The sequence below is a fragment of the Rhizobium sp. BR 314 genome (genome assembly GCF_047445805.1).
GTDB classification, from domain to species: Bacteria; Pseudomonadota; Alphaproteobacteria; order Rhizobiales; family Rhizobiaceae; genus Rhizobium; species Rhizobium lusitanum_B.
Genome location: NZ_JARWLA010000005.1, coordinates 115,343 through 173,013 on the forward strand (window position 1 = coordinate 115,343; position 57,671 = coordinate 173,013).

The window sequence follows — 57,671 nt, forward strand, 5'->3', positions numbered from 1 at the left end:
TGCAGGCACAGCCGAAGCGGATCGCGGCAATCTCCTATTTTGCTGATGATGTGGCGCTTGCCCTCGGCATCAAGCCGGTCGCCAGCACGTATATGACGGCGGGCCGGCAGCCGGATTTCCTCCTTGGCCTGACTTCGCAAATGGCGCAGATCGGCCAGCGCGCCAAACCCAATCTGGAACTGTTGTCGCAGGCCAAACCGGATCTCATCGTCGCGATCCGCCGCTATACGGTCGGCAACGCGCCGCAGCTGGAAAAGATCGCGCCTTACGTTGCCTATAATATGGAGCTCCTGACCGAGAGCGATAAGGAAATCACCGAATTCTCGAAGATCCTCGGCATGCCAGAGCGTGGGTTGCAGCTCAACGTCGATTTCCACAAGCACCTCGATGAGATCTCGGCCAAGGCGCCGAAGAATGTGCATCCGCGCTTTGCGATCATGTGGGGCGGGGAGACGCCCTTCGCCTTCCATACGGAGAACACTGCTGCCTCGATCGTTGCTGCCATCGGTGGCGACAACATTGCCGGGCCAAAGACGCCAAGCGGCCCCTTCGGCATCGATTTGAGCCTCGAAACTATGCTGGAAAAGGACCCAGAAGTCTTGTTCATCTACGACTCCGGTCCGGATCGCCCGCATGAGAACAACCCGATCTGGCATCAGATGACCGCCGTCAAGAACAAGCGGGTTTTCTATGTCGGGGATCAATGGGTCGAGACCAATGGTCCGATCGCACGCGAAATCGTGCTGCGCGAGGCCGCGCATTATCTCTATCCGGATGCTTTCCCGGCCGTCGATGTAAGGGCGGAAGCTGCCAAGATCATTCCTGCCGAAATTCAGAAGTAAAATGCTTCGGGCCGTGGCGGCGATGGATACCCGCAAATCACTGGTGGTGATCGCACTCCTCGCTGCCGCGACCCTGCTCATCGTCTTCATCGGCCTGCTGCCCGGCGCGAAAGTCCTAACGGGTTCGGATGCCATTCGCGTTCTTCTAAACCCGGATGGCAAGGTCGATTCCATTCTTGTCTGGACGCTGCGGCTGCCGCGAAGTCTTGCCGCAGCCGTTACCGGCGTCGGGCTTGCGGTCTCGGGCTATCTCCTGCAGACCTTGACCCGAAATCCCCTTGCCGATCCCGGAATTACCGGCGTCACGGCCGGCGCGATTACCCCGATCGTCTGCTGTTTCGTTTTCCTCCCCTGGCTGTCCTCCACCCTCTATCCCTTCGTTGGCCTTGCGGGCGGCTTGGCGGCAGCGGCCGTCACCTTCTGGGTCTCGAAGGGCGGGCAAGGGCGGCCATTGCATTTGGCGCTCGGCGGCGTCAGCATCTCGCTGTTCCTCGGTGCAATCACGATCTACGTGCTGCTTCTGACCGGGCCGCAATCGACATCGCTTCTGTTCTGGCTCTCCGGCGGCTTTCAGGGACGCTCCTGGTCGCATCTTAGCTATATGCTTCCCTGGGTCGTCATCGGCGTTGGGGGCGCCTTGGCGCTGCATCGTGTGATCGGCATGTTCGCACTCAGCGATCACGCCGCCGCCGGCATGGGTGTGCAGCTCACTCTCTGGAAGCCGGTGCTGCTCGTGCTCGGCATCTGTCCCGTCGCCGGCGTTGCGCCGGTTGCCGGGCCGGTCGCCTTCGTGGGGCTTTCGGCGCCGCATATCGCGCGTATGCTGAAGCCGCGCGGTGCGGCATGGGAAATCGCGCTTTGCGCCGCCATCGGAGCGCTGATCGTGACGGTCGCCGACCTCGTCGCCCGCACGGTCGCCATCCCGAAGGAACTGCCCGTCGGCATCATCACCGCGCTGATCGGCGGCCCCGTCTTCATCTATCTCATCCAGCGCGGCCACCTGCAAGTCAGGGGGCATGGTCTATGACTGTGGACGCTCACGTCCCCCATATGCCGCGAAGAGGCATGCTGCCGGTCGTCAGCATCATCGCGCTTCTGTCCCTGATTGCCGCGACCTTCCTCGGTGTCGTCGATCTGCCGGCGGCCGATGTGCTTGCTGTCTTGAGCGGCAGGGGTTCGCCCGAGGCACAATCGATCATTCTCGACATCCGGCTGCCGCGCATCGTCACCGGTATCCTTGCCGGCGTTCAGTTCGGCGTCGCCGGTCTGCTCTTGCAGACGATTACGCGAAATCCGCTCGCTGACCCCTCGTTGATGGGGGTGTCTCAAGGTGCGACGTTGACCGTCACGTTGTTCCTGCTGTTTACGGTCTATATCTTCAATCCTGGCGAGAACACGGTGGCGGAGCTGCCGATCGCGTGGCTTCCGGTTGCGGGGCTTGCGGGCGGAATGATCGCCGGCGGCATCATCTATCTGCTCGCCTTTCGGCTTGAACTCAGCCCCCTGCGGATCACGCTCTGCGGCATTGCCATCGGCGCGGTCCTGCATGCGCTTGCCGTCGGCCTTATCGCCGGCTGGGGATCGGCCCGCATCGAGATCATTCTCGAATGGCTTTCGGGCAGTCTTTACGCGCGCACCTGGGATCATGCGCTGTTTCTGCTGCCATTCACCATCGCAGGCTTGCTTGTTTTGCCGGTGATCTATCGGCCCGTAGTCATGCTGCAATTCGATGCGCAGGTCGGCCGTTCGTTCGGCCTGGCCTATCGACGGCAGTTCTCCGTTGTCTTGTTGGTTTCGTGCGCCCTTGCGGCAAGTGCGGTCGGTGCCGTAGGGCCGATCGTCTTTGTCGGGCTCGTCGTTCCGCATCTCGCCCGGTTCCTTGCCGGCCGGCATTTTCCGTTGGTTCTGCCTTTGACAGTCGTCCTCGGTGCCATCTTCGTCACTCTGGGCGACCTGATCGGCCGTCTCGTTGGGCGGGCAGAGGAAGTATCGATCGGTGTGGTCACCGCGATTGTCGGTGTGCCCGTGCTGCTTGTCCTCTTAAGAAAAATTCCCTGAGCTCGCCGATGCCGCTGTCCTGTTCGCAACTCTCAGTCTTCTATGGTCGTCGCAAAGCTCTCGACGGCTTCAGGCTCTCGATGAAACCAGGAGAGATCCGGGCGTTGATCGGCCCGAACGGTTCGGGCAAGAGCACGGCCTTGCAGGCACTTGCCGGCCTGATTGTCCCGGCAGAGGGACAGGTGGCGATCGAGGAAGTCTCGCTCGCATCCATGTCGCGGCGCGCGATCGCCAAGAAGCTTGCCTTCCTGCCGCAGCAGCCGTCGGCACCCGATGAGATGACGATTGCGCAGCTGGTGCAGCAGGGCCGCTTCGCCCATGTCGGGCTGTTTCGCAGCTATGATCGTCGGGATGAAGAAGCGATTGATTGGGCGCTGGAAAGCACCGGGCTCTCAAGCCTTGCTGACCGAACTCTGCGGGAACTTTCCGGTGGCGAGCGGCAGCGAGCCTGGATCTCAGCAGCACTTGCACAGGAAGCTGGCATATTGCTGCTCGACGAGCCGACCTCGTTCCTCGATATCGGCTACCAGGTCGAGGTTCTGGATCTCGTCCATCGCTTGAGCCGGGAGAGGGGTGTCACCGTCATCATGGCGATCCACGACATCAATCAGGCGATTGCCGTCAGCGATCGCATCTCACTGCTGGAAAAAGGCGAGCTGCGTTTCGATGGCGAGCCGAGAGCGCTCGCCGAAAGCGGACTGATCGAAAGGACTTTCCGGGTGAAGGGGCGGTTTGTCCAGGTGAGCCCGGACGCGCCGCCGCATTTCGATGTCGAGCTGACGCGGCTCAGCCAGCCAGAGGCTTGATGAGCCGGAAGACAATTTTCGTCTGCGTGTAATAGTCGAGCGCATCCGCGAAGTCGGGGGTCCAGCCATCTTCAACGAAGGGTATGAAGCCGTCATACTCAAGCTTGCGGCCGGAGACCGCGAAACCTGCCTTGGCAAAGGCGCGTCCATAATCGGAAATCGAGCGATCCTGGACGACGGTGTTCGTGCGCTTGGCGACAAGATCGCGCCACTTCGGCCAAAGCGGATTGTCCGTATGGCAGCCGGTGACGGCATAATAGACGCCGCCTGGCTTCAATGCTTTCCAGATATCCGCTGCGTGCGCATCGATATCCTCGACGAGATAGATGACCTCGTGGCTGATGGCCAGGTCGAACTCTTCCACCCAGCCCTCGAGCGTTCCACCCACCGAATGCTGGACCGGCAGGTTGCCCTTGAAGGCTTCGGCCTTGGCGATCGATTGCTCGGCAATATCGATGCCCAACGCCTTGCGAAAGGGTCTGATGGTATAGAGATGACGCAGAAGACCTCCCTGATTGCAGCCGAAATCGACCACGCTCTTGGCGGACAGATCGCGCTCGACGATCAGGTCGATCAGGTGCCTCCAGATCGGCGCGTGGCCGTCCGACATCCTGTCTTCGGCGTCCGAATCCACATACCAGGTGGCAATCGTCTTCTGGCCCTCTTGGCTCATCAGTTTTCTCTCCAGGCTAAGCAAACCGTGCCCTGTCTTTAAGGCGGAGTCCGAGCCGTGACTAGGTTTTGAAACCCAAAAGCCGTGCCGATAGAAGATTTTATCCGCGGCGGTTGCGCCGAAATTGAAGCTCCGCGGTCAATGCAAGCGCTCTCCGTTCGATGGATCGAACAGATGCGCTTTTGCCGGATCGATCCTGAGCTGGATCGGCTGACCGGCGGATACGGGCGGGCGGTCCCTGACGGCAGCCACGATCGATTGACCGCCGGCCTGCAATTGCAGATGCGTCTCCGATCCAGTCGGCTCGATGATGATCACCTTGGCCTGCACGCCAGCGTCGTCGATGGCAATATGTTCCGGGCGGATGCCGAGCTGGAGAGATCGCCCGAGATGGCGGCGTGCGCTTTCCAGCAGCGGCCAATGCAGGTTTTCCGCGTCCTCCAGTCCAAGAGTTCCGTTTCGGTCGGTTACGATGCCGTCTATGAAGTTCATCGATGGCGATCCGATAAAACCGGCGACGAAGCTGTTGGTCGGTGCGTCGTAGATATCAAGCGGCGAGCCGATCTGTTCGATATGGCCGCCGCGCATGACGACGATGCGGTCGGCCATGGTCATGGCCTCCATCTGATCGTGCGTCACATAGACCATGGTGGTTCCCAATCGCTGGTGAAGTGTCTTGATCTCGGTGCGCATCTGTACCCGCAGCTTAGCATCGAGATTGGACAGCGGCTCGTCGAAGAGGAAGACGGCGGGGTTGCGGACGATGGCGCGCCCCATCGCCACGCGCTGGCGCTGCCCGCCGGACAATTGTCGGGGATAGCGCTCGGGAAGAGCGGCGAGATCGAGGATCGCGGCGGCATCGTTGACCTTTTGCTCGATCTCCTGGCGGCTGCGGCGAGCAAGCTTCAGCGAAAAAGCCATGTTGTCACGCACGGTCATGTGCGGATAGAGCGCATAGGACTGGAACACCATGGCGATGTCCCGCTCATTGGGTTCGAGATCGTTGACGATGCGATCGCCGATTTCGATCTCGCCGTCGCTGATGCTTTCAAGCCCGGCGATCATGCGCAGCAAGGTGGATTTGCCGCAGCCCGAAGGTCCGACGAGCACGACGAATTCGCCATCCTGTGCTGCGACTGAGACGCCATGCAGCACTTCGAGTGCGCCGTAGCGTTTGATGGCGTTGCGAATGGTCAATTTCGCCATGGATCTCTCCCGAAAGTGACGGCCGGTGCTTCAGCGCCCGCCCATGCCCGCATTGAGGGCGATGCTGTTGTAGATAAGCTTTTGTAGGATGATCGCGAGGAAGATCCCTGGAAGCATGGAAAGGGTGGCGCCGGCCATCAGGTAGTTCCACTGCGTTCCCTGTTGCGTCTGGAACAGGGTGAGGCCGACGGGCAGTGTGGCATTGTCGGCGCCTGTCATGACGATCAGCGGCCAGAGGAAGTTGTTCCACTGCCCGATGAAGGTGAAGAGCGACAGAAGGCCGATCGCCGGCATGGACAGCGGCACGATGATGCTGATGAGGATGCGCAGGCGCGAGGCGCCGTCGATCCTTGCTGCTTCCTCCAGCTCCATGGGAATGGAGAGGAAGAACTGCCGCATCAGGAATGCGCCGAAGGTGCCGAAGGAGACAGGCAGGATCACGCCGAGGAAGGTGTTGACGAGGCCAAGTTTGTTGACGATCAGAAACAGCGGAATAATGAGCATTAGCGGCGGCACCATCAGCGTGCCGATGTAACCGAGCAGCAGCGTGTCGCGCCCTCTGAATTTCAGCCGCGCGAAGGCATAGCCGGAGAGACAGGAAACGACGACGGTGACCGCCGTCACGCAGACGGCGATGACGGCGCTGTTGAGGAAGAAGCGGCCGAAGGGCAGCCGGGTCCAGGCGGCGGTAAAATTACCCCATTCGAAGACCTCGGGGAGAATGCGTACCGGTATTGCCGTTACCTCGGCATTCGAGCGTACCGCGTTCGAGACCATCCAGAAGAAGGGAAATAGGAAGGCGATTGCGACGAGCACGATTGCCAGGTGATTGATGACGTCAAGCGCCAGCTTCCGGCGCGCTTTGGCTTGGGATTTAAGCGTCATAGTGAACCCATTTGCGCTGGAACCAGAATTGCAGGGCTGTCAGCACCATGATCAGTGCGAACATCACCCAGGCGATGGACGAGGCATAGCCCATCTGGAAGTTCTGAAAGCCGCGTTGGTAGATGGCGTAGCCGAGCGTCGCGGTCGACGATCCCGGGCCGCCCTTGGTCATGACGAAAATCTGATCGAAGACCTGCAGCGAGGTGATCGCCGTCATGACTGTGCCGAAGAACAGTGTTGGCGAGATCAGCGGCAGGCGGATTTTCCAAAACCGGTCCCAGGCCGTAGCGCCGTCGATACGCGCGGCTTCGAGATAGGTTGCTGGCACCATGTCGAGAGCGGCGTTGAAGAGAACCGTGTTATAGCCGATACCGGCCCAGAGCGATGTCAGGACGACTGCCTGCATCGCGAGCGTGCGATCGTTGAGAATGCCTGCAAAGGGTATCGACAGAGCAGCCATCAAGCTGTCGAAAAGACCACCGCTCGTGAAGATCAGCATCCAGACCATGGCAACGGCGATGAGTGGGGTGAAGGTCGGAAGAAAGAAGATCACGCGGAACCAGCGCTGTCCGATCTTCAGGCTTGAGATCCAGGTCGCCAGACCGAGTGAGATGATGATGTTCAGCACCAGATATTCGACGGTGAAGAAGATCGTGTTGCGCATGACCGTCCAGAATTGCGGGTCGGCCGTAAACAGGCGCACATAGTTGGAAACGCCAATGAAGCGCGGCGTGCCGAGCAGCTGCCAATTGGTGAAGCTGAGCGCGATCGAAGCAAGGATCGGCAGGACGAGGAACAGGACGATGCCGATCAAGCTAGGCAGCAGGAAGAACAAGGCGGTCCATCCCTCGCCTCTGAACCATTTGCGCGAACGTGGCCTTGATCTTGCGAGCATATCGGTATGTTTGCCCAGCATCATGGGCCTCTCCTTTCCGGCGATGGCGCTGCGGTCGAGCGAGTGAGCCCGGTCGCAGGCCGGCGAGATGCCCGGTCTATGGAAGCTGGCTCTGAATGTCGCTGAGCACGCCTGCGGGTTTGGAGTCTCCCGTTAGCGCCAGCGGTACATATTGCATCACCAGATTTTCGAACTGGTTCCATTTCTCGTTGATACGGAACGGTGTGGTGTGGGCGAACATGTATTCCAGCGTGTCGCGCGTACCGGCGACATTCTTGGCAGCGCCGTCATACCAGGACGTCTGCTGTGCGAGCCGTGCCGGCAGCGCGCGTCCGGCCGCGCCGAGGATTTCCGCTGCCTTCGGACCAGTCAGCACCTGTAACGCCTTGAAGGCGGCATCCTTGTGCTGGCTGGTGGCGGAAATGCCCCAGCCGGAACCGGCGGTGAGGAAACGCGAGGGTCCCGTTCCGCGCGGCAGCGGCGCGATGCCGATCTTGAAATTGACGTTAGCTTGCCCGGTAATCAACGACCAGGGGCCGTCGATATACATGGCGACATTGCCGGAGGCGAAGCGGCCGCTTGCGGCCGAGGCGTCGGCGGCGGAAGCAAAGACGGGCGAGAGTTTGTCCTTGGAGGTGAGATCGGCATATCTGCTGAACGCATCGACAAATCCGGCATTGGTGAGGTCGAATTCGTTATCGGCATTGAAATAGTCGGCACCGAGCGCGACAGGGCCTGCAATGAAATCGAAGGCCTGGGTGCCGTAACCATAGGTTCCATCCTTGGTCAGGGCCTTGGCGTCGGCCTTGAAGTCGTCGAAGGTCCAATCCTTGGCGGGTTCTTTCAGCCCGGCGGCGGTGAATTTGTCGCGGTTGTAGAAGACCATCCACGGGCCGACGTCATAGGGCAGGCCATAGAGTTTACCATCACGGGACAGCCCGGCCATAATCGATGTTTCGAAGTCGGCGATCTTTACGTCGCTCTTTGTCACGTAGTCGTCGAGCGGTGTCAGGATAGAGTAGAAATTCGGTATGCGCATCGACTGCATCGAGACGATATCGGCCACTTCTCCCGATGCCGCCAAGACCGGCAGGCGCGTCCAGTAGTCCGTCCAGCCGGAGAGCTGCAGCTTGACCTTGATGTCGGGATATTGCTGCGTGACCAGGTCCGCCAGCTGCTGCCAGAGCTCCGCGTCGTTCGGCGCTCCCCACATCTGCCAGGTCAGGGTCACGGGAGCATCCTGCGCCTGCGCGCCGATGCCGGATAGCGAACTCGCCGCAAGGGCGGCGGCAAAAATCAATGAACGCTTCATGATGGTTCCTCCTCCTGAATGACTTTGGTTAGTGATGTTCATCACACTCCGGACGCTCCCCTCCGGTTTGGTCTTGCGGCCGGTTCAGGTCGCGATCATCGCCTCCAGGTCGGCAATGAGGCCGATCAATTCCGTTCGCTGGCGCCGCCAGAAATCCGGATCCTGCCCCGGCTCCAGAATGCCGGTCATGCGCTGGAGGAAGTCTGGCGGCAGTCGTTCGAGTTCGGCTGCCATGGGCAAATTCCAGCCATCACCCGGAAAATAGACCCGGTTGAAGGCAAAGACGGTCTGCAGGATGGCATTGGCAAGCTTGCCCGTCAGCCCGACCAGAAAGACGAGATCGCGGCGAACGACCTTGCTTTCATAGTGATAATCCTTGGCCCAGTAGCGCAGAATATCCATGTATTGGCTGAGGACCGAGGCCCTCAGCGCTTCCGGATATTGCGCCAGCTGTCGCTTCCAGCCAGCCAGCAGACCACGTGGATCGGCGATGATCTGCTGGCTCGCAAGGTCCGTCGGCAGATGGTAGCCCCAGATCGTCCATTCGAAGCTTTTAGGCACGACGATACCGGCAAGCCAGGAGTCCAGATCGCGTTGGACGCCGGCGTAGCGCCGCATCCAGACTCCATCCATTCGAATACCCTCGGTCTGCCAGCCTCGCAGCGCGGCATCGAAACGCCGCCACGCTGCGGTTTGGCGAACCTCCGGCCCCCGATAGGCGTCGGCATATACGCGGAAATCGAAATCCGATTGCGCATCCGACCGTCCCTTGCCACGCGAGCCGGCAAGGGCGACGGCGCCGCCGCCGTCTTCCGCCAGATCGGCGATCAGAGGGGTCATCGCGGCTATGAGTTCGGCTTCTCGGCTCATGATGGCACCGGGGCTGGGCTCTGCAATCTCCTTCAGTCTTTCAGGATCAGCTCGATGACCGGCGTCACGACGTCGGGCTTCAGAACTGGCAGTTCAAGCGTCAGGATGCCTTCGCCGACGGCGACGCCGATATTGGAATCGACCTCGGCATCCGGGTCGAGCCAATGAAGCTCGCTGGCATCGTGCAGGAACTGTGCATACTTCACCTTCCGCCCCAGTCCCTCGATGTGGATGTGGCGGAACGGCCAAGTCTGGATGTGCAGATAGAGCCGATTGCCCTTCTGGGTGAAGCGGCAGCCGCTCGGCGCCTTATAGGCGGAAGGGCCGGCGCCGTAGATCGCGCGGCCGTTCAGCCGCATCCATTCGCCATAGGCGTCGAGTGCGGTGATGGCGCGGGCATCGAAGGTGCCACGGCCGGTCGGGCCGACATTCATGAGAAGGTTGCCGCCGAGCGAAACCGTATCGATGAGGATGTTGATGAGCTGGCCGGCGTCCTTCCAACTTGTCTCGTCGCGGTAATAGCCCCAGGAGCCACTGAAGGTGTGGCAGGCTTCCCAGCGCACCGGCAGGCCGGCGACGGTCGGAGCGACGCGCGGGGTATATTGTTCCGGCGTCACCAGATCCGGCATGTGGTCGGCGTCGCGCGGCAGATCGAGACGGTCACCGACAATGATGTCTGGCTGCAACTGACGCACCAGCTTCATCAGGTCGTCGCTTTCCCATTCGGCGCGGCCCTTACCGGGTAGGCCCTTGTAGACGCGGCGGGGATAGCTGAAATCGAACCAGATGACATCGATCTTGCCGAAGTTCGTCAGGAGTTCGGCCACCTGATCGCGCATGTATTTGGCATAGCGCCTGACGTCGCGGCCCTCATTGAGTTTGGCCGCGTCCGGATGATTGCGCTGCGGATGATGCGCGTCAATCGGGAAGTCCGGATGATGCCAGTCGAGCAGGGAGTAGTAGAAGCCGACCTTCAAGCCTTCGGCGCGAAGCGCTTCGACGTAAGGGCCGATCAGATCCTTGCCATAAGGCGTATTGGTGACTTTGTAGTCGGTCACCTTGCTGTCCCAAAGGCAGAAACCTTCATGGTGCTTTGCTGTGAGAACGACATATTTCATGCCGGCCTGGCGTGCGCGGCGCGCCCATTCGCGGGCGTCGTAAAGATCGGGATCGAAGTTGTCGAAATACTTCTGATAGGCTTCAGTGGTGAATTCCTCGCGGTTTTTCAGCCATTCATGGCGTGCGCCGAGGGCGTAAAGTCCGAAGTGGATGAACATGCCGAAGCGGTCACGTCCAAACCATGCCTTGCCATCGGCCAAATTCTGGCCGCCACTGATCGCTGCGTCGCTCACACTATCCTCCCAGGATTTGCTGCTCAATCGAACCGGTTCGATTTCTATCATTGAATCGATCACACTATATGTCAAGCTCGCTGTTGAAACCTCTTTCGGCATATTGCTTAGTAGCCAGCAAATGCTAGATTTGCGTCGAAGATTCATCGAAAGAAATACCTTCAACCGGAAGGTCATCGGCGATAGAAACGGTTCGAAAAATCCATGGCAACTATTCGCGACGTCGCCAAACTCGCTGACGTATCCGTCTCGACGGTGTCGCTGGCTCTAAGCAATCCGGCGCGAGTCAGTCAGAAGACATTGGAGAAAATCCGGCAGGCGATTGCCACCGTCGGCTTCGTTGCCGATCCGCTTGCGCAAAGCCTGGCGCGCGGTCGCAGCCGCATGATCGGCTTCGTGGTCGGGAATGTAGGCAATCCGTTTTTCGGGGATATCCGGCGTGAGCTGGAGAATTATGCACTCGATCACGAACATTTTGTTGTCGTCACGGACTCCTCGGGCAAGACGGATCGCGAGAGAGCGATGGTTGAGCATCTGATCGGCCTCAAGACCGCAGGCCTGGCGCTTGCGCCCTCTGGGCACGACCAGAATTATCTCGATTTCGTCGCCGGCCTGAGTGTGCCAATTGTCTGCTTCGACCAGAAGGTTGCCGGCATCGAACGCGATTTCGTCGGTTCCGACAACCATCTGGCCGGCGCGATGCTGACAGAGCATCTCCTCCAGCTCGGTCACAGGCGCATTGCCTTTATCACTGGCCCGAGCCATATGCATACCGCGACGGAACGCTATCGGGGATTTACCGATACGATGGCAAATGCCGGTGTAGAGGTTAATCCCAACTTCGTCGTGGATGGACAGTTCACCCGCACGGCCGGCTATGAGGCGGCGATGCGTCTACTCATCCAGCCGGAGCGCCCGACTGCGATTTTGGGCGCCAACAATACGGTTGCGCTTTCGGCCCTGCAGGCCATGCAGGAACTGGGCTTTCGCTGTCCCGAGGATATCTCGCTCGCCATGATCGACAACGTGCAATGGAGCTCGGTCATCACGCCACGCATCACCATGGTAGTGCAGGATACATTGGCGCTTGGCGGTATCATCGCAAGACGTCTCATGCACCGCATCACCAGTCCTCAAGGCGCAGTCGAGTCGCCGCAGGATTTCGTGCTGACACCGAAATTCGTCCCCGGCAATTCCTGTCGCCGGATTTAACCCCTCACTCTCATCTCCGGCAGCCGTGTCAAAGCCGGCTGCGTACCGTCGTCATGCATTCTGAGCGAGGCGATGTTTGCTCCTGGCTTGGAGGAAGATTGCGATTGCTGTGTAGAGGGCTGCGAGGATCCAGAGGGTGAGGAAGGGATATCTCAGGTCGTGGAGGGGCGCGCCGAGCTGTGCGGTTGCGACGATGCCGTTGATGGCGGAGGTGCTGGGCAGGATGGTGGCGACGGCGTGCAGGAAGGGCGGTATTGCTTCGGTCGGCCAGGAGAAGCCGGCGAGGAACAGGAAGGGGATGCCGAGAGCTGCGGAGACGAGCTGCACCGTGAGCGGGCTGCGGAACAGGCTGGCGATGACCAGGCCAAGCGCGCTGACCGAGAGCACGAAGGGTAGGGCGAAGATGAAGATCGACAGCGGCGTGCCAAGGCGGGGGATGTTGTAAAGATAGGGAATGGCGATCAGATAGAACGGCGCGATGACGGCCTCCATGATCAGATAGGCGAGCAGCTTCCCCATGACGACGGCCACCGGCCCGATTGAGGCCGTAGGCCCGGTCCCGATCGCATCGTTCCTGTAGGTGCCGAGCAGGCCGACGCCGATCAGCAGCGTCTGCTGCATGATCAGGATGAAGGCGGCGGGCAGGATATAGGTCGCATAGCCACCCTGCGGATTGAACAGCGGCACCGCCGTGAACGGCATCGGATCCGCGGCGGCGGCGGCCACGCGGGGATCGACATCGGCGGCGACAAGCCGGGCCGTCTCGATCGTGGCGCCCATGGTCTTTGCGACCGCAGAAACGCCGCCGGAGATGCGTTGATAGATCAGGAAGTAGCTAGCGTCGGCATAGAGCGCGATTGGCGACTGCCGGCCGTGCAGCAGGTCGCGCTCGAAATATTTGGGAATGACGAGAAGGCCGGAGAGGTTGCGGGCATAGACCTCGCGCTCGGCGCTTGGTCGGTCGGGAAAGACGCCGCCGACTGCGACATCAGGCGATGCATCGATCCGGCGTGCAAGATCCCGGCTGCTATCCGTGCCATCGAGATCGACGATGGCGATCGGCACGTGGCGCAGGGCTTCGGTGCGATAAGGTTGCGGGTAGAGCACGGCATAGATGATCGCCGCGACAACAAGCACGGAAAAGGCTGGCTTCAGGGTCAGCACGCGCTTCAGTTCGATGCGGCAGATCGTCAACATATCCTTCATCCGGCCGCTCTCCCAGACGTGTTCGGTTCAGGTGCGATCGGCTGCTCGCGTTCGCGTAGCCGCCGCGCCCGCATCGCCTCCAGCCGCAAGGCCGTCAGGCCTGCCAACAGCACAACCATGAACAGCAGCACGGCAACCGGCTTTAGGGACAGATAGACGGGTGTGCCGCGCAGTGTCTGATCGATGCGCGCCGTCATGTACCAGGTGCCGGGGATAATCTCACCCCAGGAATAGGCAAAGGCATTCATGCCGATCCTCGGAAAGCCGATCCCCATGAAACCGAAGGCGGGCGCCATCAACAGCGTGCCGATGCTGATGGCGCTGGCCATCGGCTTCAGCAGCAGTGCCAGCAGCGTGCCGATAAGCTGGTTGGCCAGCACGAACAGGATGCCGCACGCCAGCAGCAGGTAGCGGTCGCCGCGAAGCGGCATGCCCAAGAGGCTGAAGAGAACCCAGTCGGCAATGCCGAGCACCACCAGGAACAGCAGCGTATAGGGGAGGATTTTGCCCGCCATCGCCGGCCACAATCCGCCGCCGAGGCGTCTCAAGATGCGCAGCCGATGGCTGGTTTCGACGTCGAGGCCGACTGCATAGGCCATGGTGGTGACGATGATGACCTGCAGCACGCTCGGCAAAAGGGCGGCGAGCAGGAAATGCGCATAGTTGAGCGATGGGTTGAACAGGGGAGTGACCTGCACCGGGATCGGCGCCAGCTGCTCTTCGGCCTCGTCGAGAGGCTGGCCCTGCGAAGTTCGCAGCGACAGCCTTATACCGGCAGCGACGGTCTGCACGGCGGCGCTGACGCCGCGCAGCGTCAGATTGCCCGTCGTCATCGTTTGGGTATTGTAGAAGAAGACGACTTCGGGGCGGCGCCCGGAAAAGACGTCACGCTCAAGGTTGTGCGGCAGCATCAAAAGCCCGTGAACGCTGCCGGACAGGATCAGCTGCCGCCCTTCGGCGAGATCGCTGACATTGCGGGCGACGGCCGCATCCGGCGTGGCGTCGACCGTCCTGATGATCGTTCTTGAAAGATCGGTGTTGTCGAGATCAAGCACGGCGATCGGCAGCTTCGTGGCAAGGCCGGCGCTGAAGACGGCGGCAAGCACGGCCATGAGCAGGAGCGGCAGCACGGTCGTCAGGAACAGCAGGAACGGGCGCCGCCGGAAATGGTCGAATTCCCGTCTGAAGACTGTCAGGAAACCGGGACGTAACCGCCCTTTCGCCATCATCTCAGTGCCCTGCCGGCGGCCAGGATGCAATGACGCTCATGCCGGGACGCAGACCTTGAACCGGCTTTACCGGGGTTGCGCGGACCTCGAAGGTGCGCAGATCGAAATCGCCCGTCGCCCGTGTCGCCCGCCAGGTGGCATACTGCCCCTGGGCATTGATCATGGTCACCTTCACCGGGATCTTGTCTTCGCCGAGTGCGGGCACGGTGACGTCGAAACCGTCACCGACCTTCAGGCCCTTCAGCAGATCTTCGCGAAGATTGAAGGTGAACCACGGGTTCTGCAGGTCGATCAGCGAGAAGATCGGGGCGCCTGTGGAAAAGTTCTCGCCGAGCTCTGCGACGCGCGTCGTCACCTGGCCGGAAATCGGCGCGACGATGGTCAGCTCATGGACGTTGGTCTGCTGCTGGCCAAGCGAGGCTTTTGCCTGCTCGACCTGCGCGGCGGCGAGGGCCTTTTCCTCCTTGCTCGCGCCGGCGACGGCCAGCTGCAGATTGGCCTCGGCCGACTCGCGCTTGCGGATGGCGGCTTCGAGGTTGCGGGCCGTTTCGTCGACGCGCGCCTGGGTCGAAGCCCCTGTCGTGATCAGCCTGCCCTGACGGCCAGCATCCTCCTGATAGAGTGTCACATCCGCATCCGCAGCGGCCAGCTCTGCCTGACGGGCTGCGATCGTCTCCGGCCGAGTGCTGTTGACCCTGACGAGATCGGCCTCAGCGACCGACAGTGCCGCCTCGGACATGTGAAGGGCGGCGGTCAGCTGCGGGCTCTCCAGCTCGGCGATGACTGCGCCGCGCTCGACATTATCGCCGACATCGGCATTGAGTTTGGTAACCCGCCCCGAAACCCGCGGGCTGATATCAACACGATTGGCTGAAACTTCACCCTGTACAATAAGTGGCGGAGGCTTCGTGGCAAACCATAACAGGACACCGAGCACTCCAACGATCACGATGCCAATCACAACACGAAGCGTTCGCAACATACAGTCGCCTCCAGAGTTCCCCTTGGAGGCTCGCGCCTCCCAACAGTTGACGGCAGGCGCATGGTTCATGAACTGGCCGGGGTTGCGGCGATAGCGAGACAAGATGCGTATCCGCGCCAGTCCGCGTCATCGTCGCTGCGTCGGCCGACTGTCCCTGTGCCGGCGATTGCCATGTTTCCATGCGGACTGTAGCAGAGGAAAATAACAAAAGCACTTACCGCCAAGCAACTTAACGCCTTTCCGCCCTTGAGTTGCCAGCCACCCGCTCCCGTCGAGCACGGATCGCGTCGTTCGACCTCTTAATTGAGCGGGGGTGCTTGACCATCCTGCGTAAAACTCCAGATAGGCTTGGTCGCCGCCGCTTTCAAAAAGGTCAATCATTCACCTCAACCAACTCTTCGTCTGTTTTCCATAAGCTTGTTTGTTCTCTCTAGGCGTGGTGTCTGGGAAATCCGTGGCCCTGGGTGCTACAGGTCGCACGCACTGAATGCCGGGATACCGGAGGGCGTCTTTTTGAAAATTCTGTCATCGCGATGATCATCATTTCCTGTAGCAATCCAAAAGGTGCAGTCGTTTCTTGGGCAGCCGAGAGGCGTGATAAACCATCTCGTAGAGATTTTTTGGTATTTCATTCTGACTTCGACTATGGCGTGGCCGGGCCGTTCGCTTTGGCCTCGCGCGAGGATTGGGAACGTTGATGGAAATTCAAACGCACTTGCCTTCCCTGGTGCGTGTTCTGGGGCAGGTAGCGATCATCGTCTACGCCTATTCTTTGGTCACCCGGACTATTGAGCGCGGCATTCTGAAATCTGTCGCTGTCGGACTGCTCTTCGGTCTCGGCGGTATTCTATCGATGAGCGATCCCATTCGATTCATGCCCGGTGTGATTCAGGATGGGCGCTCGATCCTGCTCGTTCTCACGCCTATTTATGGCGGTATCGTCGGCACTGTCGTTGCCGCCTTCATGATGGCCATCTTTCGCTATTTGGTCGGTGGCCTGGGAGCCGTAAGCGGGGTTGCCGGCATTTTGATCGTCGCGACCGCAGGATATGTTCTGACGCTTCTGCCGCGACAGTTGACCGGCACCGGATGGAGGCGCTCGGCTCTGTTCGGCCTTGCGACGACGACGTCTCTCGTCGTTCTCGTTTTCCTGCCATGGTCCGTCACGCGCGAACTTTTGATCTCGGCGGCGCTGCCGGTGACGATCGTCAACATCCTCGGCGTCATGTTACTGTCGGACTTGCTTGAGAAAGAAAGCTACCGCATCGGTATTCAGCGCGCGCTCGAAAACGAAGCCACGCTCGATCCGCTGACTCAACTTCCGAACCGCCGTGTCCTGCAGCGGGAAGGCGATCGCTGCAGCAAGGAAGCCGGGATGCGGCGGGTTCCTTTTTCGATCATCATGCTCGACATCGATCATTTCAAGAAGATCAACGACAATTGGGGCCACACTTTCGGCGATACCGTCCTGGCCCGGGTGGCGGACGTGATCCGGCGGACGGTGCGCAAGACCGACATAGCCGCCCGCTATGGCGGCGAGGAAATTGTCGTGCTGCTGCCGAATACGGATATGCGCGCCGCCGGCATCGTTGCCGAGAAGATCCGCAACGATATCGAGGCAACGGTTCTGATGTTCGGGCAGGAGACCGTCCATGTCACTGCCAGCATCGGCATTGCCTGCTCCTTTGAGCCATCGACGGATTTCAAATATGTTCTCGAAGCAGCCGACAAAGCGCTTTACCGCGCAAAGGCCGGTGGAAGAAACCGCGTTGAACTCGCGGAAACCGCATAGGGCTGTATCTGAGCGTCCTTCCGCCAACTTCGCCGTGTCGCGTTCCCGGCCTTGTTTGTACCGCTGTCTTCTTGACGGAACTGGTCGTCCGGCTTAACTGGATACGACGGTTCCCCAAGGAAGACTCCGCGGGGATTAATAGGGAACACGGTGAGGACGACCCAAAAGGGACCTAGACCGTGGCTGCCCCCGCAACTGTAAGCGGATTGCCGATCATCCGGACGTGAACAGGGTTCTGTTCATCTTCGAAGGCTTGAGGGCCGTGCCACTGCGACCACAATCGCGGGAAGGCAGATGATCGTCAGATATTCGCAAGCCAGGAGACCTGCCGTCGATCACGATCCAATCACCCGGGCGGGGATGCCCGGAAAGGACAGAGAATGATTGACCTGAGCCTTCGACATTACCAGGCGTTTTTCGGCCTTGATTGGAATCTCCCCAACGGGCGGTCCGTCTGAGCGCAATCGCGCCGACGCCGCCAATTTCCCATTCCGATCGAGACCTTTCATGCGCCATTTTTTGACGACCTTTACTTTTGCACTTGGATTGACCGGCTTTGCCGCCTCCGGCTTCGCGGCTACCCAATATCCGCTCACGCTCGCCAATTGCGGCCAGCAAGTTACCTTTCAGAAGGCCCCCGCCAAGATCGTATCCATCGGTCAGGGCATGACCGAGATCCTGCTGTCGCTTGGCCTTGCTGACAAGATCGCCGGCACCGCCGTATGGGTCGGTCCTGTGTTGCCGCAATATGCGGAGGCCAACGGCAAGATCCCGCGTCTTGCGGATAATGACCCTAGTTTCGAATCCGTTGTCGGCAAGGAGCCGGACCTTGTCGCTGCCGAATTCGAATGGCATGTCGGCACACAGGGCTCTGTCGGCAAGCGCGATCAATTCTCCAAGCTTGGCATCAATACCTACGTCGCTCCGACCGATTGCGTCGCCAAGATCAACGCCGAGGGCGGCGACGGTGTCCGCAAGGAACTGTTCACAATGGATCTCGTCTATCAGGAGATCAATGAACTCGCGCAGATCTTCGACGTCAAGGATCGCGGCGACGCGTTGGTTACGGATCTGAAGAAGCGCGAGGCGGATGCTGTCGCATCGATTGCCGGCGCAAAGGCTAAGGACCTTCCGATCGTGTTCTGGTTCTCCAGCAAGGAAGTCAGCGGCGATGCCTATATCGCCGGCAAGAACAGCGCTCCGGCCTATATCCTGAAAACGCTCGGCGCGAAGAATGTCGTGACGACGGAAGAGGAATGGCCACTGGTCGGGTGGGAAACCATCGCACAGGCCAATCCTGTCGTGATCGTCATCGCGACGATGGACCGTCGCCGCTATGCTGCCGACGATCCGAAAGTCAAGCTCGCCTTCCTTGAGAAGGACCCGGTCACAGGCCAGCTCGACGCCGTCAAGAACAAGCATTTCGTCATGATGGATGCGCAATCGATGAACCCGACTATCCGGACGATCGACGGCATTGAGATACTGGCCAAGGGCATCAAGTCCTTCGGTCTGGCGCGTTAAATATGCGTCTGATCACGGAGCGGCGAGACAGGTGGGCGCTATTGGCGCTCACCATGGCTGCATTCTTCCTTTTGGCCTTCATGATCAGCCTTGCGGTCTCGATCGGCGAGATCTCCATCCCGCTGTCGACGACGGCCAAGGCCGTATCGAACCGGTTGTTCGGGACGGATTTCGAGCTTAGCCTGATACATCAGGGCATAGTCTGGGATTATCGCCTTAGCCGTGCGCTCGTTGCGGCAAGCGCTGGGGCGTCGCTGGCGCTGAGCGGTGTGATCCTACAGGCCCTGCTGCGCAATCCGCTTGCGGAACCCTATGTGCTTGGCATTTCCGCAGGCGCCTCCACCGGCGCGGTCTGCATCATGATCCTCGGGCTCGGCTACGGCATTTTGGGGCTTTCAGGCGGCGCCTTCATCGGCGCTGTTGCCGCGTTCCTGTTTGTCGGCTTGCTCGCAGCCGGTGTCGGCGGAACAAGTGAGCGCATCATCCTGTGCGGGGTTGCCGGCTCGCAGCTCTTCAATGCACTCACATCCTACATTGTCACGACGTCCGCGAACGCGGAGCAGGCAAGGGGCGTCATGTTCTGGCTTCTCGGCTCGATGAGCGGCGTGCGCTGGCCGGATGTCTATCTCTCTGGGCCGATCGCGATTATCGGCTTCGTGGTCTGTATGGCGCATGTCCGCGTGCTCGACGCTTTCGTTTTTGGATTCGACGCGGCGGCTTCGCTCGGCATCGCCGTGCGCCGCGCGCAGATCGTGCTTCTGGGAACGACCGCTTTCATGACGGCGGCGGTTGTCAGCATCGTCGGCTCGATCGGCTTTGTCGGGCTCGTCATTCCGCATGCAGCCCGTTTCTTGGTCGGCCCCAATCATGACCGGCTATTGCCAGCGTCCGCGCTCGGCGGCGCGATCTTCATGGTTGCTGCCGACATTGTTTCCCGGATCATCATTCCCCAGCAGATCCTGCCGATTGGCGTCGTGACTGCTTTGTTCGGCGCTCCCGCCTTCGCCATCATTCTCTATCGCGCCCGGAGGACGGCATGAGTATCGCGGTCGACAACGTCACCTTCGCCGCCGGCAATACGCTCATCGTCAACGGCATCAGCCTCTCGGTGGAAAAGGGCAAGGTGCTCGGTCTGCTGGGGCCGAATGGTTCCGGCAAGTCGAGCCTGTTGCGGCTGGTCTGCCGGCTGCGAAAGGTGAAGAGCGGTGTCGTCAGGCTTGGCGGCAGCGACATTGCGTCGATCTCGCGCGGTGACATTGCCCGCCGCATCGCATTGGTGGAACAGCAGGCAACAACCGATACACAGGTGACCGTCATCGATGTTGTTCGCCTTGGGCGCACTCCGCATCGCGGTCCGCTCTCGTCCTGGAGTGTCCGCGATGATGCGGCGGTTCTGGATGCGCTCGCCCGCGTCGGCATGCAGGATCGGGCGGGGCAGCTATGGCAGACTTTGTCCGGCGGCGAGCGGCAGCGTGTCCACATCGCGAGAGCACTGGCGCAGACACCGAGCGAATTGCTGCTCGACGAACCGACGAACCATCTCGATATCCAGCATCAGCTCGACATTCTCGGCCTGATTTCCAAGCTCGATGTCACATCGGTCGTCGCCCTGCACGATCTCAATCTGGCGGCGATGTTCTGCGACAGTCTGGCGGTTCTGCAGAAGGGTGAGGTGGTCGCGGCCGGTTCACCGGAAGAGGTACTGACGCAAGAGCTGATCGAACGGGTTTTCGGCGTGCGCGCGCATGTTCAGAAATCGTCGGTCCATGGCCGCTGCAACATTCAATATATGGCAGGCTGACCTCGTGGATGGCGCAAATTTCGATCTCAAGGAAGAAATCCGCGATTATTGGTCGAAGCGATCGGAGACTTTCGACCTCGCCTTCGGCCACAAGATCGCTCGCGGCGCGGAGGCCGACGCCTGGCAGAAGCCCATCCGTACGGCCCTCGGCTTGCAGCCAAAGCAGGTCCTGGAGCTTGCCTGCGGCACCGGCGAGGTAACACAGCTTATCCACGATCTCGGCCATGACGTGACCGCATTGGATTTTTCCGAGGCGATGCTTGCTGTTGCGCGCAGGAAACACGCGGGCAAGGCGCGCCTTCGCTTTCTGCTTGCCGATGCAGAACATACGATGGAGCCGGATGAGGCCTATGATGCAATCGTCTGTCGCCACCTCGTCTGGACGCTGACGCGGCCGGAAGAGACGTTCAGAGAATGGTTCCGGTTGTTGAAGCCGGGAGGGCGTCTGGTCATTTTCGATGGCGATTGGGCGCAGCCGAAACTGGGTGGCCGGATCGCCACGATGCTGATTGCGCTGATCGATCGCATCTGCGGCGCCGACAGGAATTACGACGGCGCGCTCAGCCGCCGCCATGCGCGTATCATGGAGGCGTTGCCCTTCGGCGACGGCCTGCACGCAGACGTGCTTGCGCCGATTATGGAAACTGTTGGCTTTGCCGAGATTGAATTGCAGTCACATTCATCCATCGCGAAGGCACAGCGGAAGAACGCAAATCTGAGAAACAAGCTGCGGACCTTCGTCTATGGCAGGTTTATCCTTGTTTGCACGCGCCCGACGCCTTAATGAGATAAACATATAAAGATTTGTTTATGTCTATTGACTTTGAGGCGCCGTTGGTGAGTATTGGCGTGTCATGGTTCTCTGGGGTGGCCTGTCCGCGTCAGAGCTAAGAGGGAATCCGGTGCGCCGAGAGTTCGGCAATACCGGGGCTGCCCCCGCAACTGTAAACGGCGAGCTACTGTCCACCGATGTCACTAAGGCGATAAGCCTTGGGAAGACGGACAAGGGCGACGACCCGTGAGCCAGGAGACCTGCCAGGACAAAATAACGTCCACGGGCGGGGTGTCCCGGTGGTTGCTGCGAAGGTCTCCAAGGGACTGTACCCGCACGCGTCCACTTAACCCATGCCCCCACCAACCAAATGGGGTATGACAGTGTCACAGAACAGCATTTCAGTCGCATCACTTGGCTTTCCAAGGATTGGTCTTCATCGTGAGCTCAAGTTCGCGCTCGAAGGCTTCTGGTCTGGAAAGATTCCCGAATCCGAGTTGCTTGAGACCGCTAGGAAGCTCCGGGCGAGCAATTGGTTGCTCCAGCGCGATCGCGGCATCAGCCGCATCCCTTCCAATGATTTCTCTTTCTACGACCACGTGCTCGACACGGCGGTCATGGTCGGAGCGATCCCGTCCATCTACAGTTGGAGGGGCGGCGACGTTCCCCTGTCGACCTACTTCGCGATGGCGCGCGGTAGTGAGGGCGACGGCTCTGCTGATTGTGGCCACACCCATCACGGCCAGGGCACGCCGGCGCTCGAAATGACCAAGTGGTTCGATACCAACTATCACTTCATGGTGCCCGAGGTTTCGGAGGAGCAGGACTTCGTGCTGACGTCGCAGAAGCCCGTCGATCATTTTCTCGAGGCAAAGGCGCTCGGTGTTCACACGCGCCCCGTCATTCTCGGTCCCGTTACCTTCCTGAAGCTCGCTAAGGCTCGCCACGGAACATTCAAGCCGCTTGGCTTGCTGTCAAAACTGCTGCCGGTCTATGAAGAGTTGCTCCGCCGCCTTGTCGCTGCCGGCGCCGATTGGGTCCAGCTCGACGAGCCGATCGCTGTCCTCGACCTGACCGAAGGCGAGCGCCATGCCTTCTCGGTTGCCTACAAGGCGCTTACGAAGGCCATGCCGGATCTGAAGATCATGCTGACCACCTATTTCGGCGCTCTTGCGGATAATCTCATCGCGCTCGCCGATCTGCCGGTTGCCGGACTTCATGTCGATCTGACCCGCGCGCCCGGCCAGCTCGATGATGTCGCAAAGGTCGTTCGCAAGGATCAGGTGTTGTCGCTCGGCATCATCGACGGACGTAACATATGGCGCGCTGATCTTGCCGCGATTGCCGACAAGCTTGCGCCGATCGTTGCGGCCCGCGGCACGGACGGCATTGAAATTGCGTCGTCCTCGTCCCTGCTACATGTTCCGATCGATTTGGAGTTGGAGACGGATCTTGATGCGGATCTGAAGAGCTGGCTGGCCTTCGCCACGCAGAAGCTTTCCGAGCTTTCCGTGCTTGGCAAGGCGCTTGGAGGTGACAAGGCTGTGGTGGCTTCGGAAATCGAAGCCGTATCGAAGGCGATCGCAGCCCGGGCCTCCTCGTCGAAGGTGACGAATGCGTCGGTGCAGAGCCGCATTGCAACGATCGGCAACGATCAAAAGAAGCGCGCCGGCGCGTTTGCCGATCGCCAGAAGATCCAGTCGGAAGCAATCAAGCTCCCGCTGTTCCCAACGACAACAATTGGCTCCTTCCCGCAGACTTCCGAGGTTCGCAAGGCCCGCTCGGCGCATTCGAAGGGCGCGCTGACGGACGCGCAGTATGAAGCCTTCCTGAGACAAGAAACCGAAACCACCATTCGCTGGCAGGAAGAAATCGGCCTCGACGTGCTTGTTCACGGCGAGTTCGAGCGTAACGACATGGTGCAGTATTTCGGCGAACAGCTGTGCGGCTTTGCATTCACCCAGCATGCCTGGGTGCAGAGCTACGGTTCGCGTTATGTCCGTCCGCCGATCATCTTCGGCGACGTGTCGCGCCCGAAGCCGATGACCGTGCGCTGGTGGGAATATTCGCAGTCGCTCACCGACAAGCCGGTCAAGGGCATGCTGACGGGACCGGTGACGATTCTCAACTGGTCGTTCGTCCGCGACGACATCCCGCGCAGCGAGGCGTGCCGGCAGATCGCGCTTGCCATCCGCGATGAGGTGAACGATCTCGAGGCGGCAGGCGCAAAATTGATTCAGATCGACGAAGCGGCCCTTCGTGAGGGATTGCCGCTCAGGCACAAGGATTGGAAGCACTATCTCGATTGGGCCGTGGAAAGCTTCCGCATTTGTTCAAGCGGCGTTGCCGACAGGACGCAGGTGCACACCCATATGTGCTACTCGGAGTTCAATCAGATAATCGATGCCATTGCCGCGATGGATGCCGACGTCATCTCGATCGAGACATCCAGATCGAAGATGGACCTGCTGGATGCTTTCCGGCACTTCAAGTACCCGAACGAGATCGGCCCCGGTGTCTACGATATTCATTCGCCGCGTGTTCCCGAGGTCAAGGAGATGATGGACCTTCTGTCCCTGGCACGTCAGCGGTTGCAAGATCGGCAGATCTGGGTCAACCCGGATTGCGGATTGAAAACCCGCAAGTGGGAAGAGGTGAAGCCGGCGCTCGTCAATATGGTCGAAGCTGCTCGCAGCTTGCGACGGGAGCACGCCAAGGCCTAAGCCGTGTCGCGATCTCCAAGACCCGCTCCCTGCAGGGCGGGTTTTGATTTCGCCCATGCAGCATGCCATCGCCAAGACGTTGAGAGCCGGCTTCCTGGAGCTGGCTCTCGGCGTACGGTTTCAAATGGCCTCTCAGGCGAGATTGATCTGCCAGGAGACGCCGTAGCGGTCGTTCAACCAGCAGAAGCGGCGGCTGAAGCCATAGTCGCCGAGCGGCATCAACTCCTGCCCACCGTCCGACAAGGCGGCGTGCAACTGGTCGATTTCCCGCTCCGTCTCGCATTCGACGAAGAGCGACATCGACGGCGTGAAACTGAAGGCATGCGGCGCAGTGCTATCGATCGCCATGTAGCGGCGTCCATTCAGGGTGAACCACGCGGTCTTGACCGTGCCTTCCGGCGGGCCTTCGCCCGGACCGTAGAGGTCGAGCCGCTCGATGTGGGATTGGGGAAAGAGCGAAACATAAAAATCGATCGCCGCCCTCGCCTGACCGTGATTGTCTGCCGAAAACATAAGGAAGGTAAGGATATCCTTCAAGGTCGGTCTCCATTAGCTGGTGTACGGTTTGTGGTCTTTCGTGTGGTCCGGGGAGGCGAGCTCATGTTGACTCGACCAGTGACTTGAGGCGGCCGAGCGCCTGGTCCCAACCGGACGAAATCGCATCGAGGAACGCTCGCGCCTCGGCGATACGGCTGCCATCGAGTGCGTAAAGCACCTCCTTGCCCCGGCGTTGGTGCGTCACCAGTGCGGCTGCTTCCAGCACCTGCAGATGCTTCACGATCGCCTGCCGGCTGATCGCCTGTCCTTCCGCCAGATTGGTGGCCGACAGCGCGCCGACGGCGAGAAGATGCATGACGAGCGCGAGCCGCGTGGTATCCCCCAATGCAGCAAAGATATCGGCCAGATCGCGCTCACGCCCGTTCGACATGGCGCTTCAGGTTTTCGGCCTGTGCGGCCCAGCCTCCGTCGTTCATCAGGAAGGCGCGTTGGCGCCGATGGGCTGGTATGCCCTCGAAGCCGGATTCGGTGATCGTCAGTCGGGTTCCTTCCGTTACGGGCTCCAGCCGGAACTCAACCAGCGTCGGCGTTTCCTTTGCCGGATCGCAGTCGATATCGATGCCGTAGGGGATCCAGCGGAAGCTGAAGGATCGGGGTACCTCCATTTGTTCGACGGTGCAGAAGACGATATTCCGCGGCATCTGCCGGATGCCGGTAGGTTCAAAGCCAAGCGAGGCCTGATATTGCCGCAGGGCCTGCTCGTCGAACTCTCCCTCGAATGTGCCTGTTATGGCCCGTCCGGGGACAAAGGGCTCGTTCAGCTTGACGCCGAACCATTGCGAAAATTCTTCGATATCGGTGATGGCGCGCCAGACACGCTCGATCGACGCACGCAGCACGACCTGTTTCTCGATGCGGTCAAACATGCTGACATGTCTCCTTTTGGGCAATTGTCGGAGACAGCTTAACATTGAGAAGACACAACGTGCAATAATTTAGTTGCACGTTGTGTCTTCAAATGCATCTTCGGAAAGTCGCTGCCCTTCTGATGGGGTCGTGCCGACAAGCATCGAGCTGATCACCTTCGCGGATAGAAGGCGGTGCATGGTTTATGCACAGAATTTCAGCACCAACTCGATCTCATCTTCAAAAACCTCGCCTGTCGGCACGAAGCCGAGACGCTTGTAGAAGCCTTCAGGGCTGTCTTCGCCGACGACATAACAGGTGAACAATTCGGCAAATCCGCGCGCTTTCATCTCGCGCACGACAAGTGCGATCGCCTTATCGCCGAAGCCCATGCGCTGATAAGGTCTGGCGATCATCAGGCGCCAAAGGAAAGCGCCTGGACAATCGATGACATCGTAGTCCGAGCCGATATGCAGCATCACGAAGCCCACCGGCGTGTCATCCGCGTAGATTGCGCGGAACCACGCATTTTCGGAGAAATGTGCTTCAGCGATGGAAACGCTGTTGTCCGCGACTTTGTCGCGCTGGACTGCAGTCAGCGTCAGGCTCAAGTCGCAGATATCGCCGACGGTTGCCATGGTAACGCGGCGCAGGGAGATTTCTGAGGCCGAAGTTGGCTGTTCGGTCATGATCGTTTTCCAATTTGCGATAGCTGATCCGGCAATAGTGCCGTAGTTTGTCTCGTTCGCTGGCGATCTGAGATCCACTTCCAGGACCCGACAATCGCGCTAGCGAGCATCACTACTGAAATAAAACCGTAAGGCGAAATTGGGGCGCTATATTTGGCCGATCCAAAAGTTCAACCTCTCCGCAGTAGGTGGCGGCTTTCCGAGCCGAGCCCCAAGCCCCTCCGATCCTATTCAATGTTTTGGCGATCATGCCATCCCAGTGCTGCCAGTTCATGACATCGGGAATGGAGCGATTGTCGGCTCCTGCTATGGCAGCGGCACGTCGGCAAGAACGACGATCCGAGGGAAAAGGCAGAACGAAAACCGCACCTTGCGGCCGCCCGTGGTCACCGCATTGCGAGCCTTGAGGTCGACGGCGATATGCTCGTAGCCGAGAACGATACCATCAAGCGGATAGCTGGCTTTGTAGACGGCCTCCTTGACACCGAACAGCAGGCGACACGCAAGGTGCCCGTCGACGTCGACAAGGGCGTCACCAGCGGTCTGCACGATCGCGGCGACCTCCTCGGGCAGAGGCTCTGCGGGCTCGACATCGATCCCAAGCGAGAGAACCTCGGTCCTTCGTCCCACGGCAGCGACGGCTATCACGTCGTCATGGGCGAGGGAGCCGACGAAACCGGGCGGCCAGAGGGGGGCGCCCGAAGTCGCGCGCTTGATAACGGCGTTCTCAATCCCCACTTGCGCCAGCAATTGTCGGGCAATCACGCGTGCAGCGCCGCTCGCACGTCGCGCTTCAAGCTGGCGCGACAGGATGCTGCGCGACTCTTCCGGCAGCAGCAGATTTTCATCGCCGTTTCGGATCGAACGGCAACCGATGCGGACGCCAGATGGTGCCAGCTTCGTCATTTCCGCGAGCAGCGCCACTTCCGCCGCGCGGAGGGGCGCTTGGCCGCTCATGCGTCGGCGACCGGCCTGACGAAGGAATGCAGCTTGGCAGGGTTGCCGCGCCAGATCGAGTACGGCTCGAGGATTTCGCCCTTCATGACGAAGCAGTCGACATCGGCGATCGAGCCGTCACCCATGGTCACGCCATAGTGGATGAAGGCGGCGGGGCTGAGCGTGCAGCCGTTGCCGATGCGGATGTAGTCCGACTTGAAGGCGCCTTCCTCCAAGGAATGCGCCTGGATGACGCAGCCTTCGTTCAGCGTCGCATCGTCGCCGATTTCCACCAGCGAGCGTTCCGTCAGGTTTGAACCGCCGTCATAGACACGCCGGCCGACCTTAACGCCGAGCGCGCGTAGGATCATCGGGCGGAAAGGCGTACCGGCAAACAGGCGCACGATCGGGGAATCGGCCAGCTTCCAATGCCGCTCGTGCCGCCAGAAGGTGATGTCATAGATGGTCGTCATCTGCGGCCGAAGGCGACGGAAGCCCAGGCTCGCCCATTCCACAAAAATATAGAAGGGTATCGTCAGGCCCGCCGTCAGCACGACTGCGACGAAGAGCGCCGTCTGTGCCCATTCCGTATAGTAATTCAGCGCCCGGTCCCAGATCGTCAGCGTCACAAACAGCGCTACCCACTGGGTGGCGACGAACATCAGCGCGGTCGCGAAATTGTGGCGATTCTTGTGGGGCAGACGAGCGCGGCGATCCTCGTCACTGACCCCCTGGATCAGTTCCATATCGCGCTTGACCATGCGCGGAATTTCGAAGGGCGGGGAGCCGAGCAGGCCGACATTTTCGCGCAGCACGCCGTCGACGGGCACCATGACCTTCGTGCCGAGCAGGCAGTTCTCGCCGGTCTTGCCATCCGGCGGATAGAAGATGTTGTTGCCGAAATAGTTGCGTTCGCCGACCTTGGTGTGTTCCAGCCGGAACGTGGAGGCCGATTTGTGGATGTTGATCATGTAGAGGCCGTCCGACACCATCGTGCCGCTACCGATCTCGCACATCAACGGATTGTCCTGCTGCTGGTTGCTGCCGAAGTTCGAGCCTGTCTGCACGACTTCATTGAGATTCCAGCCGAGCGCCCGGATATAGTGGACCACAGCCGAACTATCGCCGAACAGCAGGTTGACGAGGCGTATGTTGGTGCACACTTCGACGATCGACTGCAGCCAGAAATGGAAGCCATAGAGCCTGTAGGTGCGTCCGGGCTTGAGAACGAGGCTGAAAAGACGCGGCACAGCCAGCGCAGCTATGATTGCCAGCACGATGGCGCCGAAGAGCGTGATGGTCGTGCCGATGGCGACGATACCGATCGTTTCCTGGTAGTCGTCGCTGACATTCTGCCAATAGGTCTGGAACAGCAGCGGAAATGGCGTGACGAGCGCGAACATGGTGATGAGCTGCACGGTATCGTAGAGAATACGGCGCGTTCTCGAAAGTGTGACGCCATGAACCTTGCAATAGTCCGCCGAGGTCGAGACCGCGGGCGAGCCGTGCCAGTGGTCATCGTCGGGAATATGTTGGCCGCTTCGCAGCGACGAGGCGTGACCGAGCTGAGCACGATCACCGATCGACGTGTCGATATCAATGACGCAGCCGAGGCCGACGAAAGCATCGCGGCCGATGGCGATCGAACCCGTGTGGATATAGCCGGCTTGGGCGCGGTAGCCGAGAAGCGTCGATTCCTTGCGCAGGATCGAGTTTTCGCCGACCGAGATCAGGTCGGTGCAAACCGGAATGGTGCGGCATTCGATGGTGGTGTTGCGGCCGAGCCGCGCGCCGAGCATGCGTAGGTAGAGGCTGTAGAGCGGGCTGCCGCGGAACAGCACGACCGGCGCCGTGCGGATGAGAGTCTGTACCACCCAGAAACGATAATAGCGCAAGCCCCAGATTGGGAAACTCTCCGCCTTCCAACGTCCAATCAGCAGCCACTTCATGAGCACGGCAAAGCCGGACATGCCGAAGAAGACGCCCGCCGACAGGATTGCGCAGCGCAGATAAAGCTGCACCGGGTCGTCGAGCATATCGTAGACCCAGTTGAGGCCGTAATTCAGCAGCCAAAGGCTGAAATAGCTGTAGAGGCCATAGAAGGCGAGCTGCCCTATGCCGCAGGTCCAATAGGCGAAGTTCGAGGCGCGATGCGTGAGGCATGTCTCTTCGACGGCCACCACTTCTTCTTCGGGCCCGTGCAGATGCTGCGCGAGGGCCGCGACGGTTGGATGCATATAGATGTCGCGCATCGAGGTGGTCGCCCACTCCTTGCGCGTGCGCAATTTGGCGCAGAAGCGGGCCATCAGCAGCGAATTGGCGCCGAGATCGTCGAAGAAGTGATCCTCGACATAGATGTCGTCTATTTTCAGCACTTCTCGCAGCGCGTCCGTCATGAAACGCTGGTCGGCGGTTGACGGCAGAATTTCCTTGCGTTCTGTGCCGAGCCTCAGGCTGGCCGGCTTGGGAAGCTTGCGCGTGTCCACCTTGTCGGAAACCGTCATCGGCAGCGCCGGCAACTCTTCCAGGAACCCAGGGACCATATAGTCGGGCAGGCGGCGGCGCAGTTCCTTGGCAAGATCGCCGCGGGCGATGGCATCGACCCCGATCTTTAGCGCATAGTAGCCGACGAGCTCAACGCGACCGGGCTCGATCTCCCAGGTGGTGACTGCGGCCTGGGCAATGCCGGGCTGGTCGAGCAGAACCGCCTCGATCTCGCCGAGCTCGATGCGGTAGCCACGGATCTTGACCTGCGTGTCGATGCGGCCGTGATATTCGATTTCCCCGTCGCTGTTGATACGGCCGAGATCTCCGGTACGGTAGATTCGTTGCGAGGGATTGTTGGGCAGGCCGACGAAGTCAGGGATGAATTTCTGTTCGGTCAGATCGGGGCGGTTGAGATAGCCGACCGCAAGGCCGATGCCGGCGATGCCGATCTCGCCGAGTTCACCTGGTTCCGAAAGCTTTGGCGACTGCGCATCGAGAATGACGATGGAGTAGGTCGGCAGCGGCGCGCCGATGGTCACCGGGCGCTCCGGCGTCAGGTATCCCATGGTCGCGGTAACGGTTGCTTCCGTCGGGCCATAGGTGTTGAGGATCTGCCGCCCTTCCTTCGACCAGCGCGTCACGAGATTGTGCGGACAGGCCTCGCCACCCACCAGGATGGCGCGGAGCGTCGGCACGTCGCTTTCGATCGAAGACAGCAGCGTTGGCGAACAGGCCATGCAGGTGATGGCGTTGGCGCGCAGGAAATCTCCCAGCTCCTCGCCAACCAGGGTCATGCGACCAGGCGCAGGCACCACGGTAGCGCCTGCGGCGAAAGGTACCCATATCTCCTCGGTCGAGAAGTCGAAGGCGATGGTCATGCCCTGATAGACACGGTCACCCGGACGGTAGCCATAGGCCTCTGCGGCGATGCGCACGAAGTTGCAGATGCTCTGATGGCGTACGGCAACGCCCTTCGGCCGGCCGGTCGTCCCCGAGGTATAGAGGATATAGCAGGTTTCGTCTTCCGTCGCTGCCACGTCCGGTGGCGTGTCGGCATATCCGGCGATCTCGGAATAGTTCCCGTCGATAACGACGTGAGGCACGGAAAGCCCCGCCGCGCGCGTTGCATAGTCGGGAACGGTGATGACGAGGCTGACACCGGCATCCTCGACGATCAGCGCCATGCGCTCTTCCGGGAAAGCGGGCGCAAGCGGAACGAATGCGGCGCCTGCCTTCATCACGGCCAGGATGGTAATATAGGTCTCGGCGGAACGATCAAGAAGCAGCGCCACGCGGTCGCCCGGCTTAACGCCACGTTCGATGATCAGTCGAGCGAAACGGTTGGCTTGAGCGTCCATCTCCCGATAGGTCCAGACACGGCCATTGTCGATGACGGCAGGAGAGGGGCCATGGACATCGACCAGCATTTCGAAGACGCGGGAAAGCCGCTCGTCGGGGCGGCCTTTGAGGATTGAATCGGGGCCGCGCAGGATCTGCGGCGCGCGGCCTTTCCCGACTATTTCAATAACGTCCTGAGCGTGGCCGTGCATTTCGGTCCCTGATTCACTGATTTCCAAAATTGCGTCTGCTTGCCGTTTTCGGCGGTGCCAAAGGCAGCTGCAGTTGCCGCGCAGGCGGCTTACGAGCTACCCAGGCAAAAGGAAAGTGGATTTTGCGGCATATTAAAAAAAAGTAACCTTTTGTGCCGCGTAGTGGCGCGAACGCTTCGGGCAGGCGCGTAGGGCCGGCTTTTTGCGGCCATCGCGTGGGTATAAATCTACCGCTGAGGACCATGTCGCTCATCGTTCAGGTTCCCGGATCTCAGTGCCCGCGACGATACTTTCCCCACCGCAACCTAACTTAGGTTGGGATCGTGCAGGCACCCGATACAATCTGGCGTTTTCGGTCCATCGTCAAGCAAAACGCGAACTAGGTCGCCTTTCAGACGCCCGCAGCGCAAAGTGTTTGGATTTACTAGCTCCGTCGGGGCGCTACCAGGCGGCAAAGCCCTGGGTGGCCGAATCCGGGACGAGTCCATTGGAGATGTCGGCAAAAGCCTGATCGAGGATATTGATCGCCCGGTCGATTTCGTCTTCGGTAATCGTCAGCGGCGGCGTGATTTCGAGAACATTGCCGCTCATCCCGACGTAGTAGAGCACGAGCCCCAGCTCGTAGGCGCGATAGATGAGCTTTGCCGTTTCGCGCTTGACAGGAATGTGGCTTCCTCCCTGCTCAACGAGCTCGACGCCGCAGGCGAGCCCGCGGCCCCGCACATCACCGATGAGAGCGTGCTTGTCGGCAAGCTGCAACAATTTTCGGTGCAGGGCTTGCCCCTTCTGCCCGGCCGCGGCGGAAAGGCCTTCTTTCTCGATCGTGTCGAGGACGGCAAGGCCGGCAGCCGCGCAGACGGGATTTCCTTGCAGGGTCTGCATGGCAAATGCGCTTGCACAGTCCAGGATCCTTTTAGGAGCGATCACCGCCGATAACGGCAGACCTCCGCCCAGACCTTTGCCAAGGACCAGAATGTCCGGAACGAAGCCCTCATGCTCGAAGCAATGTAGCTTGCCGCTGCGGCCGAGGCCGACCTTCACCTCGTCGCAGACAACGAGGATATCGTGCTCCCGGCATAGAGCTGCAAATTTTTGGAGGAAGCCCTCGGGTGGCACGATCACGCCGCCATCCGAGAGGATCGGCTCGATGAAGGCCGCAGCAAAGGATTTGGGGGCGGCCTCTTTCAACTTCGCTTGAAAAAGCTCGAGAACAGCGTCGCCGGTTGGGTCGTCGCGGTAGGGCCGATAGGGATCAGGGTAAGGAAGTTGCAGCAAACCTTCCGCCTTTGCGGCTCCCGCCTGCACGGTATGGCCGGAAAATGCCATAGAGCCGACGGTACAGCCGTGATAGGCGCCGGCGAAAGAGACGAGGCCGGTGCGGCCGGTCGCCTCCATCACGGCCCGAGAGACCGCTTCGTTGGCGTCCGAACCGGAGTGGCCAAACCAGACCTTATGTGTGCTCTCGCCAGGAAAGGACGCCAGCAGCTTTTCGGCCAGCGCCACGGCCGGCTCGTTGGCGGCCGACAGAATGCTAGCGCCCGCAGGATTGGCAATCGCGCGCGAGACCGCTTCGACAATCGCAGGGTGACCGTAACCAAGGCTTGCTGCGCCCCATGCTCCGGAAAAATCTATGAGCTCCCGACCGCTTTCCTCGATCAGCGTCGCGCCTTTGCCTCCGGCGACCGCGAGGGGAAAAAAGCGCAGCTTCTGCAAGGAGCCGATGGCTTTGCCATCGCGTTCGTAGAGCGCGTCCGTCATTCCGGGCACTCCTCCAGCGCGGTTTCAAGGCAGCGGGTGAGGCAGGCTCCCCAGTGATTTACGCCGGCGAGCGTGTCGATCAGATCGTGGCGCACTTCGATCAAAGCTCCGGGGAGCCCCCGCCCATCCGCATGCACCGGCACCGTGTAGTCTTCGTCCGGATGAATGTTATAGGGCTCATTGTCGCCGATGGTGAGATCGGAATCCGCGCTCAGCGAGCGGATCAGCGACCGGGCGAAGGGTTCGGCATCCCGATAGAGGATACCAGCCTGCCAGGGGCGCGTGTTGCCGAAGTAGACCGGCGTGAAGCTGTGGATGCCGACGACCAGGGTGCGCCTGCCTTCGGCCTGCCTCAGATCCAGCCGCCTCGAAATCGCATTGGCGAAGGGCTTGAACAGGTTGTCGACGCGATTTGCCTTCTCGGCGTCGCTCAGATCGAGATTGCCCGGCACCATGGTGGTCTCGCTGACCTCCGGAATGGCGGTGGGCGCGCCGAGGGGTCGATTGCAATCGATCACAAGGCGCGAGTAGTTGGCCATGAACAGGGGCGCGTCGAGTGTCTGGCTCAAATATTGAGCAAGAGCTGAGACGCCGATGTCCCAGGCAATATGACGCCGGCGCTCGCTTTCCGGTAGGCCGAGGTCACCGAGCGCCCGCGGGATGCGGTTGGATGCGTGTTCGCACAAAAGCAGGTAGGGCGAGCGGCCGTCAGGGTTGACGACCGCATAGGGCGGCGGCTCGTCGATCGCAAGCAATGGCAGCTGCGGGTCGTGTCGCCACCGGTTTTCCGGGCGTTTGATGGCTGTGGTCGAAGTCATGATCCATCCATCAATATACGGAGGCGTAACGGGCGCAGAGCGCTTCGGGAGAAAGATCTGCAACAATCTCGATCTCCTTGCGCTTCATGGCAAAGTAGCAATCGAGGAAGTCCTTGGAGAACCAGCCGGTCACGGTTTCGTCGGCGGCCAGCGTATCGATGGCCTCGGAAAGGTTTGACGGCAGGCGGCGGATGCCGAGCTTGGCCTGTTCCTCCGCCGAGAAATTCGAAGGGTCCGAATTGATCAATGGCGGTTGCTCGAGCCCCGCCCGAATGCCTTCGAGGCCGGCCTTGAGGACGACGGCCAGGGACAGGTGTGGACTGGCGCAGGCGTCAGCGGCGCGATACTCCATATTGAACTGTTTGGCGGGATCGCTGCCAGGCAGGTCCAATGTCGGGCAAATGCGCAGCGTCGCCTCGCGGTTCTTCTCGCCGAGGCAGGTGAAGGCAGCGCTCCAGTGGTGCGGCACGAGGCGCATGTAGGAGAGCACCGAGGGCGCGGTAAATGCCGCGAGCGCCGGTAGATGCTTGATAACACCGGCCGCGAACGATCCGGCAATCTTGGAAAGCCGCCCCGGACGCGATGCGTCGAAGGTGACCGGATTGCCCTGAAGATCGGTAAAGCTCACATGCAGGTGCACGCCGTTACCGACGCCGTTCGGGTCGGTTTTCGGCGCGAAGCTCGCATTCCAACCGAAGAGCGCTGCCACTTCCTTGGTGACGGCGCGAATGGTCGCGCCTCTGTCGGCGGCGGCGAGCGCGGGTGCAGGGCGGCAGGTGATTTCGAATTGATCCTTGCCATATTCCGGCAGGAACATTTCCGGCTCCGCGCCGGCTTCTTTGAGCGCTGTCATAAGCAGCGGACCGAAGGGCTCGGCGCGGCGCTGCGCGCGCAGACCGAAGGAGGGAGCAGCCGGCCAGTCGACGCCAAGAAGCTGGAACTCCTGTTCGACTGCCGCGACGACCTTGAGCCCGGCCTCGCGTTCGAATTCCGAAATCGTTGCCTTGAGGAAACTGCGCACGCAGCATTCCCAGGGCTCGCCCTTCAGATTGGTGATATCGGAGTGATAGAAATGCAGCGGTGTGACGTCGGGCAGGCAGGTGACGCGCGCCTTGCTGTCGGGATCTGCGATCAGCCTGAGATCGCCGGATGAGCCCCATGGGTTGGGATCGGCAATCAGGTCGAATGGCGTCAGTGCCAGGTTGGCAGGCACCCAGCCGACACCCTTGCGCAGGTAGCTATCGATTTCGGAGGCAGCAAAGCTGCGGCCTCTTGTGATGCCGGCGATATCGGTGGTGACGAAGGTGGCAAGCTCCATCAGGTCGGAGGTTGCCTTGCCGTTGCTGTTGTCGCTCATGAGTTCCCCTTGTTTCGTGTCTACCTATGGAGCCGCGCCGGCGGAGATCACGCTGCGGCGAGCCCATTCAGGCGGTCGATAACGGTTTCGGTATTTGTGGTCCAGCAATAGCCGGAATAGGCGCGAAGAGCGCCTTCATGGCGTTCCTGGCTATAGGTGGCGCAGGCATCTGCGACCACGGTCACCAGATAGCCGCGGTCGGCAGCATCGCGCACGGCCATGTCGACGCACTGATCTGTCACGACGCCGGCAATGATGAGATAGCGGGTGTTGAGGTTGCGCAGCACGTAGTCGATGTTGGTCGAATTGAAGACACCGGAGGATGTCTTCGGCAGGATGATCTCGTTGTCGATCGGCTTCAGTGCGTCGATTACTTGGCCTTCCGGCGAGCCCTTGGGTACGTGCATGTCGGAAAGCTTGTGATCGAGCGAACGGTCGCGGCCGTCGAGCGTCAGGCTCTCGATGATCGTGTGCAGCACGTTACAGCCGGCCTTGCGGGCCGCGTCGAGGATGCGAACCTGGTTCGGGACCACCGTATTGCGCAGGCGGCGGTGATAGTAGCTGTCGGCATCCTGTGGATGCGTCGGGTCAAGGTTCGGCTCGCACCAGATGCGCTGCATATCGACAAAAAGCACGCTGGTCATGCCGGGTTCGTAGGCGCTGTCGCGCCGCAGCAGATCCTTGCCGTACTGTACTTCAATCATGCCCATGTCTGTCCTCCAGAGGAAATCTCGTTTCGTCATTGGCGCGGGATCTCACGTCCCGCTGCCGACTGCTGTGGTGTAGGCGTCTTCGGTAATGGCGTAGCTGCGGCGCAACTCTTCCATGCGTTCGATCCGCTGGCGGGATTGCGTTGCAAGCCGCGCGGTAAGGCCGGCAATCAAGGCTTCGGTCTGCGCGATAGCCGGGACCATCGTGTCGTAGGGCGACACTGTGTCGACGGTTGACGTCAGGGTGACGGAGGCGAACTGTGCGATGGGCGAGAGCCATCGATCGGTAAACAGCACGATCTTCGCACCCTGTTTTGCCGCTTGTCGGGCAAAACGGATCGTATCGTTCTGATAGCGCCTGTAGTCGTAAACGAAGAGGACATCACGCTTGCCGAAATCGACTAGGTGATCGACCTGATCGGCCTGAGAGCCGTTGATCCAGCGCGTGTCCGGACGCAATTGCTTCATATGGGACCAGAGAAGGCCGGCCATGAAGCCGCTGAAGCGGCCGCCGAGACAGTGAACCCTGAGATTGATATCGGCGGCGGCATCGATTGCTGCCTCGAAATCGTCTGGTGGCAGCATATGCATCGAGGATTCCAGCGCGTGAACGCTGGCGCGCAAGAAATACTGATAGAAATTTTCCTGTTCGAGCGAGGGCTTGCGGGTGTCGAGCATGGACAGTGGCGAACTCATGCGTTCCTGCACTTCGTCCAGCAATGCGGCCTGGAATTCCGCATAGCCCTCATACCCCAGCTTGTTGGCGAAACGCACGACTGTCGGGTTGCTGACGTCGGCCGCCGTGGCGAGATTGGCCACGGTGTTGAGGGCCGCCGCCGGATAGTTCGACAGCAGCTGCCGGACGATCTTGAGTTCGGCGCGGGTAAAATCGATGCCCCCTTCGGTGAGGCGATCTCGAATAGTCACTTCCTATCTCCCCCTGCGATCGGCGTTGGTCCGCTGATCTTCATTTTGTTACATTATTGCTATCAGTCAACAGAAATTGAAACAAGATTGACATATTGATTTTCTCGACTAACGTTTGTTGCGGGAACGGCCCAAAAAACCTGGGTCTAAAAAATCGGGAGAATTCTGATGGTGCGCATAAGGCGTGGGACCGTCGTCGGGATCATTGCGACGGTGCTCCCTCTGGTCATTGCGACCCTCGTGGCGGCAGGCCTCTTTCCGGGAGGCGGCGAACGGCTGGTAACGCTGTTCCTGATCTACGTCGTTGCCGTGATTGGTACGTCCGTCTATAGCGGCAATTCCGGAATCATCTCGTTCGGCAATACCGGCTTCATGGCGATCGGTGCCTATGCTGCCGGGCTACTGACCATCAGCCCGATCATACAGAAAACGGCCCTGCCGCATCTGCCGGCTTGGTTGACGGGATGGGGTCTACCGTTCATTCCAGCCCTTCTCGTCGCTCTCGTTGTCGTGGCGCTGGTGGCGATTGCGATTGGTATTCCAGTGGCGCGGCTTGCCGGATCGTCGGCCTCGATCTGCACGCTCGGCTTTCTGGTGATCGTCCATGTCGTGCTTGTCGCATCGAGCGATTTCACCCGTGGCAGCCAGACCTTCTTCGGCATACCGCGTGCGGTAAATATCTGGATGGCGTTGCCCTTTGCGATCGTTGCCGTGGCGATTGCGCGCATCTACCGCGATTCAAGTGCGGGCATGAAGCTACGCGCCTCGCGTGAAGACGAAATCGCCTCCACCGCCGTCGGCGTGAATGTGCGGCTGCATCGTTTCCTTGCCTGGGTTCTCGGCGCCGTTCTGTCCGGCGCGGCCGGGGTGCTGCTCGGTCATTTCATCGGTGCCTTCTCGCCGAAGGATTTCTACTTCAACCTGACCTTCCTGTTGCTCGCCATGCTGATCCTCGGCGGCATAACCACCGTTTCCGGCGCTGTCATCGGTACGGCGGTCATCATGGTTATCGTCGAATTGCTCAGGAAGCTCGAGGGCGGCGTCGATCTTGGCTTCTTTTCCTTGCCGACTGTCTTCGGCCTGACTGATATCGGCATCGGTTTGGCGATCCTGCTTGTGATGTATCGCCTGCAGGACGGTCTTCTCGGGGTGCGCGAGATCGACGAGCAGCTGCCGTTCCTAAAACGTCTGGCTGCCGGGAAGGCACAGTCGGCCACAAAGCCCGCGACCACGGAGGCAATCAGCATTGAAGGCGACGTGCTGCGGGTGGAAAATGTCGGCAAGCGGTTTTCCGGGCTCGTTGCGCTCGAGGATGCCAATTTCGAAGTTCGCCCGGGCCTCGTCACCGGCCTGATCGGCCCGAACGGCGCCGGCAAATCGACACTGATCAACAGCATCTCAGGCGTCGTGCCGCCATCGACCGGACGGGTGACCGTCGGCGGCGTCGATGTCGCCTCGCTGCCAGTTCATCGCGTGCCGATCGCCGGCCTTGCGCGTACCTTCCAGAATATCCGCCTCTTCAAGAACCTGACGGCGCTGGAAAATGTCACGGTTGCCGCAAGCGCGGTCGCGCGCGATGGCGCGGATCCCGTCGATCTTGCCCGCGAAGCGCTCTTCGAGGTTGGCCTCGGCGACGTCGCCGACCAGCTGGCGGGGACGCTCTCTTATGGTGCGCAGCGCCGTCTCGAAATCGCCCGCGCCCTGGCGCTGAAGCCCCGCTATCTGCTGCTCGACGAGCCGGCCGCCGGCATGAACCCAGCGGAGACGATGGAATTGATGGCCGTGCTGGACCGGATTCGCACGAAATATCGCCTCGGCCTCCTCGTGGTCGAGCACGATCTCAAGCTCATCATGCGCCTGTGCGATGTCGTCGTGGTCCTGAACAAGGGGCAGCAGATCGCCATTGGTACGCCGGCCGAGATCCAGTCGAATCCCGCTGTCATCGAGGCCTATATCGGCCGACGCCGCTCAACGGCAAAGCACGAGCCACCCAAAACCGAGGCACCTGTACTCAATCTCGATCCGCATACGAGCGGCAAGACAGCATAACAATCCAGAGGAGAATAATAATGAAGTCGACATTGAAGGTTCTTTTCCTGTCAAGCGCGCTTGGCGCCATGGCTGTTCCGGCTTTGGCAGACGATCTCGTGGTCGGCCTGGCTACGGCCCAGACCGGCACTCTCGCCCCTTACGACCAGCCGTCGCTCAAAGGTCTGCAGATGGCGGTCGACGAGCTCAATGCGGCGGGCGGTATCGCGGGCAAGTTTCCGATCAAGCTCGTCGCCAAGGACACACGCTCGGATGCCGGGCAGACCGCTCTCGTTGCGCAGGAGCTTGTCGATCAGGGCATCAGCATCCTGATCACGCCTTGCGATGCCGATCCCTCGATCGCAGCCGGCCAGATCACCCAGGCGGCACATATCCCGGCCTTCTCGTTCTGTGCGACAACACCGACCATGCCGCTGGCGGTCGGTGACTATATGTTCGGAAACTATCCCGCGGACAACGTTCAGGCTGCCGTCCTTGCAGGCTATGCCAAGGACAAGGGCTTCAAGAAGGCCTATATCCTGAAGTCTCCCGACACCGCCTATACGCTTAAGCTGCCGGAATATTTCGCCACGAGCTTCAAGGCAAAGGGTGGCGAGCTGGTTGGCGAGGGCACCTTCGCCATGGGCCAGCAGGACTTCAGCGCCGAGGTGACGAAGATCAAGGCTCTGAACCCTGCACCCGACGTCATCATGACAGCCGCTTATGAGCCTGATTTCCCGGCCTTCATCCGTCAGCTGCGTGGTGCAGGCGTCAACACACCGATTCTCGGCAGCGACGGCATCGACTCGCCCACGACGTTCGGCCTTGGTGCGCTCGTTGACGGAGTCGTCTTCACCACCGCCGGCTTTGCTGTCGACGGCAGTCCGCTCGCTGCCTTCAATGCGAAATACAAGGCGAAGTTCGGACAGGACCCGGATACGGTCTACATCGCCAATGGCTATGACCTGGGCAAGGTCATCGAAGCGGCCGTTACCAAGGCCGGCAGCGTCGCGCCGACGGCAATCCGCGATGCGGTCGCCTCTCTCGAAGGCGTAAAGGGCGTGACCGGCGCCATTACCTATGTCGGCACCAAGGGAATGCCGCTGCGCTCGGTCTCGCTGGTCCGCATCGATGGCGGCAAGCGTTCGCTGGTGAGCCAGGGTGTTCCGAACGCCGCGGACGTTCCTTCCCCGTGATCTGGATGACGTGCCCTCGGAGTTTTGCCGGGGGCACGTCACCGAAACGAATTCGTTCAATGGCTCAGGCGCAGCGGCTGCGGCAAGGATTTGCCAGATGATGATGAGTAGAATTTCCGACCAGGACCCCTTGCTTGAAGTTAGCGGGCTAAAGGTCGCCTATGGTCCGGTCGAGGCCCTGAAGAGCGTCGATCTTCTGGTCCGTAAAGGGCAGATCGTAACGCTGCTTGGCGCAAACGGCGCCGGCAAGAGTTCGACCCTCAATGCGCTTGTTGGCCTCGCCGCCAAGAAGGCCGGTAAGGTGACATTCGGCGGCAAGGACATTTCCGCACTTCCGCCTGAGACGATCGTCCGCATGGGCATGACGCTGACGCCGGAAGGACGGCGCATCTTTCCAAGCCTCAGCGTCGACGAGCATCTTCTTCTCGGCGGCGCCATGCATAAGGGGCGAGGGGCCATCGATGCCGTGCGCGACGACATGCTGTCGCGCTTTCCGATCCTGAAGGAGCGTTTGCGTCAAAAGGCGGGATCACTGTCCGGCGGCGAACAGCAGATGCTGGCCATTGCCCGCTCGATGATGTCTTCGCCCGATCTGCTTCTGCTGGACGAGCCGTCGCTCGGTCTTGCACCGCAGATCGTCGACCAGATCTTCGAACTCATCTCGGGTCTGCGCGAGCGCGGGCTGACGATCCTGCTTGTGGAGCAGAACGTCTCTCTCTCGCTCGAGATCGCCGATGCCGGTTACGTGATGGCCAATGGCAGGATCGTACTGTCGGGTTCCGCGGCCGATCTTCGCAATTCCACTGAAATCCAGGGCGCCTACTTGGGCGCCTGACCGGCAAAGGGAGTTCATCTCATGGACATGTTTCTGCAGCAGCTGGTCAACGCGCTCAGCCTCGGCGGCACTTATGCGCTTCTGGCACTGGGTCTTGCCGTCGTCTTCTCGATCATGGGCCTGATCAACTTCGCCCACGGCGAGCTTATGACGGCGGCCGGGTATGGTCTCTGCTTTGCGTTGATCGTCGGCCTACCTTTCGGCGTGGCAATCATTGTGGCGCTGGCGGTCGCGATCCTGCTTGTGCTCCTGATGGAGCGCACAGCCTTTCGGCCGGTTCGCGGGGCGAGCGGCACCACCCTGCTTCTGACCAGCTTTGCCGTCAGCGCTATCCTGCGCGTGCTCTTCCAGAATTTCGTTTCGGCTCGCCCGAAGCCAGTTCCGATGCCGATGAGCCTTTCCGGTACGATTGAGATTGCCGGGCTGCATATCGGTATCATCCAGGGCATTTCGATCCTGGTGACCTTCATCATGTTGGCGGGGCTGAACCTTTTCTTGCGGACCACTGTGCTTGGCCGGGCCATGCGCGCGGCCTCTGAGGATTTCGCCATCGTGCGCCTCATGGGTATCCGCGCCAATGCGGTCGTCGCCACTGCCTTTGCAATTTCGGGTCTTCTGGCCGGCGTTGCCGGCATTCTCTGGGTGGCGCAGCGCGGCAGCGTCGATCCGCTGATGGGCTTCCTGCCGGTACTCAAGGCCTTCATCGCCGCGATCATCGGCGGCCTTGGCAGYCTTTCGGGTGCTGTTGCAGGCGGCTTCCTGCTAGGCTTTATCGAGGTGTTTCTCCAGGCCTATCTGCCCGATAGTCTGCTGAGTTATCGCGATGCTTTCACCATCCTGCTCGTGATCGCGGTTCTGCTGTTCGCGCCGCAGGGGCTGCTTGCCCGCAAGACGATCGTGAAGCTCTGATCGAAAGATCGGAGCTTCGCTTCGCCGATAGGCCGCACCGCGCGCCGTCGAAGGCGTTGCGCCGCCAACCTCGTGTTCTTCTTCCTCAGCCGACGAGGCGCATACCTTATGAACGGCTGAGGTCCCTATTCACGGATTCGCCGGCATTGCGTCAAAGAATAGGTGGATTTCGGCAATTCTGCCATCGGTCGCGATAACGACGTCCGTGCCAGCATATGCCGGCGGCGCGCCGGGCGGGCCGGAAACCCATTGGACGCGCCCGGATCGCCCGTGAAGAACTTCGGGGGCTCGCAAGACTGTGTACTGAAAGTCCGGATGCATGGCACGGATCACGCCGGCAATGCGCACGATCTCGTCGCGTCCGCGCGTGACGCCGTTTGGTTCGTAGAATACGGCATCTTCAGTGAAGATTTCTTGTGCCGCCGCACGACGACGGGCGTCGTCACCTTCGCCGAAAATCTCATGGAGATTGCGGGTAAGCAGGGTGGCGATATCATAGGACATGGTTTTTCTCCATCGAAAGAATGGGCGGTCAGATCTGCGCGTGGCCGCCATCGACGAAGAGTTCGATGCCGTTGATGAAGCTTGCGTCTTCGGAGGCCAGGAAGAGCACTGCCTTGGCAATTTCTTCGGGCTTGCCGATGCGGCCGACGGGGATTTGTCCGGCGAGATAGTTCTTCGTCCCCTCAGCCTGATCGCCGCCGCCGAAGAGTTCATTGAGGCCGGCGGTTTCTGTGACGCCGGGGCTGATCGCATTGACCCGGATGCGGCGGTCTTTCAGGTCGAGGATCCAGTTGCGGGCGAAGCTGCGGATCGCTGCCTTGGTGGCGGAATAAACGCTGAACGCCGGAGTGCCGGAGATGCTTGTTGTCGAGGAGGTAAGGATGATCGATGCGCCGTCGCGTAACAGCGGCAGCGCCTTCTGAACGGTGAACAGGGTTCCCTTCACGTTGGTGTCGAAGGTCTTCTGATAGTGGTCTTCCGAGATTGCCCCGAGCGGAGCGAATTCGCCGCCCCCTGCATTGGCAAAAACAACATCAATGCTGGAATGCTTCTGCTGTACGGCGTCGTAGAGGCGATCGATATCGGCGAGCCGACTCATGTCGCCCTGTATGCCGGTGATGCGGCCGCCGATTTCCCGGACGGCGGCGTCTAGCGTTTCCTTACGGCGACCGGTGATGAAAACCGAGGCACCTTCGGCAGAAAAAGCTTTCGCGGTGGCGAGACCGATGCCGCTCGTACCGCCCGATATCACCACAACTTTGTTTACGAACCTGTTTGTCATTGCGTTTCTCCTTTGTAGCGGCGTGTTCGGCCGTCGAAAAAGAGCATGCCAGTAGAACGATGATGCAAACAGCCGGCAATTATGATACTTAGCGTTCTGAAAAAGGAACGATGATGCGGGCTGACTTGAATGATCTGGCTTACTTTGCCGAAGTGGTTGCGCATGGCGGCTTTGCCGCGGCGGGCCGCGCGCTGCGCGAGCCAAAATCGAAGCTGAGCCGCCGAGTCGCCGCGCTGGAGGCGCGGCTTGGCGTCCGTCTGATCGAGCGATCGAGCCGCCGTTTCAGGGTGACGGACATCGGTCAAAGTTTCTATGAGCGTTGCAAGGCCATGCAGATGGAGGCAGATCGTGCGGAAGCTCTGGTGGCCGAGGCGCAATCGGAGCCGTACGGCATCGTACGTATGAGTTGTCCGACAGGGCTCATCGAGGCGATCTCAACGCTTGTCACACAGTTTCTGGATCGTTATCCCAAGGTTCGCCTGCAACTTTTAGCTATCGATCGGCCGGTCGATCTTATCGAAGAACGGATCGACGTAGCGCTGCGTGTTCGGACCTCGCTCGACAGCGATGCATCGCTCACCATGCGTTCGCTCGGAGAATCCATTCGTATTCTCGTGGCCACGCCGCAGCTTGCCAGCAGGATCGCCGATGTCGAGGATCTCGGGCGTTTTCCGACGCTGGCGACCAGCGACGATCACGCGGATATCGATTGGCACCTGGCGACGGATGACGGCCGCGCACATGTTCTTCGCCATGCGCCGCGGGTTGGCTGTGCCGATTTTTCGGCGGTGCGGTCCGCGGCGGTCGCAGGCCTGGGTGTCGCACTCCTCCCGGACCACACATGCCGGCAGGCGCTTGAGGCAGGTTCGTTAGTCCGGGTGCTACCTGCATGGAGGGGAATGCGCGGCCAGGTGCATCTGGTCTTCACCACGCGACGCGGCCTTCCCCCTGCCGTTCGAAAGTTCATCGACTGCCTCGCCGCCGGATTTCCGCGCGATGCCTTGACGCGGTAGATCTTCGTCATCCTCTTTGAAACTCGCTGGTGGCGCTGATTGGAGGATTTCGCCGCTACTGACATGCCTCTGAACGTACATCGGTCTTAACAGCGTCCTTCATCGCCGGGCAGAGTGGCACAGTATAGGCAGCCTCGATCGAAAGCGATTGTCGAAGCCCGTCCGTGCTTGCAGCCGCGAAGTTTTTGCTTGGGTTAGGGCAATCGCGTACCGGTGTTTGAACGTCAATGGAGTGGAAGCACCCATAAAAAGGATCTGTCGGCCCGCGTTGAAAGCTCAGCAGTCGTAAGTCGAGCGCTTCTGCTTTTTCTTGAATCGCAGAAGCGCTCCGTATCCTGTCTTCTTGCGCATTGCGGATGGAAGGCCGTTACGCACTCTTCCCGGAAACGCTTTAGGCTGCGCGTGCGCTCCGATTTGCGATACGGTGATTCCGGCCGATATCGGCAGTCGTCACGAACTTCTCCAGCATCGACGACAGGCCTTGAGCCTCCTGAACGAGACAGGTAGCAGACGCCGTCATTTCTTCAACCATTGCCGCGTTGCTTTGCGTAGCCTGGTCCATGATGTTGACCGCGGTGTTGACCTGCTGCAGCCCGCTGGATTGTTCCTTGGCGGCCATCGCGATGGCATCCATATGGTCATGGATAGACTGGACGAGTTCGGAAATTGCGCCTAGGCCCTCACCGGTCGCGCCGACGAGCTTTACGCCATCCACTACCCGCTCGCGCGAGGCGTTGATCAGCGTCTTGATCTCCTTGGCGGCGGTTGCGGCGCGTTGCGCTAGCTCGCGAACCTCATGAGCAACGACTGCGAAACCTCTGCCTGCATCGCCCGCCCGCGCTGCTTCCACGCCGGCATTGAGGGCGAGGAGGTTGGTTTGAAATGCGATCTCGTCGATGACGGCGATGATCTGGCCGATCTGCTGCGACGAGGTTTCGATACCCTGCATCGCCCGGATCGCATCTTCAGCCACCGTGCTGAATTTACGGGCATTGCCGTGGGTCTCGCTGACGAGGTCGCGAACCTCACCGGTGCGCTGCGAGGTGGCGCGGACATTGGCGCTGATTTCCTCCAGTGCGGCTGCTGTCTCCTCCAGCGAGGCGGCCTGTGCCTCGGTGCGCTTGGCGAGGTTGTCGGAGGCGGCGGAAATCTCGCTGCTGCCGCCATGCACGACTTTCACCGCCTGGCCTACGGTCGACAGCGCCGTCCGCAACTGACGGACGGAACCATTGAAATCGTGGCGCAGCGGCTCGAATTGCGGAGCAAATCTATCGGAGATTTCGCATAGGAGATCGCCGGAGGCGAGACGATTGAGGCCGGCGGCGAGCGAGCCCGTTGCCGCCTGCAGGCGGCTTTCCGCTTGTTCGGCGGCCTCGCGCTCGATGCGCTGGCGCTCCATGTCGGCGTTGCGGCGGCTTTCCTCTGCCTCCGTTTCCAATGCTGCATTGCGCTTCGCGGCGTCACGGAAGACATCGACGCAACGAGCCATCTCCCCGACGAGATCGCGGCGCTGCACGAAGGGAACCGATTCTGCCGTTTCACCCTGCGCAAGGCGCATCATACGATGGCAGATGGAGCGCACCATCTTCGAAACGACGCGAGCGGTCGACAGGCAAAGGGCCATCGCGGCGAGGAAGATGCCTATTGAAAGCATCAATACGGATTCCAGCTGCCACTTGAGATGGGCGATCCGTTCGCTGGTCAGGCGTTCGAGAAGAGCCGAGGTCTCGTCGACAACGGTGTTCACAAGTTCCGTCTGCGCATTGGTGGTCGAAAACCATTCAGCGACTGCCTTGGCATCCGCAGTCATGGGCTCGTTCCTATACATGGCCTGCATCGTCTTTTCCAGGAAGAGACCTTGCGGGCCGGCATGGAAGGCGGAGAGTTTTTCCACCTGGGTCCGTGGAAGAAATTCTTCGATCTTCTGGCCGTAAGTGTCGCGCAAGTTGCGCGCATGCAGCAGGAAGGCAAGGTCATCCTGTGTCAACGGCGTTCCGCCGAGGAACTGCTTGCCAAAATTGATCTCGATCTGACCGGCGTCGCCCACCTGCAACAGGGCGTGATAGCCGTCGATCAGCCGGGCAAGCCTAAGGTCGTCGATGGTCGCGGCGGAGCGGCGCACGAGGTCGAGCCCGGCGGCAGAGGCCGGCTGCAACACGGTCAGCGCCTCGCTGCTGTCCACTTCACCGTTCGCGTCCACGTGACGCCGGTATTCCGGAAGTCCCGCCAATTTCGAGCGGATGATCCCGACGTCGTTTTCGATCGTCTTGTCGGTGTTGCCCGCCGATCTCCATGCCTCGAAAGCCGCAAGAAGGTTGGCAAGCGCCTCATCCGTCACGGCCCGCTGGCGCGCTCGCGTTTCTGGCGTCGAAAAATCTTCGGCCGGCAGTGCCTGCGCAATCTTGCGGCCGGCTTCCGCCAGATGCTGCACCACCGTCTGGCGCTCGATGACGGAGTATTTGTCATAGGCCTGCGACACGACCTGCATGCCTAACCAAAGGAAGGCGAGAAGCGGCGCGGCTGCGATGAGGTAAAGGAGTTGTTGCAACGAGAACTTGGACATTCCGAACCGCTTTCTGCTCACTACCTATTGGAGAATAATGTATCGATAGAAGAACATCCTTAATTGTACGTTATCGAAAGCAACAATTGGCTAATATGGTATGGTGATAACATTTAGATCGTCACAATCCATCGCGAACCATTGCTTTTGGCAGGAAATTGCATTTGCTGCACTCTGGCGAAGACGATCTATCTTCATCGGTGACCGATGGTGCCGCTTTAGTCACTCCGATGTCTGAGCGCCAGTGACGCGAGATCGATGCTTCATCAGGAAAGACTTGGGCCAGGTCTTCAAGCCGGGCACAACCCGATGCGATGGTATTGGAGGGGCAGCATGTCATCGGCGCGAGATAGACGCCTTCGCACTGGAATCAATCTCACAAAACTATTGGCCGATCCCGGGCAAGCCGTTGTGGAGAACTATGCTGGATTTGTCGCTGGACAAGAACAACACATCTCGTTGCTCCAGGAAGATAAGTGGGCTTTTATCGGGCTGAGGCTGGATAGCGAAGCCGACCGCCGGTCTGGCAGAGCATGTTATGCTGCCATGTCGACGAAGCCGTGGCAGCCAGAGCGGCCACGGCTTTGTCCGTTATTTCGGAAGCTGCGCGCCGGCCTGGTTCACAGCGTTCGCGATGGTTTCGCAGAACTGCTTTTCGGTCACGTTCTGCGCCTTCGCCGAGGTGGGGAGATCCTGACTTATGCCCATGGCGGAAATCTTGCCCTTTGCACCCTCTGCTTCTGCTGCATCGCCCTTCGCCGTGTCCGAAGGTGCGGGGATGAGGGCGACCATCTTTGTCTGGATCGCGATCGCTGAGCCATCAATATGGCCGTTGGTCTGGCAATATTTCAGGATGCCGAGCTGGTTGCGTGCGGAATTGTACGCCATTTCCATCTGGTCGCTTGTCGCCTGCGCAAATACCGGCGCGGCAAATCCAAGGGTTGCAATGCCGGTCAGAATGATCTTTCGCATATAAAACTCCTGATTGCTTCAATATGCGGGGATTTATCCTCGATCACCCCGAAGGCAAGGCACCCACGAACAAAAAAGTTCCACTTTCAGCAACCTGAGCGTTTTTTTTGAGGATACTCAGATCGGATCCTGGCGAGATCGGACACCCCACTGAGGTTGCATTGGAGTTCGCGAGCGGTTCGGGCTTGCACGGCGCCATACGTGGTGCCGGAAGCGAGGAGGGCAGGCCTCCTCGCTTCGTTGCGGTTTTACTTGGTTTCGATCACATTCCAGCCGTCGACGATGGCCTTGATGGCAGTCGAAAAGCTCTTCACGTCCGTCGGGAAATGCACCTTGGCGTAGCTTTCCTTCGGCAGCATCGCGCCCGCGACGTCCTTGGGCAGTTCGACATCGCGGGTCGGATGTGCATGGCCCTTGGCAAGCAGGATCTGACCTTCATCGGAGAACAGGAAGTCGAGCGCGCCCTTGGCGGCGTTCGGGTGCGGGGCGACGGCGCTCACATATTGAGCGAAGAGCATGCCGACCGTTCCGTCTGTTGGGATGACGACCTTCAGCGGCAGGCCGGTTGCGTCGCGCTTGGCCTGGCCGTCAAAATCGTAAACCAGCGATATCGGGCATTCGCCCTTCTGGATCGATGCGACGTTGAGGACGACGCCCTTGCGCAGGTTGCCGCTGTCGCGCAGCTGCTTAAACCAGTCGAGACCGGGCTGAACATTCGCTTCGCTGCCGCCATTGGCGAGTGCTGCAGCAAGAACCGAGGCCGTTGCATAGGTGGAGACGCGCGGATCGCGGCTGCAAATCATGTCCTTGTATTCGGGCTTCAGCAGGTCATTCCACGATGCCGGCGCCGTCTTGACCTGATCGGTATTGACGAGAAATGCGATCGCGCCCCAGTAGGATGCAGCCCAATGACCTTCCGGATCCTTGAACTGCGGCTTGATGCGATCCCAATTGGCGTTCTTGTAGCTGCCTGCCAGCTTCTCATCGAGCAGCCGACCGACGAAATCATAGCCGATATCGGCAATATCCATGACGGGAGCGCTCTTTTCAGCCAGCAGATGGGTGATCTGTTCGCCCGATGTCATGTCAGTATCGACATGTTCGACGCCATACTTCTTTTCGATTTCCGTGAAGATGGTGCCCAGGTTGACCCAATCGTCCGACATTCCATAGGAGATGAGCTTGCCTTCCTGCTTGGCACCGGCAACGACGGCTGGCGCGCTCTCGGCGAGAGCGAAGCTTGCGCTGGTGCAGAGCAGGGCGACGCTGAGGGTATATTTTACGGCTTTTGCAATCACGCTATTGGTCCTTTGTTTTGGAGGTAGTGAGACGGGGACGTTCCGAGCGATGAGCGGACGTCGTGAGAATGCCGAGCGAGATGAGCCAGGCACATGCGAAACTGATGAGAGCCAGCGCGCTCGCCTGGCGCGCGTCGAAGCGGGTGAATTCGACGAGGTAGATCGGGAATGTCTTGAACCGCGTGCCGATGAGCAGGCTGGCAAGCGCGAACTCGACAAAGGCCGCGGAAAAGACCAGCAGGCTTCCGTTGACCACGCCGCTGCGGATATTCGGCAGAATGACGGACAGAAATGTCCGGGTCTGGCCGGCGCCCAGGCTGTTTGCCGCTTCTGAAAGCGTGCGGGTATCGATCGCCTCAAGGGCATTCATGACCGGCCGGTACATGAAGGGCAGAGTGATCACGACATAGGCGAAGACGAGAAGAACAGGCGAGCTGGCAAGCAACAGGGGTGCTGCGCCATAGAGCCTGATCAGACCTAAGGCAAGGACTGCCGCCGGGAAGCCGAACGGGATGATGGCCAATATTTCCATCAGAGCCTTGGCGCGCGGCAGCTTCGTGTGAACCCAGTAGGCGGTGGGGACCACGAGGGCGAGGGAAGCAAGGACACTGGCGCCGGAGATATAGACCGAATTGAACAGAGAGGTTCTGAAAGCCGTCTTTGCCGTGACTTTGCTCCACCAATCCAGGGTGAAGCCTTCCGGCCAGATCGAGCGATCCCAGCGCACGGAAATCGAAAACAGGGCTGTTGCCAGGATCGGCACAATCATGAACAGCAGGAAGAGGGTGATCACCGTGATCCGCGCCAGCGACGACGCACTGACCCTGTTGGTCGCGTTCGGCGTGCTCATGATGCGATCTTCCTCGCATTGCGCACCAGAAGCTGGTGGGCAGCGACGCAAAGCGCCATGATCAGCAGCGACAGAACGGCAATGGCGTCAGCCAGCGCCGGCTCCAGCTGCACTTCTCCACGAATGAGCGCGGCAATCTGGATGGTGACGAGATTGATCGACGAGCCGGTCAGGGTCCACGCCGTCGCATAGGCGCCGAACGCATTGGCAAAGAGCAGAAAGAAGCTGCTGACGAGGCTTGGCGACAAGATCGGAAGCGCGACCATGCGCCAGTAGAGAATAGGTTTGGCTCCGAGAATGGCCGCAGCCTCCGCCCATTCCTGGCGCAAGCCCTGGAAGGAAGGGATCAGCAACAGGATCGCCAGCGGTATCTGAAAATAGAGATAGGCGACGACGAGGCCGGCCAGCGAATAGATGCGGAAGCCGGGATAAAGGTCGATGCCGATCTGCTTCAGCAGCAGCGTGACAATCCCGGTCGAGCCAAGCGTTATGACGAACGCGAAGGCAAGCGGCGCCCCGCCGAAATTGGCAGTTACATCGGCAAGCGCGGTAAGGCTGTTCTTCACCAGCGGGCTGCGGCTGTTGACGATCAGATGGGCAACAACGGCGCCAGCGATCGTACCGGCCGCAGCCGTTGCGAGCGACAGCCCGATGCTGTTGACGAAGGCGGCGACAATGGCCGGGTTCAACGCCCTGGCGAAATTGTCGAGCGAGATGGCGTCCTTCGTCGTCAGCGCCGATTTCACCAGCATCATCAGCGGCGCGATTTCGAAGGCGAGTATGAAAGCCAGAAAGGGCGCCAGTCCAAGCCATGCCCAGGAAAGGCGCCGGGTGCTGGCAGATTTCAGCATTGCGCCACCGTGCCGTCGACGGCGATGGTCACCAGGCCGGCATAATGCGCGCCGATATCAGCTCGGATCCTGTCATGATTTGTCGTGGGATAGGTGTGTGTGACAATGAGGTGCCTGATGCCTGCCGCTGCGGCAATGCGCCCGACCGCATCCGAGGTGAAGTGGTCTGTCGTAGGGTATCCCTTTTCGAAGGAGCATTCGCAAAGGAAAATGTCCGCCTGACGCGCGATCTTGATCATCGCGTTCATATCGGCGGCATCGCCGGAATAGACGAATACGCCGTTCTCGGTTTCGAGGCGGAAGGCCAGGCTGTTTGACGTGTGTCCAGTGAGGCAGGTTTCCACCGTCAGTCCGGCAATCTCGTGCCGGCCGACCTCAAGCTCGATAACCTCGACCGCATAGGTTTGCGGCACGGCGTCTCTGAAGATCGCAAGCAACTCGGTGATGAAGGCTTTCAGGCCGCGGCAGCCGGCGATGGTTAGCGTTTGCGTGCGGCTCCATCCCGGTGTTGCCTCAAGCGCCTGCAACAGCGTCACAAGATCGAGCGTGTGGTCCGGATGCAGATGCGAAATAAAGACCGTCTGTAGGTCGCGATAATCCAGTCCGGCCAAGGCGAGACGAGCAAGCGCACCCGGACCCATATCGAACACGACAGTTCTGTCCGCGATCTCAAGCGCGTGGCAGGACGTGCTCAGCCCGCGCGCCGGCAGAATTGTTCCCGCTCCAGCGACAGTAAGCTTCAATGTGTGATCGTTGCGCGATACGCTCGCTTCGCTTGTCTCTGCCATGTCTCTTCAACCCAATTTCGAAAGCAGGGGCGTTTAACCACGCGAGAGTGACAGGCAGGTGACAATAATATTATTATTCATACTATTTAGGTTTTGGAACATCGCCGATGCGTGTGTCCGCTTGAGGCGAACATCGGAGACCCTTGAAAAATGACGGAAGTCAGCGGGTCGATTTACCCGATGCGACGCGCGAAACCCGGCGCAAGAGCGCATCGCCGCTTCTCAATCGCGATCGGGTATGGGGGCATTCCGGGCACCGCATATTCGTGTGATCCCACGTACGGGCCAGGTCACTTAGCCGGCGAGGTGGCTGGATCAGGTGTTAGGCCGGCGAGACATCAAGTTGCTGACTAAACGAAAGTTTGCGGATGTTATTTCAACGGTCTCGTGAAAAATAGAAGACTAATTCCATAGTCTATATTGGATTGGTCGGGTGGCTTCTATAGCCTTGAGCGGCATTCGGTTTTCGAGGGATTTCAATGACGATCGCAGCCAATTTCAAGGCGTTTACTCTGGCTGCCGGCCTTTCCTTGCTTGCCTCATCGGTCGCGTTTTCTGCCGATGAGAGCAAGCCGGTACAGGGCGGCACGCTGATTTACCTGGAGCAGCAGGCCCATACCAATCTCTATCCGCCAGCCGGCGGCTTCTACCCGAACGGCGGCATTCTGAACCAGATCACTGACAAGCTGACCTATCAGAACCCGAAGACGCTGCAGATCGAGCCCTGGGTTGCCGAATCCTGGACTGTAAACGACAGGGCCACGGAATATACCTTCAAGATCCGCAAGGGCGTGACCTTTTCCGATGGAACACCCGTCGATGCCAATGCCGTCGCCAAGAACTACGATACGTTCGGTCTCGGCAACAAGGATCTGAAGCAGCCGGTTTCCGAGGTGATCAACAATTACGATCGCAGCGAGGTCGTCGACCCATACACCGTCAAGTTCTACTTCAAGAAGTCGTCGCCCGGCTTCCTTCAGGGAACGTCGGTCATCGGTTCTGGGCTCGTCTCGTTGAAAACGCTTGCCTTGCCTTTCGACCAGCTGGGCGATGCGACGAAAATCATCGGCTCCGGTCCCTTCGTTGTCGAGAGCGAGACGCTCGGCAAGCAGCTCTCGCTGAAGGCGCGCGGCGACTACAACTGGGGTCCAGCCAGGTTCGAGCATCAGGGCCGCGCCTATCTCGACGGCATCAAATATATCATCACCGGCGAAGACAGCGTACGTATTGGTGCGTTGCTTTCCGGCCAGGCCGATTTCATCCGCCAGCTTCAGGCCTATGACGAAAAGCAGGTCAGCGATCAGAGCTTTGCAATCTATGCCGCGCCCACGCGCGGGGTGAACGACAGCGTTGCTTTCCGGCCGGATAATCCGCTTGTTGCCGACCTCAAGGTGCGTCAGGCACTGCTGCACGCCACCGACAGCAAGGAGATCGTCGACACGCTGTTTTCGGTCAATTATCCGCAGGCGAAGTCGGTGATATCGTCGGCAGCTGCCGGATACGAAGATCTGTCCTCCAAGCTGACGCACGACCAGGCGCTCGCCGAGAAGCTGCTCGATGAAGCAGGCTGGACGAAGGGTACAGGCGGTGTGCGACAGAAGGACGGAAAGCCGCTGTCGCTCGCCGTCTATGAATCGCTGCCGCAGCCGCAAAACAAGGCGGTCCTCCAGCTCGTCGCCCAGCAATGGGCCAAGGTCGGCGTCAAGCTTCAGGTGCTTGCCGGCACCTCGGGCAATTTGGTCACGGACAATGTCGATCCGGCAAAGACGCCGCTGGTCGTCGCCGAAGTCGGCCGCGCCGATCCCGACGTCATCAAGAGCCAGTTCTATCCGAAGAACCGCGACGCGCTTCTCCAGAAAGGCGGCCTCAACGCCAAGGCAACCTTCTCTGACGACAAGCTGAACGGCCTTCTGGAAGCCATCGCCTCGGAGACGGATAGCGACAAGCGTCTGGCCGCGGCGAAGGCCGCGCAAGCCTATCTGCTGGATGCCGCCTATGTCATCCCCTTCTTCGAGGAGCCGCAGGTTTTTGCCGGTGCTCCCTACGTCAAGGGTGTGGCCTTCGAAGCCGTCGGCCGGCCGTCCTTCTACAATGTCTGGCTTGCCGCACACTGAGTATCTCCTGCAGCCCGTCCACAGGCCGGGCTGCATTTTCGCAACGACAGGCCACTCGCATGACGAAATACATCTTAACAAGGATCGGACAGTCGCTACTGGTTTTGTGGGCGGCCTTCACCGTTTCGTTCGTGCTGCTGCAATCGATGCCGGGCGATGCGATCCTGATCAAGTTTCAGAGTCCCGACTATGGGCTGAGCCCCGAGCAGCTTGCCGACATCAGGGCCGCCTATGGTGCGGATGGATCGATATTGCAGCAATATATCCATACGGTGTGGAGCTTCCTGTCAGGCAACTTCGGTTATTCGCTACAGGCAGGCGTTGCCGTTAGCTCGCAGCTTGCAGTCAGCCTGCCATCGACCCTGCTTCTTGCCGGCTTCAGCTTCCTGCTTGCTGCAATCCTTGCCGTCGTCATCGCCATTCTGGCCAATCTTTCAGGCTTCGGCTGGCTGCGTGGCTTCATGCTATCGCTGCCGTCGCTGTTCATATCCGTGCCGACATTCTGGCTCGGCATCATGTTCATTCAGATCTTTTCGTTTCGCCTAAGGCTGGTGCCGGTTATCGATCCCGGTCCATGGCAGGGACTGATCCTGCCGATCTTGACGGTTGCCGTGCCGATCTCCGCGCCGCTTGCGCAGATCATCCTGCGAAACATTGATGAGGTTCTGACGCGCCCGTTTATTTCCGTGGCGCGTGCCAAAGGTGCCTCGCATGGACAGGTGCTGTGGCGTCATGTCGCCAAGAATACGCTGCTTCCGGTGCTAACGGTCGCGGGCCTGTTGTTCGGCGAGCTGATCGCTGGGGCGGTCGTTACCGAAACGGTCTTCGGGCTGAACGGCATCGGCAATCTGACAAAACATGCGGTCGATGCACAGGACGTCGCTGTGCTGCAGGCGATCGTTGTGATTTCGGCGGCCGCCTTCGTCACGATCAACCTGATCGTCGACTTGCTATATCCGATCCTCGATCCGCGCCTGAAAGCAAGGCTTGGAGCCAACTGATGACGAATTTCTATACAGCGGATCTCCATCGCCCGCTCGAACATGCCGATGCTCCGGAAAGCCTGTCGGCGCAGCCGGCCCGCGAAGACGCCCGGCCGCTTGCGCGCCGCTTTTCGCTTCCTTTCCGGCCGAGCTTGCTTCTTGCCATATTCATATTGACTGTGGCCGTCCTGTGGGCGCTTTTTCCCAGCGTCTTCACGAGTTACAGTCCGGTGGAAGGCCTGCCCGGCCAACATCTGAAGGCGCCAAGCGCCGCCCATATTCTCGGTACCGATGCGCTTGGCCGCGATCTATTTGCTCGCATCGTCTATGGCTCCATCCACTCCCTGTCCGGAGCACTCGCGGCTGTGGGCATCGCGCTCGTCATCGGTACGGTGCTGGGCGTACTGGCGGGATCGCTCGGCGGCCGGATCGAAACGGTGATCATGCGCATCGTCGATGTGATGCTGTCGATCCCCGATCTGCTGTTGTCGCTCAGCATCATCGTTCTTCTCGGCTTCGGTACCGTCAATGCCGCCATCGCCGTCGGCTGCACCCTGATTGCCAAGTTTGCGCGCCTGGTTCGCTCGGAAGTCGTCATGGTTCGGCGAAGCGACTATGTCGAGGCTGCGTTCGGCAGCGGCGGCACGTTTGTCCGCGTGCTGTGGCGCCATATTCTTCCGAACTCGCTGACGTCAGTGATCGCCTTCGCCGCACTGCAATCCGGCTGGGCCATCCTCCAGCTGTCGACGCTCGGATTTCTTGGCTATGGGGCGCCGCCGCCGACACCGGAATGGGGTCTGCTGATCGCGGAAGGGCGCAACTACATCGCGACTGCCTGGTGGCTGACGACGGCGCCCGGCCTCGTCGTCGTGCTCGCGGTGATCTCGATCAACCGCATCAGCCGTTCGATTGCGGAGATTGGCAAATGAGCCATACGACATCCGACAAAGCAAACGGGTCTGCCGTGCCGGTGCTGGATGTTTCCGGCCTGAAGATCGCCTATCGCGATCGCAGCGGCTCTCGCACGGCGGTTCATGGCATCGACTTCACCGTGAATGCCGGCGAGGTCGTCGCGCTCGTCGGTGAATCAGGCTCGGGCAAGAGCTCGACGGCTCAGGCCATTATCGGTTTGCTCCCGCAGAACGGCCATCTCGAAGGCGGCCGGATCAGGCTCAATGGCCAGGATATTGCCGGCTGGCCGCAGAAGCGGCTGGACGCGATCCGCGGCTCCGTCATCAGCTTGGTGCCGCAGGACCCCGGCAATTCCCTCAATCCTGTCAGGACGATCGGCGAGCAGGTCGCAGAGGTTCTGGTCATTCACCGCAGGGCGCCTCGTGCGGCGGCCTATCCGCAGGCGGTCGAGCTGCTGGGCCGCGTCGGCCTTAGTCAACCCGAGCTTCGTGCGCGCCAATATCCGCACGAGCTTTCGGGAGGAATGCGGCAGCGCGTGCTGATCGCCATCGCCATTGCGCTCAAGCCTGCGTTGATCATCGCAGACGAGCCGACCAGTGCGCTTGACGTGACTGTGCAGAGGCACATTCTCGATTTGATCGACGATCTCAGACGGGAATATGGGGCAGCCGTTCTGCTGGTCACGCATGATCTCGGTGTCGCTGCCGATCGTGCTGACAGGTTGGTTGTCCTGCAGAATGGCCGCATTCAGGAGCAAGGGCGGACCGCAGAGCTTTTGAAGAACCCGCAGAGCGCCTATACGCGCCGGCTGCTGGCCGACGCCCCGTCGCTGAATGTCGCTCAGTCGCACTCTCCCGCGCATCCCGTCGATGCGAAGGTCGAGCTGGGCGATGATATTGTCGTGGTCGAAGGGTTGGTGCAGGAGTTCGGGATCGGCGGCAAGGACGGCGGACTGAAGGCGGTCGATGACTTATCGTTTCGCGTCAAGCGCGGTACGACCCATGCGATCGTCGGCGAGTCCGGTTCCGGCAAGACGACGACCATCCGCATTGTCTCCGCGTTCCAGCGCCCGACGGCAGGAAGGGTCATTATCGACGGGCTTGATCTGGCGTCGTTGCGCGGCGAAACGCTGCGGCTCTTCCGCAAGAAGATCCAGCTTGTCTATCAAAATCCTTTCGGCTCGCTCGATCCGCGCCAGACGATTTCGGCCATCGTCGAGGAGCCGTTGCTGAACTTCGATCCGCTGCCGAGGGCGCAGCGATTGGAAAAAGTCGCTGCTGTCATCGAGAAGGTCGGCCTGCCTGCCGATGTCCTGCAGCGGCGGCCGCATGCACTTTCCGGCGGTCAGCGTCAGCGTGTCGCTATTGCCCGCGCGCTGGTGCTCGATCCGCAGATCCTGGTGCTGGATGAAGCCGTCTCGGCGCTCGACGTAACGGTTCAGGCGCAGATCCTCTCGCTGCTCGACAGTCTTCAGCGCGAACTCGGCCTGACCTATCTGTTCGTGTCGCATGATCTCGCCGTGGTCCGTCAGATCGCCGACACGGTCTCGGTTCTTCATAACGGCAAGCTGGTCGAAAACGGTCTTGTCGAAGAGGTCTTCGGCAATCCCAGCAGCGATTATACACGCGAGCTGATCGAGGCCATTCCGGGCAAGAAATACTCGATCGCTCTTCATCAGCCCCAAAGTAATGCAGGATAATTCCATGAGCACGCCAGTTCTTCCCAAACGGCTGGGCTTTTTCAGCCGTGTCCTCGATCAGGCAGACGCTGCCGAGCGCTATCAGCTCGTGAGCGAGCAGATCATTCACGCGGAAGCGCAGGGTTTTGACAGTGCCTGGGTGGCGCAGCATCATTTCAATGGCGATGAGGGCGGTCTGCCGGCGCCGCTGGTTTTCCTCGCCGGTCTTGCCTCGCGCACGTCGCGCATCCGATTGGGGACGGGCGTCATCACGCTGCCGATGGAAAACCCGGTGCGCGTCGCGGAAGATACCGCTGTGCTCGACCTTCTCCTGGAAGGTCGTCTGGAGGTTGGCTTTGGCACAGGCGGCACACCACAGGCCTTTCTCCCCTTCGGCATAGAAAGCGCTGATCGCGGTCCGATCTACGGCAAGTATTTGGCGCTCATTCGCGATGCGTGGGCAGGGCATGAGCTTGCCGGCGGCAACCATCTCTACCCGGTTGCGCCGCATCTCATAGACAGGGTTTGGCAGGCAACCTTTTCCGTGGGCGGCGGCGAACGCGCAGGCAAGGATGGTGACGGCCTGATGCTGTCTCGCACGCAGCCGCGCCCGGACGAGA

Annotated in this window: 50 protein-coding genes and 2 riboswitches (2 of these 52 running past the window's edge); of the genes, 21 read left to right on the forward strand and 29 right to left on the reverse strand. The window is 60.2% G+C overall.

The features are described 5' to 3' along the window. The 4 genes in view from QD461_RS09275 to QD461_RS09290 are tightly spaced (at most 23 nt apart) and all read left to right on the forward strand, a layout consistent with a single transcriptional unit that may run on beyond the window. Positions 1–842: the 3' portion of an ABC transporter substrate-binding protein gene (locus tag QD461_RS09275; protein ID WP_414087649.1), read on the forward strand. Its footprint begins 127 nt before the window's first position; the window shows 842 of its 969 coding nt (coding positions 128–969); the start codon falls outside the window, past its left edge; its stop codon occupies positions 840–842. A gap of 22 nt (positions 843–864) precedes the next feature. Continuing rightward, positions 865–1,869, forward strand: a complete 1,005-nt coding sequence (locus tag QD461_RS09280) for a FecCD family ABC transporter permease (protein WP_414087650.1) — start codon at positions 865–867, stop codon at positions 1,867–1,869. 23 nt (positions 1,870–1,892) lie between these two features. Beyond that, positions 1,893–2,900, forward strand: a complete 1,008-nt coding sequence (locus QD461_RS09285) for a FecCD family ABC transporter permease (RefSeq protein WP_414087651.1) — start codon at positions 1,893–1,895, stop codon at positions 2,898–2,900. Between the two features lie 8 nt (positions 2,901–2,908). Next, positions 2,909–3,706 carry an ABC transporter ATP-binding protein gene (locus QD461_RS09290; RefSeq protein WP_414087474.1) on the forward strand — a complete coding sequence of 266 codons (798 nt, stop codon included), beginning with the start codon at positions 2,909–2,911 and terminating at the stop codon, positions 3,704–3,706. On the opposite strand, the gene QD461_RS09295 is transcribed toward QD461_RS09290, so the two are convergent. The 7 genes from QD461_RS09295 to QD461_RS09325 all read right to left on the reverse strand — a co-directional run bounded on the left by QD461_RS09295 (position 3,687) and on the right by QD461_RS09325 (position 10,899). Beyond that, positions 3,687–4,379, reverse strand: coding sequence for a class I SAM-dependent methyltransferase (locus QD461_RS09295; RefSeq protein WP_414087475.1), 693 nt, complete (start codon positions 4,377–4,379; stop codon positions 3,687–3,689). The genes QD461_RS09290 and QD461_RS09295 overlap by 20 nt on opposite strands. Before the next feature lie 138 nt (positions 4,380–4,517). Then, positions 4,518–5,585: an ABC transporter ATP-binding protein gene (locus QD461_RS09300; RefSeq protein ID WP_414087476.1), complete on the reverse strand. Its 1,068-nt coding sequence runs from the start codon at positions 5,583–5,585 to the stop codon at positions 4,518–4,520. A 30-nt stretch (positions 5,586–5,615) separates the two neighbouring features. After that, positions 5,616–6,470, reverse strand: coding sequence for a carbohydrate ABC transporter permease (locus tag QD461_RS09305; RefSeq protein WP_414087477.1), 855 nt, complete (start codon positions 6,468–6,470; stop codon positions 5,616–5,618). Next, positions 6,460–7,365, reverse strand: coding sequence for a carbohydrate ABC transporter permease (locus QD461_RS09310; protein WP_414087652.1), 906 nt, complete (start codon positions 7,363–7,365; stop codon positions 6,460–6,462). The genes QD461_RS09305 and QD461_RS09310 overlap by 11 nt, the downstream gene beginning before the upstream one ends. Positions 7,366–7,462: 97 nt before the next feature. Then, positions 7,463–8,677, reverse strand: coding sequence for an ABC transporter substrate-binding protein (locus tag QD461_RS09315; RefSeq protein ID WP_414087478.1), 1,215 nt, complete (start codon positions 8,675–8,677; stop codon positions 7,463–7,465). Between the two features lie 84 nt (positions 8,678–8,761). Then, positions 8,762–9,547, reverse strand: a complete 786-nt coding sequence (locus tag QD461_RS09320) for a DUF4037 domain-containing protein (protein WP_414087479.1) — start codon at positions 9,545–9,547, stop codon at positions 8,762–8,764. Between the two features lie 32 nt (positions 9,548–9,579). After that, entirely contained in the window at positions 9,580–10,899 is a 1,320-nt protein-coding gene (locus tag QD461_RS09325; protein WP_414087480.1) for an alpha-L-fucosidase, read from the reverse strand. A gap of 204 nt (positions 10,900–11,103) precedes the next feature. Between QD461_RS09325 and QD461_RS09330 the strand changes: the two genes are divergently transcribed. Then, a complete protein-coding gene (locus QD461_RS09330; RefSeq protein ID WP_414087481.1) occupies positions 11,104–12,111 on the forward strand; it encodes a LacI family DNA-binding transcriptional regulator in 1,008 nt (335 codons plus the stop codon). A gap of 51 nt (positions 12,112–12,162) precedes the next feature. On the opposite strand, the gene QD461_RS09335 is transcribed toward QD461_RS09330, so the two are convergent. The 3 genes from QD461_RS09335 to QD461_RS09345 are packed head-to-tail and all read right to left on the reverse strand — an operon-like array spanning position 12,163 to position 15,528. Beyond that, on the reverse strand, positions 12,163–13,317 hold the full coding sequence (locus tag QD461_RS09335; RefSeq protein ID WP_414087482.1) for an ABC transporter permease: 1,155 nt from the start codon (positions 13,315–13,317) through the stop codon (positions 12,163–12,165). Next, a complete protein-coding gene (locus QD461_RS09340) occupies positions 13,314–14,546 on the reverse strand; it encodes an ABC transporter permease (RefSeq protein ID WP_414087483.1) in 1,233 nt (410 codons plus the stop codon). Before QD461_RS09340 ends, QD461_RS09335 begins: the two co-directional genes overlap by 4 nt. A 1-nt stretch (position 14,547) precedes the next feature. Continuing rightward, positions 14,548–15,528 (reverse strand): HlyD family secretion protein, encoded by a 981-nt coding sequence (locus tag QD461_RS09345; protein WP_414087484.1) that lies wholly within the window; start codon positions 15,526–15,528, stop codon positions 14,548–14,550. Positions 15,529–16,225: 697 nt separating this feature from the next. Between QD461_RS09345 and QD461_RS09350 the strand changes: the two genes are divergently transcribed. The 6 genes from QD461_RS09350 (at position 16,226) to metE (ending at position 24,140) form a co-directional block, all read left to right on the forward strand. Then, entirely contained in the window at positions 16,226–17,320 is a 1,095-nt protein-coding gene (locus tag QD461_RS09350; protein WP_414087485.1) for a GGDEF domain-containing protein, read from the forward strand. Between the two features lie 90 nt (positions 17,321–17,410). Beyond that, a riboswitch (cobalamin riboswitch) is annotated at positions 17,411–17,668 on the forward strand. Positions 17,669–17,827: 159 nt separating this feature from the next. Further along, positions 17,828–18,844, forward strand: coding sequence for an ABC transporter substrate-binding protein (locus tag QD461_RS09355; protein WP_414087486.1), 1,017 nt, complete (start codon positions 17,828–17,830; stop codon positions 18,842–18,844). Positions 18,845–18,846: 2 nt separating this feature from the next. After that, complete coding sequence (locus QD461_RS09360) at positions 18,847–19,884, forward strand: FecCD family ABC transporter permease (protein ID WP_414087487.1); 1,038 nt, start codon at positions 18,847–18,849, stop codon at positions 19,882–19,884. Further along, positions 19,881–20,645 carry an ABC transporter ATP-binding protein gene (locus QD461_RS09365; protein WP_414087488.1) on the forward strand — a complete coding sequence of 255 codons (765 nt, stop codon included), beginning with the start codon at positions 19,881–19,883 and terminating at the stop codon, positions 20,643–20,645. The genes QD461_RS09360 and QD461_RS09365 overlap by 4 nt, the downstream gene beginning before the upstream one ends. Before the next feature lie 4 nt (positions 20,646–20,649). Further along, positions 20,650–21,429: a class I SAM-dependent methyltransferase gene (locus QD461_RS09370; RefSeq protein ID WP_414087653.1), complete on the forward strand. Its 780-nt coding sequence runs from the start codon at positions 20,650–20,652 to the stop codon at positions 21,427–21,429. Positions 21,430–21,483: 54 nt separating this feature from the next. Then, positions 21,484–21,700, forward strand: a riboswitch (cobalamin riboswitch). Between the two features lie 94 nt (positions 21,701–21,794). After that, complete coding sequence (gene metE / locus QD461_RS09375) at positions 21,795–24,140, forward strand: 5-methyltetrahydropteroyltriglutamate--homocysteine S-methyltransferase (protein WP_414087489.1); 2,346 nt, start codon at positions 21,795–21,797, stop codon at positions 24,138–24,140. 132 nt (positions 24,141–24,272) lie between these two features. Here metE and QD461_RS09380 read toward each other — a convergent pair whose 3' ends face one another. From QD461_RS09380 to QD461_RS09430, 11 genes are all read right to left on the reverse strand, one after another. Further along, positions 24,273–24,677 (reverse strand): VOC family protein, encoded by a 405-nt coding sequence (locus tag QD461_RS09380; protein WP_414087490.1) that lies wholly within the window; start codon positions 24,675–24,677, stop codon positions 24,273–24,275. A gap of 61 nt (positions 24,678–24,738) precedes the next feature. After that, on the reverse strand, positions 24,739–25,068 hold the full coding sequence (locus QD461_RS09385; protein ID WP_414087491.1) for an ArsR/SmtB family transcription factor: 330 nt from the start codon (positions 25,066–25,068) through the stop codon (positions 24,739–24,741). Continuing rightward, positions 25,052–25,564: an SRPBCC family protein gene (locus tag QD461_RS09390; RefSeq protein ID WP_414087493.1), complete on the reverse strand. Its 513-nt coding sequence runs from the start codon at positions 25,562–25,564 to the stop codon at positions 25,052–25,054. Before QD461_RS09390 ends, QD461_RS09385 begins: the two co-directional genes overlap by 17 nt. 183 nt (positions 25,565–25,747) lie before the next feature. Beyond that, positions 25,748–26,233, reverse strand: a complete 486-nt coding sequence (locus QD461_RS09395) for a GNAT family N-acetyltransferase (protein ID WP_414087494.1) — start codon at positions 26,231–26,233, stop codon at positions 25,748–25,750. A 306-nt stretch (positions 26,234–26,539) separates the two neighbouring features. Beyond that, positions 26,540–27,190 (reverse strand): 4'-phosphopantetheinyl transferase family protein, encoded by a 651-nt coding sequence (locus QD461_RS09400; RefSeq protein WP_414087495.1) that lies wholly within the window; start codon positions 27,188–27,190, stop codon positions 26,540–26,542. Continuing rightward, positions 27,187–31,206 carry a Pls/PosA family non-ribosomal peptide synthetase gene (locus QD461_RS09405; RefSeq protein WP_414087496.1) on the reverse strand — a complete coding sequence of 1,340 codons (4,020 nt, stop codon included), beginning with the start codon at positions 31,204–31,206 and terminating at the stop codon, positions 27,187–27,189. Before QD461_RS09405 ends, QD461_RS09400 begins: the two co-directional genes overlap by 4 nt. A gap of 441 nt (positions 31,207–31,647) precedes the next feature. Then, positions 31,648–32,964: an aspartate aminotransferase family protein gene (locus QD461_RS09410; protein ID WP_414087497.1), complete on the reverse strand. Its 1,317-nt coding sequence runs from the start codon at positions 32,962–32,964 to the stop codon at positions 31,648–31,650. Beyond that, positions 32,961–33,782, reverse strand: coding sequence for an N-formylglutamate amidohydrolase (locus tag QD461_RS09415; protein WP_414087498.1), 822 nt, complete (start codon positions 33,780–33,782; stop codon positions 32,961–32,963). Before QD461_RS09415 ends, QD461_RS09410 begins: the two co-directional genes overlap by 4 nt. Before the next feature lie 10 nt (positions 33,783–33,792). Then, positions 33,793–35,139: a glutamine synthetase family protein gene (locus QD461_RS09420; RefSeq protein WP_414087499.1), complete on the reverse strand. Its 1,347-nt coding sequence runs from the start codon at positions 35,137–35,139 to the stop codon at positions 33,793–33,795. A gap of 47 nt (positions 35,140–35,186) precedes the next feature. Further along, positions 35,187–35,849, reverse strand: a complete 663-nt coding sequence (locus tag QD461_RS09425) for an isochorismatase family cysteine hydrolase (protein ID WP_414087500.1) — start codon at positions 35,847–35,849, stop codon at positions 35,187–35,189. A gap of 45 nt (positions 35,850–35,894) precedes the next feature. Next, positions 35,895–36,776, reverse strand: coding sequence for a MurR/RpiR family transcriptional regulator (locus QD461_RS09430; RefSeq protein ID WP_414087501.1), 882 nt, complete (start codon positions 36,774–36,776; stop codon positions 35,895–35,897). Between the two features lie 168 nt (positions 36,777–36,944). On the opposite strand from QD461_RS09430, the gene QD461_RS09435 reads away from it, so the two are divergent. The 4 genes from QD461_RS09435 to QD461_RS09450 all read left to right on the forward strand — a co-directional run bounded on the left by QD461_RS09435 (position 36,945) and on the right by QD461_RS09450 (position 41,744). Beyond that, the gene (locus tag QD461_RS09435) at positions 36,945–38,825 is read left to right on the forward strand and encodes a branched-chain amino acid ABC transporter ATP-binding protein/permease (protein WP_414087502.1); all 1,881 of its coding nucleotides are present in this window, start codon (positions 36,945–36,947) and stop codon (positions 38,823–38,825) included. Positions 38,826–38,845: 20 nt separating this feature from the next. Then, positions 38,846–40,000 (forward strand): ABC transporter substrate-binding protein, encoded by a 1,155-nt coding sequence (locus tag QD461_RS09440; protein WP_414087503.1) that lies wholly within the window; start codon positions 38,846–38,848, stop codon positions 39,998–40,000. A gap of 130 nt (positions 40,001–40,130) precedes the next feature. After that, positions 40,131–40,835 carry an ABC transporter ATP-binding protein gene (locus tag QD461_RS09445; protein ID WP_414087654.1) on the forward strand — a complete coding sequence of 235 codons (705 nt, stop codon included), beginning with the start codon at positions 40,131–40,133 and terminating at the stop codon, positions 40,833–40,835. Positions 40,836–40,856: 21 nt separating this feature from the next. Next, positions 40,857–41,744 carry a branched-chain amino acid ABC transporter permease gene (locus tag QD461_RS09450; RefSeq protein ID WP_414087504.1) on the forward strand — a complete coding sequence of 296 codons (888 nt, stop codon included), beginning with the start codon at positions 40,857–40,859 and terminating at the stop codon, positions 41,742–41,744. A 129-nt stretch (positions 41,745–41,873) separates the two neighbouring features. Here QD461_RS09450 and QD461_RS09455 read toward each other — a convergent pair whose 3' ends face one another. After that, positions 41,874–42,248, reverse strand: coding sequence for a nuclear transport factor 2 family protein (locus QD461_RS09455; protein WP_414087505.1), 375 nt, complete (start codon positions 42,246–42,248; stop codon positions 41,874–41,876). A 28-nt stretch (positions 42,249–42,276) separates the two neighbouring features. Then, positions 42,277–43,029: an SDR family NAD(P)-dependent oxidoreductase gene (locus QD461_RS09460; RefSeq protein WP_414087506.1), complete on the reverse strand. Its 753-nt coding sequence runs from the start codon at positions 43,027–43,029 to the stop codon at positions 42,277–42,279. Positions 43,030–43,139: 110 nt separating this feature from the next. Between QD461_RS09460 and QD461_RS09465 the strand changes: the two genes are divergently transcribed. Beyond that, entirely contained in the window at positions 43,140–44,042 is a 903-nt protein-coding gene (locus QD461_RS09465) for a LysR family transcriptional regulator (RefSeq protein WP_414087507.1), read from the forward strand. Positions 44,043–44,433: 391 nt separating this feature from the next. Here the strand turns inward: QD461_RS09465 and QD461_RS09470 are convergent, their stop codons facing one another. The 6 genes from QD461_RS09470 to QD461_RS09495 all read right to left on the reverse strand — a co-directional run bounded on the left by QD461_RS09470 (position 44,434) and on the right by QD461_RS09495 (position 51,364). After that, a complete protein-coding gene (locus tag QD461_RS09470) occupies positions 44,434–46,605 on the reverse strand; it encodes a methyl-accepting chemotaxis protein (RefSeq protein ID WP_414087508.1) in 2,172 nt (723 codons plus the stop codon). A 591-nt stretch (positions 46,606–47,196) separates the two neighbouring features. Then, complete coding sequence (locus QD461_RS09475) at positions 47,197–47,577, reverse strand: pore-forming ESAT-6 family protein (protein WP_414087509.1); 381 nt, start codon at positions 47,575–47,577, stop codon at positions 47,197–47,199. Positions 47,578–47,825: 248 nt separating this feature from the next. Continuing rightward, positions 47,826–48,875, reverse strand: a complete 1,050-nt coding sequence (locus QD461_RS09480) for an ABC transporter substrate-binding protein (protein WP_414087510.1) — start codon at positions 48,873–48,875, stop codon at positions 47,826–47,828. Position 48,876: 1 nt separating this feature from the next. Beyond that, positions 48,877–49,725, reverse strand: a complete 849-nt coding sequence (locus QD461_RS09485) for an ABC transporter permease (RefSeq protein WP_414087511.1) — start codon at positions 49,723–49,725, stop codon at positions 48,877–48,879. Next, entirely contained in the window at positions 49,722–50,576 is an 855-nt protein-coding gene (locus QD461_RS09490) for an ABC transporter permease (RefSeq protein ID WP_414087512.1), read from the reverse strand. The genes QD461_RS09485 and QD461_RS09490 overlap by 4 nt, the downstream gene beginning before the upstream one ends. After that, positions 50,570–51,364: an MBL fold metallo-hydrolase gene (locus tag QD461_RS09495; RefSeq protein WP_414087513.1), complete on the reverse strand. Its 795-nt coding sequence runs from the start codon at positions 51,362–51,364 to the stop codon at positions 50,570–50,572. The genes QD461_RS09490 and QD461_RS09495 overlap by 7 nt, the downstream gene beginning before the upstream one ends. Before the next feature lie 479 nt (positions 51,365–51,843). Between QD461_RS09495 and QD461_RS09500 the strand changes: the two genes are divergently transcribed. The 5 genes in view from QD461_RS09500 to QD461_RS09520 are tightly spaced (at most 59 nt apart) and all read left to right on the forward strand, a layout consistent with a single transcriptional unit that may run on beyond the window. Beyond that, positions 51,844–53,478: a TIGR04028 family ABC transporter substrate-binding protein gene (locus QD461_RS09500; protein ID WP_414087514.1), complete on the forward strand. Its 1,635-nt coding sequence runs from the start codon at positions 51,844–51,846 to the stop codon at positions 53,476–53,478. A gap of 59 nt (positions 53,479–53,537) precedes the next feature. Further along, positions 53,538–54,479 (forward strand): ABC transporter permease, encoded by a 942-nt coding sequence (locus QD461_RS09505; protein WP_414087515.1) that lies wholly within the window; start codon positions 53,538–53,540, stop codon positions 54,477–54,479. After that, positions 54,479–55,390 carry an ABC transporter permease gene (locus tag QD461_RS09510; protein ID WP_414087516.1) on the forward strand — a complete coding sequence of 304 codons (912 nt, stop codon included), beginning with the start codon at positions 54,479–54,481 and terminating at the stop codon, positions 55,388–55,390. The genes QD461_RS09505 and QD461_RS09510 overlap by 1 nt, the downstream gene beginning before the upstream one ends. After that, positions 55,387–57,072, forward strand: a complete 1,686-nt coding sequence (locus QD461_RS09515; protein ID WP_414087517.1) for a dipeptide ABC transporter ATP-binding protein — start codon at positions 55,387–55,389, stop codon at positions 57,070–57,072. The genes QD461_RS09510 and QD461_RS09515 overlap by 4 nt, the downstream gene beginning before the upstream one ends. A 4-nt stretch (positions 57,073–57,076) precedes the next feature. Continuing rightward, positions 57,077–57,671, forward strand: the 5' portion of a protein-coding gene (locus QD461_RS09520) for a putative FMN-dependent luciferase-like monooxygenase (RefSeq protein ID WP_414087518.1). The gene runs 455 nt beyond the window's last position; 595 of the gene's 1,050 nt are visible here — the first part of the coding sequence; the start codon lies at positions 57,077–57,079; its stop codon lies off the right edge, out of view.

Coding starts and splice junctions, on each gene's coding strand:
- QD461_RS09280 (WP_414087650.1), top strand. CDS start 865: ATGGATACCCGCAAATCACTGGTGGTGATCGCACTCCTCGCTGCCGCG.
- QD461_RS09285 (WP_414087651.1), top strand. CDS start 1,893: ATGCCGCGAAGAGGCATGCTGCCGGTCGTCAGCATCATCGCGCTTCTG.
- QD461_RS09290 (WP_414087474.1), top strand. CDS start 2,909: ATGCCGCTGTCCTGTTCGCAACTCTCAGTCTTCTATGGTCGTCGCAAA.
- QD461_RS09295 (WP_414087475.1), bottom strand. CDS start 4,379: ATGAGCCAAGAGGGCCAGAAGACGATTGCCACCTGGTATGTGGATTCG.
- QD461_RS09300 (WP_414087476.1), bottom strand. CDS start 5,585: ATGGCGAAATTGACCATTCGCAACGCCATCAAACGCTACGGCGCACTC.
- QD461_RS09305 (WP_414087477.1), bottom strand. CDS start 6,470: ATGACGCTTAAATCCCAAGCCAAAGCGCGCCGGAAGCTGGCGCTTGAC.
- QD461_RS09310 (WP_414087652.1), bottom strand. CDS start 7,365: ATGCTCGCAAGATCAAGGCCACGTTCGCGCAAATGGTTCAGAGGCGAG.
- QD461_RS09315 (WP_414087478.1), bottom strand. CDS start 8,677: ATGAAGCGTTCATTGATTTTTGCCGCCGCCCTTGCGGCGAGTTCGCTA.
- QD461_RS09320 (WP_414087479.1), bottom strand. CDS start 9,547: ATGAGCCGAGAAGCCGAACTCATAGCCGCGATGACCCCTCTGATCGCC.
- QD461_RS09330 (WP_414087481.1), top strand. CDS start 11,104: ATGGCAACTATTCGCGACGTCGCCAAACTCGCTGACGTATCCGTCTCG.
- QD461_RS09335 (WP_414087482.1), bottom strand. CDS start 13,317: ATGAAGGATATGTTGACGATCTGCCGCATCGAACTGAAGCGCGTGCTG.
- QD461_RS09340 (WP_414087483.1), bottom strand. CDS start 14,546: ATGATGGCGAAAGGGCGGTTACGTCCCGGTTTCCTGACAGTCTTCAGA.
- QD461_RS09345 (WP_414087484.1), bottom strand. CDS start 15,528: ATGTTGCGAACGCTTCGTGTTGTGATTGGCATCGTGATCGTTGGAGTG.
- QD461_RS09350 (WP_414087485.1), top strand. CDS start 16,226: ATGGAAATTCAAACGCACTTGCCTTCCCTGGTGCGTGTTCTGGGGCAG.
- QD461_RS09355 (WP_414087486.1), top strand. CDS start 17,828: ATGCGCCATTTTTTGACGACCTTTACTTTTGCACTTGGATTGACCGGC.
- QD461_RS09360 (WP_414087487.1), top strand. CDS start 18,847: ATGCGTCTGATCACGGAGCGGCGAGACAGGTGGGCGCTATTGGCGCTC.
- QD461_RS09365 (WP_414087488.1), top strand. CDS start 19,881: ATGAGTATCGCGGTCGACAACGTCACCTTCGCCGCCGGCAATACGCTC.
- metE (WP_414087489.1), top strand. CDS start 21,795: ATGACAGTGTCACAGAACAGCATTTCAGTCGCATCACTTGGCTTTCCA.
- QD461_RS09385 (WP_414087491.1), bottom strand. CDS start 25,068: ATGTCGAACGGGCGTGAGCGCGATCTGGCCGATATCTTTGCTGCATTG.
- QD461_RS09390 (WP_414087493.1), bottom strand. CDS start 25,564: ATGTTTGACCGCATCGAGAAACAGGTCGTGCTGCGTGCGTCGATCGAG.
- QD461_RS09395 (WP_414087494.1), bottom strand. CDS start 26,233: ATGACCGAACAGCCAACTTCGGCCTCAGAAATCTCCCTGCGCCGCGTT.
- QD461_RS09400 (WP_414087495.1), bottom strand. CDS start 27,190: ATGAGCGGCCAAGCGCCCCTCCGCGCGGCGGAAGTGGCGCTGCTCGCG.
- QD461_RS09405 (WP_414087496.1), bottom strand. CDS start 31,206: ATGCACGGCCACGCTCAGGACGTTATTGAAATAGTCGGGAAAGGCCGC.
- QD461_RS09410 (WP_414087497.1), bottom strand. CDS start 32,964: ATGACGGACGCGCTCTACGAACGCGATGGCAAAGCCATCGGCTCCTTG.
- QD461_RS09415 (WP_414087498.1), bottom strand. CDS start 33,782: ATGACTTCGACCACAGCCATCAAACGCCCGGAAAACCGGTGGCGACAC.
- QD461_RS09420 (WP_414087499.1), bottom strand. CDS start 35,139: ATGAGCGACAACAGCAACGGCAAGGCAACCTCCGACCTGATGGAGCTT.
- QD461_RS09425 (WP_414087500.1), bottom strand. CDS start 35,849: ATGGGCATGATTGAAGTACAGTACGGCAAGGATCTGCTGCGGCGCGAC.
- QD461_RS09435 (WP_414087502.1), top strand. CDS start 36,945: ATGGTGCGCATAAGGCGTGGGACCGTCGTCGGGATCATTGCGACGGTG.
- QD461_RS09440 (WP_414087503.1), top strand. CDS start 38,846: ATGAAGTCGACATTGAAGGTTCTTTTCCTGTCAAGCGCGCTTGGCGCC.
- QD461_RS09455 (WP_414087505.1), bottom strand. CDS start 42,248: ATGTCCTATGATATCGCCACCCTGCTTACCCGCAATCTCCATGAGATT.
- QD461_RS09460 (WP_414087506.1), bottom strand. CDS start 43,029: ATGACAAACAGGTTCGTAAACAAAGTTGTGGTGATATCGGGCGGTACG.
- QD461_RS09465 (WP_414087507.1), top strand. CDS start 43,140: ATGATGCGGGCTGACTTGAATGATCTGGCTTACTTTGCCGAAGTGGTT.
- QD461_RS09470 (WP_414087508.1), bottom strand. CDS start 46,605: ATGTCCAAGTTCTCGTTGCAACAACTCCTTTACCTCATCGCAGCCGCG.
- QD461_RS09475 (WP_414087509.1), bottom strand. CDS start 47,577: ATGCGAAAGATCATTCTGACCGGCATTGCAACCCTTGGATTTGCCGCG.
- QD461_RS09485 (WP_414087511.1), bottom strand. CDS start 49,725: ATGAGCACGCCGAACGCGACCAACAGGGTCAGTGCGTCGTCGCTGGCG.
- QD461_RS09490 (WP_414087512.1), bottom strand. CDS start 50,576: ATGCTGAAATCTGCCAGCACCCGGCGCCTTTCCTGGGCATGGCTTGGA.
- QD461_RS09495 (WP_414087513.1), bottom strand. CDS start 51,364: ATGGCAGAGACAAGCGAAGCGAGCGTATCGCGCAACGATCACACATTG.
- QD461_RS09500 (WP_414087514.1), top strand. CDS start 51,844: ATGACGATCGCAGCCAATTTCAAGGCGTTTACTCTGGCTGCCGGCCTT.
- QD461_RS09505 (WP_414087515.1), top strand. CDS start 53,538: ATGACGAAATACATCTTAACAAGGATCGGACAGTCGCTACTGGTTTTG.
- QD461_RS09510 (WP_414087516.1), top strand. CDS start 54,479: ATGACGAATTTCTATACAGCGGATCTCCATCGCCCGCTCGAACATGCC.
- QD461_RS09515 (WP_414087517.1), top strand. CDS start 55,387: ATGAGCCATACGACATCCGACAAAGCAAACGGGTCTGCCGTGCCGGTG.